The sequence below is a fragment of the Spirochaetota bacterium genome (assembly GCA_026414805.1).
Lineage (GTDB): Bacteria > Spirochaetota > UBA4802 > UBA4802 > UB4802 > UBA4802.
In genome coordinates this window covers 1-51,862 of the sequence record JAOAIH010000014.1, presented here as the reverse complement: position 1 = coordinate 51,862, position 51,862 = coordinate 1, and the positions used below count along the sequence as shown (strand labels likewise).

44 protein-coding genes and 1 tRNA gene are annotated in these 51,862 nt (G+C 36.4%); 16 read left to right on the top strand and 29 right to left on the bottom strand.

Features of this window, described 5'->3' with window-relative positions:
• The 3 genes from N3F66_04655 to N3F66_04645 form a co-directional block, all read left to right on the top strand.
• Nucleotides 1-1,854 (top strand): acetate--CoA ligase family protein (locus N3F66_04655; GenBank protein ID MCX8123438.1); only part of this gene is annotated, 1,854 nt, incomplete at its 5' end.
• A gap of 2 nt (nucleotides 1,855-1,856) precedes the next feature.
• Entirely contained in the window at nucleotides 1,857-2,798 is a 942-nt protein-coding gene (locus N3F66_04650) for a site-2 protease family protein (GenBank protein MCX8123437.1), read from the top strand.
• A gap of 27 nt (nucleotides 2,799-2,825) precedes the next feature.
• Nucleotides 2,826-3,350: a gamma carbonic anhydrase family protein gene (locus N3F66_04645; protein ID MCX8123436.1), complete on the top strand. Its 525-nt coding sequence runs from the start codon at nucleotides 2,826-2,828 to the stop codon at nucleotides 3,348-3,350.
• 52 nt (nucleotides 3,351-3,402) lie between these two features.
• Here the strand turns inward: N3F66_04645 and N3F66_04640 are convergent, their stop codons facing one another.
• Nucleotides 3,403-5,520: a heterodisulfide reductase-related iron-sulfur binding cluster gene (locus tag N3F66_04640; protein ID MCX8123435.1), complete on the bottom strand. Its 2,118-nt coding sequence runs from the start codon at nucleotides 5,518-5,520 to the stop codon at nucleotides 3,403-3,405.
• A 255-nt stretch (nucleotides 5,521-5,775) separates the two neighbouring features.
• Between N3F66_04640 and N3F66_04635 the strand changes: the two genes are divergently transcribed.
• The gene (locus N3F66_04635) at nucleotides 5,776-6,996 is read left to right on the top strand and encodes a hypothetical protein (GenBank protein ID MCX8123434.1); all 1,221 of its coding nucleotides are present in this window, start codon (nucleotides 5,776-5,778) and stop codon (nucleotides 6,994-6,996) included.
• A gap of 353 nt (nucleotides 6,997-7,349) precedes the next feature.
• On the top strand, nucleotides 7,350-7,715 hold the full coding sequence (locus N3F66_04630; protein MCX8123433.1) for a hypothetical protein: 366 nt from the start codon (nucleotides 7,350-7,352) through the stop codon (nucleotides 7,713-7,715).
• Nucleotides 7,716-7,764: 49 nt separating this feature from the next.
• Here N3F66_04630 and N3F66_04625 read toward each other — a convergent pair whose 3' ends face one another.
• From N3F66_04625 to N3F66_04605, 5 genes are all read right to left on the bottom strand, one after another.
• Nucleotides 7,765-9,822, bottom strand: a complete 2,058-nt coding sequence (locus N3F66_04625; GenBank protein MCX8123432.1) for a DUF1926 domain-containing protein — start codon at nucleotides 9,820-9,822, stop codon at nucleotides 7,765-7,767.
• 64 nt (nucleotides 9,823-9,886) lie between these two features.
• Nucleotides 9,887-11,107, bottom strand: a complete 1,221-nt coding sequence (gene glgC, locus N3F66_04620) for a glucose-1-phosphate adenylyltransferase (GenBank protein ID MCX8123431.1) — start codon at nucleotides 11,105-11,107, stop codon at nucleotides 9,887-9,889.
• A complete protein-coding gene (locus tag N3F66_04615; GenBank protein ID MCX8123430.1) occupies nucleotides 11,108-11,467 on the bottom strand; it encodes a response regulator in 360 nt (119 codons plus the stop codon).
• A gap of 105 nt (nucleotides 11,468-11,572) precedes the next feature.
• Nucleotides 11,573-13,615, bottom strand: coding sequence for an ATP-binding protein (locus N3F66_04610; protein ID MCX8123429.1), 2,043 nt, complete (start codon nucleotides 13,613-13,615; stop codon nucleotides 11,573-11,575).
• Nucleotides 13,616-13,628: 13 nt separating this feature from the next.
• Entirely contained in the window at nucleotides 13,629-14,303 is a 675-nt protein-coding gene (locus N3F66_04605) for a hypothetical protein (GenBank protein MCX8123428.1), read from the bottom strand.
• A 222-nt stretch (nucleotides 14,304-14,525) separates the two neighbouring features.
• Between N3F66_04605 and N3F66_04600 the strand changes: the two genes are divergently transcribed.
• Genes N3F66_04600 through nth form a run of 3 tightly spaced genes read left to right on the top strand, consistent with a single transcriptional unit; the run spans nucleotide 14,526 to nucleotide 16,274 of the window.
• The gene (locus N3F66_04600) at nucleotides 14,526-15,116 is read left to right on the top strand and encodes an XTP/dITP diphosphatase (protein ID MCX8123427.1); all 591 of its coding nucleotides are present in this window, start codon (nucleotides 14,526-14,528) and stop codon (nucleotides 15,114-15,116) included.
• 5 nt (nucleotides 15,117-15,121) lie between these two features.
• The gene (locus tag N3F66_04595) at nucleotides 15,122-15,649 is read left to right on the top strand and encodes a hypothetical protein (GenBank protein ID MCX8123426.1); all 528 of its coding nucleotides are present in this window, start codon (nucleotides 15,122-15,124) and stop codon (nucleotides 15,647-15,649) included.
• Nucleotides 15,642-16,274, top strand: coding sequence for an endonuclease III (nth, locus tag N3F66_04590; GenBank protein MCX8123425.1), 633 nt, complete (start codon nucleotides 15,642-15,644; stop codon nucleotides 16,272-16,274). The genes N3F66_04595 and nth overlap by 8 nt, the downstream gene beginning before the upstream one ends.
• Here nth and N3F66_04585 read toward each other — a convergent pair.
• From N3F66_04585 to N3F66_04540, 10 genes are all read right to left on the bottom strand, one after another.
• Nucleotides 16,237-17,556, bottom strand: a complete 1,320-nt coding sequence (locus N3F66_04585) for a hypothetical protein (protein ID MCX8123424.1) — start codon at nucleotides 17,554-17,556, stop codon at nucleotides 16,237-16,239. The genes nth and N3F66_04585 overlap by 38 nt on opposite strands.
• A 9-nt stretch (nucleotides 17,557-17,565) precedes the next feature.
• Nucleotides 17,566-18,474 carry a hypothetical protein gene (locus N3F66_04580; GenBank protein ID MCX8123423.1) on the bottom strand — a complete coding sequence of 303 codons (909 nt, stop codon included), beginning with the start codon at nucleotides 18,472-18,474 and terminating at the stop codon, nucleotides 17,566-17,568.
• Nucleotides 18,475-18,596: 122 nt separating this feature from the next.
• Nucleotides 18,597-19,466, bottom strand: a complete 870-nt coding sequence (prmC, locus tag N3F66_04575) for a peptide chain release factor N(5)-glutamine methyltransferase (GenBank protein ID MCX8123422.1) — start codon at nucleotides 19,464-19,466, stop codon at nucleotides 18,597-18,599.
• Nucleotides 19,459-20,529: a peptide chain release factor 1 gene (prfA, locus tag N3F66_04570; protein MCX8123421.1), complete on the bottom strand. Its 1,071-nt coding sequence runs from the start codon at nucleotides 20,527-20,529 to the stop codon at nucleotides 19,459-19,461. Before prfA ends, prmC begins: the two co-directional genes overlap by 8 nt.
• Before the next feature lie 61 nt (nucleotides 20,530-20,590).
• Nucleotides 20,591-20,664 (bottom strand) — tRNA-Arg (locus N3F66_04565).
• Complete coding sequence (locus N3F66_04560) at nucleotides 20,665-21,309, bottom strand: Crp/Fnr family transcriptional regulator (GenBank protein ID MCX8123420.1); 645 nt, start codon at nucleotides 21,307-21,309, stop codon at nucleotides 20,665-20,667.
• Nucleotides 21,310-21,318: 9 nt separating this feature from the next.
• A complete protein-coding gene (locus N3F66_04555) occupies nucleotides 21,319-22,455 on the bottom strand; it encodes a tetratricopeptide repeat protein (protein ID MCX8123419.1) in 1,137 nt (378 codons plus the stop codon).
• 18 nt (nucleotides 22,456-22,473) lie between these two features.
• Nucleotides 22,474-23,691: an amidohydrolase family protein gene (locus N3F66_04550; protein ID MCX8123418.1), complete on the bottom strand. Its 1,218-nt coding sequence runs from the start codon at nucleotides 23,689-23,691 to the stop codon at nucleotides 22,474-22,476.
• Nucleotides 23,692-23,966: 275 nt separating this feature from the next.
• Complete coding sequence (locus N3F66_04545; protein ID MCX8123417.1) at nucleotides 23,967-24,959, bottom strand: glycerophosphodiester phosphodiesterase family protein; 993 nt, start codon at nucleotides 24,957-24,959, stop codon at nucleotides 23,967-23,969.
• Between the two features lie 62 nt (nucleotides 24,960-25,021).
• Nucleotides 25,022-25,303, bottom strand: coding sequence for a hypothetical protein (locus N3F66_04540; protein MCX8123416.1), 282 nt, complete (start codon nucleotides 25,301-25,303; stop codon nucleotides 25,022-25,024).
• A gap of 307 nt (nucleotides 25,304-25,610) precedes the next feature.
• Here N3F66_04540 and N3F66_04535 point away from each other — a divergent pair, with 307 nt between their 5' ends.
• On the top strand, nucleotides 25,611-26,000 hold the full coding sequence (locus tag N3F66_04535; protein ID MCX8123415.1) for a hypothetical protein: 390 nt from the start codon (nucleotides 25,611-25,613) through the stop codon (nucleotides 25,998-26,000).
• Here the strand turns inward: N3F66_04535 and N3F66_04530 are convergent, their stop codons facing one another.
• Nucleotides 26,001-27,467 carry an adenylate/guanylate cyclase domain-containing protein gene (locus tag N3F66_04530; protein MCX8123414.1) on the bottom strand — a complete coding sequence of 489 codons (1,467 nt, stop codon included), beginning with the start codon at nucleotides 27,465-27,467 and terminating at the stop codon, nucleotides 26,001-26,003.
• Nucleotides 27,468-27,806: 339 nt separating this feature from the next.
• Between N3F66_04530 and N3F66_04525 the strand changes: the two genes are divergently transcribed.
• Complete coding sequence (locus tag N3F66_04525; protein ID MCX8123413.1) at nucleotides 27,807-28,655, top strand: flagellin; 849 nt, start codon at nucleotides 27,807-27,809, stop codon at nucleotides 28,653-28,655.
• Between the two features lie 113 nt (nucleotides 28,656-28,768).
• On the opposite strand, the gene N3F66_04520 is transcribed toward N3F66_04525, so the two are convergent.
• Nucleotides 28,769-29,737, bottom strand: a complete 969-nt coding sequence (locus N3F66_04520; GenBank protein MCX8123412.1) for a lysophospholipase — start codon at nucleotides 29,735-29,737, stop codon at nucleotides 28,769-28,771.
• A 238-nt stretch (nucleotides 29,738-29,975) separates the two neighbouring features.
• Between N3F66_04520 and N3F66_04515 the strand changes: the two genes are divergently transcribed.
• Nucleotides 29,976-30,965 (top strand): potassium channel protein, encoded by a 990-nt coding sequence (locus N3F66_04515; GenBank protein MCX8123411.1) that lies wholly within the window; start codon nucleotides 29,976-29,978, stop codon nucleotides 30,963-30,965.
• Between the two features lie 3 nt (nucleotides 30,966-30,968).
• Here the strand turns inward: N3F66_04515 and N3F66_04510 are convergent, their stop codons facing one another.
• The 5 genes from N3F66_04510 to N3F66_04490 all read right to left on the bottom strand — a co-directional run bounded on the left by N3F66_04510 (nucleotide 30,969) and on the right by N3F66_04490 (nucleotide 37,103).
• Nucleotides 30,969-32,825, bottom strand: a complete 1,857-nt coding sequence (locus N3F66_04510; GenBank protein ID MCX8123410.1) for a response regulator — start codon at nucleotides 32,823-32,825, stop codon at nucleotides 30,969-30,971.
• 71 nt (nucleotides 32,826-32,896) lie between these two features.
• Nucleotides 32,897-34,705, bottom strand: coding sequence for a PDZ domain-containing protein (locus tag N3F66_04505; GenBank protein MCX8123409.1), 1,809 nt, complete (start codon nucleotides 34,703-34,705; stop codon nucleotides 32,897-32,899).
• Nucleotides 34,706-34,720: 15 nt separating this feature from the next.
• Entirely contained in the window at nucleotides 34,721-35,293 is a 573-nt protein-coding gene (locus N3F66_04500) for a penicillin-binding protein activator LpoB (GenBank protein ID MCX8123408.1), read from the bottom strand.
• A 118-nt stretch (nucleotides 35,294-35,411) separates the two neighbouring features.
• Nucleotides 35,412-36,431 (bottom strand): tRNA 2-selenouridine(34) synthase MnmH, encoded by a 1,020-nt coding sequence (gene mnmH, locus N3F66_04495; GenBank protein ID MCX8123407.1) that lies wholly within the window; start codon nucleotides 36,429-36,431, stop codon nucleotides 35,412-35,414.
• 15 nt (nucleotides 36,432-36,446) lie between these two features.
• Complete coding sequence (locus tag N3F66_04490; protein MCX8123406.1) at nucleotides 36,447-37,103, bottom strand: hypothetical protein; 657 nt, start codon at nucleotides 37,101-37,103, stop codon at nucleotides 36,447-36,449.
• 314 nt (nucleotides 37,104-37,417) lie between these two features.
• On the opposite strand from N3F66_04490, the gene N3F66_04485 reads away from it, so the two are divergent.
• From N3F66_04485 to N3F66_04475, 3 genes are all read left to right on the top strand, one after another.
• On the top strand, nucleotides 37,418-38,149 hold the full coding sequence (locus tag N3F66_04485) for a hypothetical protein (GenBank protein MCX8123405.1): 732 nt from the start codon (nucleotides 37,418-37,420) through the stop codon (nucleotides 38,147-38,149).
• 6 nt (nucleotides 38,150-38,155) lie between these two features.
• Nucleotides 38,156-38,722 carry an STAS domain-containing protein gene (locus N3F66_04480; GenBank protein ID MCX8123404.1) on the top strand — a complete coding sequence of 189 codons (567 nt, stop codon included), beginning with the start codon at nucleotides 38,156-38,158 and terminating at the stop codon, nucleotides 38,720-38,722.
• 166 nt (nucleotides 38,723-38,888) lie between these two features.
• Nucleotides 38,889-39,422, top strand: coding sequence for a hypothetical protein (locus tag N3F66_04475; protein ID MCX8123403.1), 534 nt, complete (start codon nucleotides 38,889-38,891; stop codon nucleotides 39,420-39,422).
• Between the two features lie 7 nt (nucleotides 39,423-39,429).
• On the opposite strand, the gene N3F66_04470 is transcribed toward N3F66_04475, so the two are convergent.
• The 6 genes from N3F66_04470 to N3F66_04445 all read right to left on the bottom strand — a co-directional run bounded on the left by N3F66_04470 (nucleotide 39,430) and on the right by N3F66_04445 (nucleotide 50,183).
• Complete coding sequence (locus N3F66_04470; protein MCX8123402.1) at nucleotides 39,430-42,153, bottom strand: class I adenylate cyclase; 2,724 nt, start codon at nucleotides 42,151-42,153, stop codon at nucleotides 39,430-39,432.
• A 13-nt stretch (nucleotides 42,154-42,166) separates the two neighbouring features.
• A complete protein-coding gene (locus N3F66_04465) occupies nucleotides 42,167-43,174 on the bottom strand; it encodes a hypothetical protein (protein MCX8123401.1) in 1,008 nt (335 codons plus the stop codon).
• A 1-nt stretch (nucleotide 43,175) separates the two neighbouring features.
• Nucleotides 43,176-43,751 (bottom strand): hypothetical protein, encoded by a 576-nt coding sequence (locus tag N3F66_04460; GenBank protein ID MCX8123400.1) that lies wholly within the window; start codon nucleotides 43,749-43,751, stop codon nucleotides 43,176-43,178.
• 115 nt (nucleotides 43,752-43,866) lie between these two features.
• On the bottom strand, nucleotides 43,867-48,708 hold the full coding sequence (locus N3F66_04455) for a glycogen/starch synthase (GenBank protein MCX8123399.1): 4,842 nt from the start codon (nucleotides 48,706-48,708) through the stop codon (nucleotides 43,867-43,869).
• An 18-nt stretch (nucleotides 48,709-48,726) separates the two neighbouring features.
• Nucleotides 48,727-49,458 carry a hypothetical protein gene (locus N3F66_04450; protein MCX8123398.1) on the bottom strand — a complete coding sequence of 244 codons (732 nt, stop codon included), beginning with the start codon at nucleotides 49,456-49,458 and terminating at the stop codon, nucleotides 48,727-48,729.
• 254 nt (nucleotides 49,459-49,712) lie between these two features.
• Nucleotides 49,713-50,183: a hypothetical protein gene (locus N3F66_04445; protein ID MCX8123397.1), complete on the bottom strand. Its 471-nt coding sequence runs from the start codon at nucleotides 50,181-50,183 to the stop codon at nucleotides 49,713-49,715.
• A 234-nt stretch (nucleotides 50,184-50,417) separates the two neighbouring features.
• Here N3F66_04445 and N3F66_04440 point away from each other — a divergent pair, with 234 nt between their 5' ends.
• Together N3F66_04440 and N3F66_04435 are read left to right on the top strand one after the other, a co-directional pair.
• Nucleotides 50,418-51,590, top strand: a complete 1,173-nt coding sequence (locus tag N3F66_04440) for an acetyl-CoA C-acetyltransferase (GenBank protein ID MCX8123396.1) — start codon at nucleotides 50,418-50,420, stop codon at nucleotides 51,588-51,590.
• 71 nt (nucleotides 51,591-51,661) lie between these two features.
• A partial coding sequence (locus N3F66_04435; protein MCX8123395.1) for a 3-hydroxyacyl-CoA dehydrogenase NAD-binding domain-containing protein occupies nucleotides 51,662-51,862 on the top strand: 201 nt, incomplete at its 3' end.

Below are 51,862 nucleotides of genomic sequence, written 5' to 3'. Positions count from 1 at the left end.
ATCATAAGTGCTGGCTTTAAAGAGGTGGGGCAGGAAGGCAAGCAACTAGAAGAAAAAGTAAAAGCGATAGCTCAAAAGTATGGCATTCGTTTTCTTGGGCCAAACTGCATGGGGGTTATTAATTCAGAGATAGCTCTCAATACAACAGTTATGGCGTATACCGCAAAGCCTGGCCATTTGGGGTTTGCGTCGCAAAGTGGCACATATATTACGCAGTCAATCATGTATCTGCAGAATCATGGCATTCGTTTCAGTAAGGCGTTAAGCGTGGGTAATGAGGCTGATATATCTATTATTGATGCCCTTGAATATTTAGGCAATGATGAGCAGACTAAAGCAATTTCATTATATATTGAAGGCATACGGGATGTACCTCGATTTCTTGAGGTTGCCTCACGCATAACACCACATAAACCGGTAATTGCTCAATATGTTGGAGGTTCAAGTGCCGGTGCACGAGCTGGCTCAAGCCATACCGGAGCCATGGCTGGCCCTGATTATCTGTATGAAGGGCTGTTTAAGCAAGCTGGCATTATACGAGTTCATTCAGTGGAAGAATTGTATCTACATGGTCATGTACTGGCAACACAACCCAGGCTCAAAGGAAAACGTGTGGGTATAATCACTAATTCGGGAGGACCTGGCACTTCAATGGCAAATACATGTGAAAAAGAGGGATTTGTCATTCCTCAATTCAGTACAAGCTTACAGGAAAAAATTAAACCAATGATACCGCCCCATGCTCCAGCGGGGAATCCAGTAGATATTACGTTTAATCTTGATCTTGATGTATTAACTATAAAAATACCTGAACTGGCTATTCAGAGTGGAGAAGTTGATGCACTGTGCATCCATGGAGCTTTCAGAAAAGGGTTTGTTGAATGCATATTCCCTCACATAAAGGAAGTTTTGAATCTCAATAAACCTGATGAGATTTTAGGATTACTTCCCAGTGATCTTGAAACACCTGGCACTATTCCCTATAAATATGGAATACCGGTTGTTATGTCATCTTTTTTTGATTATCAAGATGATTTTACTGTTGCAATGCAGGAAAAAGGAATTGCGGTATGTGATTCACCGGAAAAAGCTGCAAAAGCATTAGCAGTGCTTTTACGGTATAAAGAAGTAACAGAGCGGCTTCCTTATGAAAAGGCTTTGTTGCCTGCAGTGAATCAAGAAGCTGTTACAATCATCACAAAAGCATTAAAGAACAAGCAGAAAGCGCTTGATGAACATGAAGCAAAAATGTTGTTATCACTGTATGGCATTCCAATTCCTGATGAAAAACTAATTAAAAATGAGGATGAATTACATTCAGTTATAACTTCTTTACGTTTCCCAGTAGTAATGAAAGCATGTCACCCTGATATTATGCACAAGACCGAAAAAGGGCTTGTGATACTTCCTGTTAAAGATAGCAAGGAGGCACAGATTGCCTTTGCAGAAATTCAAAAGCGGGCAGGATTTGCCACACCTGTTATTGTATACCCTTTAGTAGAGGGGAAACGTGAGTTTATGGCAGGAGCTATAAGTCAGGAAGGATTTGGGAAGGCTATACTTTTTGGTTTGGGTGGTATTTTCACAGAAGCATTGAAAGATGTTACCTTCAGAGTTGCACCGCTTACAACACGTGATGCCATGGAGATGATTGGCGATATAAAAGCAAAAGTGCTTCTTGGAAAATTCAGGAATGAAAAAGAAGTAGATATACCTGCTTTAGCACGATTGTTACAGATTCTAAGTACTATTCCTTTATTGCATCCAGAAATATCGGAGATAGATTGCAATCCAATTATTATCAGTGATTCAAAACCTGTGGTAATTGATGCACTTGTGGTGTTGAGTAAATAACTATGGAAGAAAAGTTGCCACTATCTAAAAAAATTAGAGTGTTACTGGTGCGCTATTTTGAAGCACTGAATATGGAACGCAGAATTGTGGTTCCACGCTATGATCCCGACTACACTCCAAAGTGGGGTGTTATCATTACTCTTTTTGTTACTACGTTTATAACAACATCTATTGCTGGCTCAAGTGGTGGTGATTCACTGATTGATATAATTATTAACGGTTTGCCTTTCTCAGTTTCGTTATTAGGTATTTTACTTGCTCACGAAATGGGACATTACTTTGCTGCACGCCATTTTAATGTGGTTGCAACACCACCCTATTTTATTCCATTTCCTTCTATAATTGGTACAATGGGTGCGGTGATACGTATTAAGTCGCCGATACCTGACAAACGTGCATTACTGTATATTGGTGCAATGGGGCCACTTTCAGGTTTTATAATTAGCTGCATTGTAACAATAATTGGTCTGTATCAGTCAAAAGTTTTGCCGTTACCGCAACCAGCTGCAAATGATATTATCCCAGTATTTGGGGATTCCATGCTTTATTATATCCTTACAAAAATAATTCACGGGACAATCCCACCCGGCAATGATGTACATCTATCACCACTTGCATGGGCAGGATGGATTGGTTTTCTTGTTACTAATTTAAATCTTATGCCCATTGGACAGCTTGATGGAAGCCATATCATTTATGCATTGTTTGGTGAAAAACAACGATATGCAGGCTGGATTTTTTTTATATTATTATTTTTTTTGGCGATTCTATGGCCTGGTTGGGTAGTATGGATAATTCTTACTCTAACATTACTCATGGTAGGGCATCCCTATATCCCTGATGGTATACCTTTGAACAATTGTGAGCGTGTTATAGGCTATATATGTATGGTAATTTTTATACTTACATTTATTCCTAAACCAGTAAGTATTCTTGGGCAGTAAACAATATAATGTTTTAAGGAGGAATGCATGCCATTGTATGAGATTAATGGCAGGAAGCCAACAATTGGGGAAGGCTCATGGATTGCACCGTCGGCAGAAATTATTGGAGATGTGCGGATAGGAAAACGGTGCTACATTGGATTTGGTGCTGTTATTCGTGGGGACTATGGCACAATAATAATAGGTGATGAAACAGCAATAGAAGAAATATGCATGATTCACGCAAGACCCATGCAGCTTGTCCAGATTGGAAATCGCGTTACTGTTGGTCATATGGTCATGATCCATGGTTCAACAATAATGGACAATGCAGTCATAGGAATGCATTCAACTTTAAGTGATAATGCAGAGATAGGCGAGTGGGCTATCATTGCCGAACATGCTCTTGTGGTCAGCAAGCAGAAAATACCTGGATATAAAATATATGGGGGAGTTCCTGCCAAAGAGATAGGAGATGTCATGCAAAAGCATATTGATATCTGGAATGCTGGCAAACAGGTATATATTGATTTAACCTACCAATATCCGCAGTCGTTTAAAAGGATAGATTAAATAAAAAAGGCGCCGCTTTTTAGCGACGCCTTTTTAAAACGTACTATCAAATTTATTTTTCCATTGATTCCCAGACATATTCTGCCAGGTCAAATGTTTGAAGATTCTGAATATCAAGTTCATTTGCACCGTCAGAAAGCATGGTCAAACAGAATGGGCAGGCGGTACCAATTTTGGTTGCACCGGTTGCATGGGCATCTTTTGTTCTGAATTGATTTATACGAGTACCTAAATGCTCCTCAATCCACATGCGTGCGCCACCAGCACCACAGCAGAAGCTGCGTTCATGGTTTCTGCTCATTTCAACAAAGTTGGTACCTGGTATTGCTTTTATTATATTTCGCGGTTGATCATAGATATCATTGTATCTTCCAAGGAAGCAGGAATCATGGTATGTAATAGTTTCATTAAGAGGCTTTGTTAAACGTATCTTCCCTAATTTGATAAGATCCATGATTACCTCAGTGTGATGATACACTTCGTAATTTGCTTCTAATGGATTACCACTTGAATCAACACCAACTTTAGCAAACTTTGGATATTCTTTCTTAAGCATGTTGTATCCGTGTGGACATGTCGTAATTATCTTCTTCACGCCGTAGTTTTTGAATGTTTCAAGATTCTGGGTAGCCAGTGAGTGGAATAAGTATTCATTCCCTGCACGCATTGCAGAGTCACCACAACAGGCTTCTTCTGCACCAAGGATGCCAACTTTGTATCCTGCAGCCTTAAGTATTTTACATAGAGCTATCGCCACTTTTTGGTTACGCTTGTCGTATGATGCGGCGCAACCCACATAGTAGAGGAAATCAACATCGGGATCTTCAGCTAATGTTTTAACTCCTAAATCTTCAGTGACCCAGTCACCACGGGCTGCAAATGCAAAGCCGTAAGGATTGGAGTTATTTTCCATGTTGCTAAATGAAGTCTGTAGTTCAGGTGCCATTTTGCCTTCCATGAGTACCTGATAACGGCGCATGTCATTTATTTTTGGCACGTGCTCTATCTGAACAGGGCAGTTTTCCATACATGCAGCACAGTTTGTACATGACCATATCTCATCTTCTTGTACATATTCCCCAATTAATGCTTTGGACTGGACTTGAGCAGGGTCTTGAGCTACAAGAAGTTTTGGAATGCGGTCATCCATTGCAGCTTTAACATCATTTATTATCTTCTTGGGCGATAGAGGCTTTTCAGTAAGATATGCAGGGCAATTATCCTGACATCGGCCGCAACGAGTGCATGCATCACCATCCATGAGTTGTTTCCAGGTAAAATGTTCAACTGTCCCTACTCCAAATGATTCAGCCGTTTCAAACTCCTGTGGGCTAATAACCGGCATTGCAAACTTTGTTTTTGGGTTTTCATTGTCAAGATTCTGGAAGTATACATTAAGCATGGTAATAAGCACATGGCCTAATTTATCAGTTGCTATGAGCCCGATAAATGTAAAAGCTCCTATCATGTGAAGCCACCAGTTGATATAGTGAGTTACTTCAAGAGTGGGTATGCTGAGCCAGCCAAATAGATGAGCCAGAGTATACCCTACTGGTGACCATACTTCAAATTTGGGAAAACCAGTAATTGCAATTCTCAGAGCTTCATTCATAAACCCAGTGAGGATAATAAAAGCAATGAGTACCAGCGCAAAGGTGTCAATTGGCTTGGTATCAAGACGACTTGGCTTGACCTTGTACCGGCGCCAGAATGCCATTACCAGTCCAACAATAACTGCAACGCCAAATACATCTCCTGCAAGTGACCAAAGTAGATAAGTGTCACCCACCAAGAATTTGAAATGGAAGAAAAGCTCGGTCACGTCTTCTTGAACTAGCAAGATGAGCGTTACAATGAATAATCCAACAAAACCATAGAAAAGGCAAGCATGCATTATACCTGCATAGCTTTCCCTGAGTACTTTTTTCTGAAGAAATACATATTTAATGAGCGCTATAATTCTTTTTTCGTGAAAATCGGTTCTCAGTTCTGGTTTACCCTTTCTCCAGATTCTCACTCTTTGAATTAAACTATACAGAATATATACACCTGCAATAACTAAAAAGATATAAACACCCCATCTCATGAAACCATGCATGCCACCAACGTTAAAGTAAGATTCCCTGGTTATCTGGTCGACAGGCAGGTCGTATAAACTTGAAAGGCTCATGAATAACCCTCCTTACCCTTGAAAATAATTGCACATATACATTTTACAACAATACTTTAACAGTTGAAGTCCTTGTCAACACTATTTTAAATAAAATAGTAACAACACCACAACTGATAAGCAATCTGTGATTTCAATTATTATATGTGTGATGATATAGTAAAAATAGTTTGACTTGCTCATTGAAATATTGTATTGTATCTTCTATACAAATATCTATATATAATATATTATTACAAAATACGAGGTTCAACTATGAAACGATATGTTTTCCTAATTACGCTTGTAGTAATTATTTCTTTTGTTGCTTGTGGTGGTTCCAAACCACAGCAGAAGCCATCAAAAGCTGAATGTGAAATGTGTGGTGAAGCAGATGGATTTGCTGCGATTTTTGATAATGATATTGCCCTTGCACGGGACAGGGCAATTGATGATGCCATGAATAAGCTTGTTAAAATGAAATTGGGGACAACTATTGAAGGCCGTGCTTTAGTTGAGGATTTTGCACTTGTAGAATCAATTGTTGAAGCAAAATCAACCGGCATGGTGCGCAACTGGAGGGTTATTAAAGAAGGGTCACAGGAAGGTGCTTATACTGTAAGAATATATGGCGAAGTATACCCACAGGCAGTCAATGATACTATTGAAGCAACATTAAAAAATTATGGCCGCCCCAAATTCATGATTTTGGTGCGTGAAACATTTGAAGGGCAGCAAAATGAACCTGGTTTTACCGTAACAGAACTTACGATGATGGAAATTATGCAGAATGCCGGTTTTGAATTTGTTGATGCAGCAACTGTGCAGCAACTTATTAAAAAAGACAGAGCAAAGATGATGCAGGCTATGCAGGGCCAGGTTGGAGGGAATGTACAGGAATTATTGCTGGATGATGTTGGAGCCGAATGTATAATTGTTGGTGATGTAAAGACATCAGATCAGTCAGCAGTACTAAAACAGTATTCGGCTAATATGAAATCAAAACAGGCAATCCTCAATTTAAAAGCAATTGATGTGTATACTGGCAGCATTCTGGCTTCAACAAGTGTTAATATGCCAGGTGCTCATATTGACGATGCAACTGCTTCCAAGATTGCTATCCAGCGTGCTCTGGTGAAGATTTTAGGCAATACTGACGAGGAAACGGGAAAGTTTAAATCCGGGCCTTTTATGAATCAGATAACCAAAAAGTTTTTGCTTGCAGCAACTCACAGAATGATAACGCTAAACATTGTTGGATTGGATTACAATGGCCTAACAAAGTTCAGGGATATCTTGCAGAACAGGATACGAGGAATTCAAAAAGTGTATGTGAGAGGGCAGGCTGGTAAGCAGTCCAAAATTGATGTTGAATTTGCAGGTAAAACAACAGATTTAGCTGATGAACTTGTAGGTAAAGCAAATAGTATAGGGTTTAAAATAGAAATTAAGGAAACATATCCCAATAAAATAATGATGCTTGTGCAGAAGATGTAAAGTATAATATACTAGATACGATGGTATAAGGGCAGTGGTTAGCACTGCCCTTAATTTTTGTTGACAATTTGTTTTTTTGTATGATTAGTATAAAGAGAAATGCACATAGCGATGGAGAGCACTTTTTAGACTTAACAGAATCTATATGAAAAAAAATATGATAATATATTCAAAGAAGTTATACACAACACTGTGAGTAGTGGTTCAAACATGATGGAAATATGTATAGTAAATCATCATGAATTCTAAATGTATATAAACGGGTTGATTCATGAATCAATTAATTAATACATACTATTCCGTATCAAGCACAGAATGACGTTTTTGAAATTCTATTTTAGTAGGAGCTTTCGATGGGAACGCAAGAAAAGCAGCCTGAACGTATATTAGTTATGGATGAGATAACATCAATCTTGACCAGTGATAATATAATAAAGGCTCTGGCTAATTATAAACCAAACACTCCTGAAAAAGAGCATGCAATAGAATTTGTTAAAGCTCATTATAATTTCATTCAGGAGATAGTCACTAATGATATACAGCAAAAGATAGTACGCTCTGATTTTGAGATAAAAGACCTGGTTGCACATGTCAATGCGCTCATGCAGCATAAGGATGAATATATCTTTACAACGCTTGTAATGCACTCGCCCCGGCATTATCAGCAGGTTCAAAAAGCAGTTCTACAGGAGATGAACAAAGAAGAAAAGGAAAAATAAAGTTTATACGCAATTACTTTTTTTATAAATAGTATCATAAAGCATATAATCATAGCAGAGACATTGTAAGATCAATCTCCAGGGTACTATCCACATTTATACATAACACAATGCAACTTCCCTGATAGTTTTTCTCAAAACCAGAGTCAGATTGTGAAACGGTGTATAAAGGATAGCGAAGTAAAGTTACTGGCTTACTAATCTGTAAGTTGAATGTGACGTTACGGTTATTATCAACAATTGCACACTGCGAAATATTTTCAGATTTGCCAATACTGTCCAGATATGAATCTTCTTCACTCAGCCCTTCAATGCTATAGTAGCATTCCTTTGCATGTGGAGCACGCATATTGACATTGCATTCTATTCCCAGAATACCACTATATTTGCTTATTGTGTAATGTACAGTAACAATTGGATCAATATCGTGGATGGTAATAGTTTTTGTTATTGCTGGCAATGGAGAGCATGTGCTATCGCATATAATACTATTATTTGTGATTGAATATGCATAAGGATACTGTGAGCAATCCGTATAACGTATTGTATTGAACATAAGTTCTTCTGCTGAGGGCATTGATGTAAATAAAAGTTCTTTGCATGAGTATCGGCGAGAGCTATCGTACACAAGGTAGCGCTTCAGTCCTTTTTCTTTTACCATTACCATATCATGGATGGATTTTACTGAATCATTGTTAAGATCGTCTTCATTCAGTTGTTCTAATATTTGATGGTATGCTTCCTTTCGGCGTGCAATAACATCAAACGCATTCACTCTTTTTGTACGGTTGCTAAATTCAGAAATTGAAGCACCAAATGATGGATTAACAAGAATACTACATGAACTGTTGCGCATGAAGATCTGATCTGAGCCTTCATTGCGGAAATCATTTGCAATTATCTCAGGTTTGTCTATCTTCTTATGGGTGAAGAGAATTTCTTCGCTGGCACAAATATGTTCATACAGTGCACCTCGGAGGTGTGTGAGATAGATACCGCCAAAAAGCCCATGCCAGTAGGCACAATTGCATTGTGCTTTATATATTTCAATTTTTGCTTTAGAAAGGTCTTTTCCTGTTTTCATTTCATGACTTATGATCTCACGAGAAAGATAGAGGGTGCGTTTATTTATGGCATTTGATTCAGGATATTTGTTTAAAAAATTGTTCCACACACCACCTTTTAAAAATGGATAAAATTCTTTTTCCCTGCCAGCAGATTTAATTTCATTATGAATCCTTACAAGTTCTGCAGCACTTTCAGCAGGCAGAGCCCATTCAGACATTTCATAGTAGCTGCCCTGAGTGAGATATACTCTGTCTATGGGTGGGTACTGCTTAATGTAATCTTTAGGATGAATAAGATTTATGAATTTTTCTTTTAGAATTGCTTCTATAAAATTTTGTAGCCATTTTTCTTCAAAAACCCATTGATAGGTATGTGGCCATACACCAAACTTTTCACCATCATCTCCATATACAAATGCGCAATTGCCGTATCTATCGCATTGACGTTTGAAATAATCTATGGTTTCTTGAGGCAATTTGAATGGTATTGAATAGCGCAGGAATTTATCAATTGGGAATACCCTAAGGGGCTTCAGTAATCGCTCGGTAATGTAATAGCCATACAGGCCACTTTCAGGTATTCCTGCATAACGGAAATGAATATCATCTAGCAAAGTGTATTGTAATTTAAAGTCATAAACCAGCCGGGGGATATCAGGATCCCATACACGTTCAGCTGTCCAGAAGCCAACAGGCTCAACACCAAAGCGATTTTTGCAGAAATTCTGCATAAGGGCAATATGTCCATGGATGTCATCTTCGCTTATAATGGAAAAAATAGGTTCATAAAATCCACCGCCAATAATTTCAACCTGACCTCGCTGTACCATCTGTGATAGCATATCACAATATGTGGGGTCATGATCTTCTATCCATTCAAGGAGGGGTCCAGAATTGTGGATTGCAAATTTAAACTCAGGATATTGATATAAAAGATCAAGGGTTTTTTTGTAGCAGTCGTCATATGCCCATTTAAACACATGGTCAAAATTCCCAACAGGTTGATGGTTGTGTAGACAGAATATAAAATTACACTCCACGGAACAATTCCTCCCAAAATAATATCTAATTAATCTATCACCAAATATGTGGTTTACGATAAATTTATTGCAGATAGCCTTTGGGTATTACAACAATACCTTCAGGGGTTACTGTAAAGTGCCTTTTGTCTTCTTCTAGGTTGTAGCCAATGTGCATATTTTCAGGTATATGGTTATCTTTATCAATGATAGCATTTTTTATTTTAGCATGCCTCCCAACAGTTGTCCCATGCATAATAATGCTTCCTCTAACTTCTGAATAGCTGTTAACTTTTACACCGGGTGATATAACCGATTCTTCCACATATCCACCGCTTATGATAGCACCATTGGCTATGAGTGAATTGATTGCAATGCCTCTTCTTCCTTCTTCATTGTGGACAAATTTTGCCGGAGGCCACTGTTCCATATAAGTACGAATAGGCCATTCCTTATCATACAGGTTAAGAATGGGTGTTACTGATATGATATCCTTATGGGCTTCATAGTATGAGGCGATAGTACCTATATCGCGCCAATAAGCGCGCTCTCCTTCGTTGGCAACGTAGTCGTAAGCAAACACGCGCTCGGTTGCAAAAATACGCGGGATAATATCTTTACCAAAGTCTTTTGTGCTATCCAGCTTATGATCGTCAGATACGTAGCGAACAAGTTTTTCAGTTGTGAAAATATAAATTCCCATGGAAACAAATGCAACGTCAGGTTTTCCGGGGACTGGTTTTGGGTTTGCAGGTTTTTCTTCAAAACCAACTACCCGTAAGGAGCTATCGGTTACAAGAACTCCAAAGCGCTTGGCTTCTTCTATTGGCATCTCGCATGCGGCAATAGTCATATCTGCATTTTTCTGGATATGATATTTAAGCATTTTTCGATAGTCCATTTTGTAGATATGATCACCGGATAGTATCACTGTATAATGAGGTTTTTGATGTTCGATGATATATATATTCTGAAATATGGCATCTGCAGTCCCCAGATACCAGTTTTCGTCATAGCGCTGCTGTGGTGGGACAACATCAATAAAATTTCCCGACTCCCTGAAATAAAGATTCCATGCTGTTTTAATATGGCGGTCAAGCGATAAAGATTTGTATTGAGTCAGCACTATAATACGGCTCAAATCAGAATTGATACAATTACTCAATGAAAAATCAATAATTCGGTAGGTGCCTGCAAAATGGACAGAGGGCTTTGACCTGTCTTTAGTTAAAGGGTAAAGGCGCTCGCCCTGCCCACCGGCAAGGATAAAAACAAGGGTTTTTTTCAGTGCCTGCTGCAGTTCCATTTAGCTTCGTGCTGATACCAGTTCTTTGATTTTATCTTTTAGTTCTTTTAAATTGGATGACTTTGTAATATACGCATCTGCTGTCCAGGTCATAAAATTGCTTTTATAATTGGAATATGCAGTATAGATAATAATGGGGACCTTTTTATCACGTGATAGGATTTTTCCCAGTGCTTCAATGCCATCCATTTCGGGCATGCGAATATCTAGCACTACACAATCATATTTATTAGCTTTGACTTTATCCACCGCTTCCTTCCCATTTGCTGCCTGGTCAACGTCATATCCTTCTTCCTGGAGTTCCATTGCATACAGTTCGCGTTGATGCTGTTCATCTTCAACAATCAGTATTTTTTTCATAACAACCTCCTGATGTATATTTCTATTAACTAAGGTACATCATTGTTTAAAAAAAGCAAAAACATTTTTTTATCTTAATACACTATCATGTAAACTTTTACTATTTTATGGCAGAGGTATTGAAATTGTAAATACAGCTCCCCTTTCTTTATTAGCTACTTTTATTTCCCCGTTATGATCAACTACAATTTTTTTTACAATTGCAAGGCCAAGACCAACTCCAGTAGTCTTTGTTGTATAAAAAGGTTCAAATATTATATTAATATTTTCTTCATTTATTCCCGTACCTGTATCGCTGACTTCGATGTACACATATTTGTCATCTGCATACGTTTTAACTTCCACCACACCGTAAGGTGGAGTTGCGTCCAAAGCATTTTGCAAGAGATTGAGCATTACCTGCTTCATCTGGTTAAAATCGGATTTGATTAATGGTACTTCCTGAAGTTGTAGCGATAGCTCCACGCGCCTTTCCTGGAAAAGATTGGAAAGCAGTGAAGCAGTATCTTTGATTATTTCATTGATATTATTAAACCGCAGCAGAAAAGGAGATGGCCTGGTGAAATCCATTACATTTGCAAGAATTTTTTCAAGCCGCTCGGTTTCGGTCATTATTATCTGTGCAGCTTTTTTTATTTTTTGTACATTAGGTGGATTTTCACTAGCATCCTGGAATATCCTGCGTGAGTATCCACCAACAGTCACAAGAGGATTTCTAATTTCGTGAGCAATGTGTGATGCGATACGGCCAATGGCAGCCAGTTTTTCCGATTCAACTATGGCTTCTTGGCGCTGTTTTATTTTTTCCATTTCTTTTTTAAGAAGCTCCAGGTTGTTATAGCTTTCTATAGATAATGCTGCCTGATAGGCAAATACAGTTAAAAGATCAACATTATCCTGGGTAATTGGCATTTGATTGAATTTGTTATCAGCTATGATAATGCCAATAGTTTTATTCAAAGCAATAAGAGGAACAACAACAAATTCATTCACGTCCATGAATGATCGTATTTCATCATTCAAACGATGGTCTCTGTACGCATCTTGGACATGAATGGGTTCACCTGATGTAAATGCTTCAGTGAAAATAGTGTGTTCATTTAAATCAAAAGAAGCATGTTCTACTTTTTCCTTTAACTTTTTGCCATGGATGTCATCACCATTTAATCCTCTGCTTAAAATTTCTTTATCTTTTTGAGGGCTCAAACTGCTCCAGATGGAAAATGCCTCTTCAAGAGTATCCGGCCCAACAGCCATTCGTCCATAGAGGACATTATTTTTTTCATCCTTTAAAAAAAGCATAGCACGATTGAATCCAAGTCCTGTACCGGATGTTACAGCAGTTAATATAGTACGCAATACGTGATCTAACACGTCGTCTTTTTGTATTTGTTCTGATAACCGTGTAATGAGCGATATCTGGTAGTCGCGCTTTGTTTTGCTTGTCACATCATCCATTACCATAATTATTTGAGGCTCATTGTTTGAAATCATATACGACAATTTAATATTGACAATAACGGAGATACGGTTATTAGATATAAGGTGAGCTTTTTCCAGTACTATTGATTCATGACTTTTTTTTATCTCGTCAATGGCCTGTAATACAGTACCTGTTAAAAAATAAAAAATTTCAGAGATATTTTTGCCTGTTACTTCAAGCGGAGTGTATTGAAATTTATTTAAAAATGAGTCATTGGTAAAAATGATAGTATTATTTAAATCAATCACAACTATGTAAGCATTCATTGAAAACATCATGTTAGTATACAGTTCTCTGAGCTTTTCAATTTCGCTTTTTTGTGATTTAATGATGTTTTCAATATTTCTTGAAGCTGTTAGTAACTGTGTATAGAGCCCTCCAAAGGGGCCATCCTTAATTATCTTTTCATCACTATGCTGGAATATCCCTTTTTTAAAGTTTTCAATTATTGAGTATAATGTTTTAATCTGATCTTCAAAGAGGTTTTTATGTATTTTTATGGTAAAAACAAAAAGAAAAATTAACAAAATAGTACAGAGTATAGTTAAATAAAATATAAATGAGTATGGTGCAATGAAGTTCAATAAAATAGAAATAAGTATGCTACAACATATAACTGTTATGAAAAGTGTTATGGCAAAATACTGTAGTACCTTTTGTTTCATACTATGAATTACATTATCTTGTAATTTGTTCCATAAAATATGGTTTAGTGTATTCCTGAATTAGTTTGGTTAAAAATCTTTGCCACACTTTATGGGTATTGTCAAAATGGAATGTTACAGCGCCTTTTAAAAAGGATTTTGGTTTTAATTCATCATGTGTAATATCAAGAATTCTAATATAAGGGTCATATTTTTTAATTTCATTATACATGGAAACCTCTTGAGCAACCTGTTTTATAGGGATATATCCCACTACCACCATTTTTGGCGATAGCCCCTTTTCAAATAACTTGAACAGTTCATAAAAGCTTGGTACTATATCAATAAATGGTTTATAGATTCCCCCGCCTATTCCTTCAATGGTGGCTATAAGTTGTAACGAAAATTCCTTTGCATTAGGTGATTCAGTATTAGTAACTATCGCTATCCCCTCATCTGAGCTGAATATTTTAAAATCATTGTCAGGCTTGAAGTTTCGCTGAAGCAGTTTTACAACCGATATATTGATATCATGTGCTTTTTCAACTATAATATTCCCATACATATCTCGTAATTCTTCACGCGAAACAACAAAGCGCCTGCGCTTTGCATATTGATTCATCAAGCGGAATGCCTTCACTATCTCTTCAAGTTCAGATAGATTGGCAACACCTATTCTTAAAATATTTATCTGCTTCTGATCTTCCATGGCAAGGTATTATAATGGTACGATAAGAAAATTTTCAATGAAAATAAATAAAAAATACTGGATGCTATTATTTTGGATTGACTTATTTTTTGATGCATTTAAGAATATTGAACCTCTTTTGACAGACGTTAACAAGATATGATAGCAGCACAGTATCTATTATTAATTTAATTATAGTTAATATAAGTAAGCAAATATATTATCCGGGAGCAGAAACTTTATATGGAAATTGTAGTTGCTACACGCAATAAGGGAAAAATGAAAGAAATAATGGCGTATGGACTGCCATCAATAACGTTCGCCTCGCTTGAAAACTATTTTACCATAGGAGATATAGAAGAAACAGGCTCAACGTTTGAGGAGAATGCGTTAATAAAAGCAAGATATGTATGTAAGGTGACCGGTTTACCTGCACTTGCAGATGATTCGGGGCTGATCGTGGATGCGTTAAATGGTGAACCGGGAGTGTATTCTGCACGTTATGGCAACCTGAAAACAGATGAAGAAAGGTATATGCTGCTGTTACAAAAAATGAATACAGTTCCAGACCATAAGCGTACAGCGCGCTTTGTGTGTGTAATGGCACTAGTTTTTCCTGATGGCAGGGAATATATTGAACAAGGGGTGTGTGAAGGTTTTATTACAAAAGAACCTTTAGGTGATCAGGGTTTTGGATATGATCCTGTTTTTTATTTACCGGAGTTTGGGAAAACTATGGCACAGCTACCTCTGGAGGTGAAAAATTCAATCAGCCATCGTGCTCAAGCCTTGAAAAAGATAAAGAATGTATTAGAAAAAATTGTGAGGGAATAACAGGTATGAAAAAATATATAGTGTATTTACTGTGCATCATGACTCTATTGTTTTTGCAGTGTACTTCAGCAAAGCATATCAGCCATAAAAATTTGTGGCGATTTGATGATCCATATATCAATCAAACCATTGTCAATGCATGGGAAAATATAAATAAGAGAAGATATGAATGGGCAGCATTAGATTTTACAAGGCTGATACAGAAAAACTACGTTGATTATGATATTCTTTTTGGAGCAGGATTGGCGCATTTTTTTATGAATGATGCTAAAAAAGCATTAGATTATTTAACGCTAGCTATCGAAAAAAATCCAAAACATTTTGAGGCATATTATTTCAGAGCAAAACTTTTTTTACGCCAAAATGATACATTAAATGCAAAACATGATTTAGGAGCAATCATTACCATGAAATACACTGAACCATTGATCTGTGGATGGTATTATAATGATAATGATATAGCAGACAATAATGCCCTGAAAACGCGACAAAAAGAAGCACAAGCACTATTAGCATCGATAGCCAATGATTGACAGAGCAACATCAAAAAAAATAATTAATATATTAAAGAAGCATTATCAGATTGTACCTCCATTGCGGTATAATAATTTATACCAGTTGTGTGTTGCAGTAGTGTTGTCTGCACAGACTACAGATAATCAGGTTAATATGGTTACACCTTCACTTTTTACCATATATCCTGATTTTGCTTCGCTTGCACAGGCAGATATACATGATGTTGAAAAAATTATTAAGCCTACAGGATTTTATCACAACAAAGCAAGACATATTATTACACTGGCAAGGACCATCATTGATACATTTAATGGTGTTGTTCCTGGTACGCGTGAAGATTTGATGAAATTGCCGGGGGTAGGAAGGAAATCAGCCAATGTTATATTGGCGTTTGGTTTTGGTATTCCGGCAATTCCTGTTGATACCCATGTGGCACGTGTTGCCAGCAGAATGGGCTATGCAGAAACAAGAAAGCCTGTAGAAATTGAAAAAAAATTAATGGAAAGCATTCCACGATCAAATTGGATTGAAGTGCATTTGCTGTTTATATATCATGGGAGAACAGTGTGTTCTGCTCGCAATCCTAAATGCAGCAGTTGCCCGGTTATTTTATATTGCCGGTATGAAAATAAAAATCTTTAAACGCGTTAAGTACTCGAGGGTCATTGGTAGGCAAATTTAATTCAACAGATGGATTTTTGCCGGTTATTTGTACCAGAGTGCTGTAAGCTGTAGTTGCCAGTGTTGTGTTTCTGTTGGCACAGTAGGGGAGCAAAACAGGTAGATATATAATTTTTTTGTGATAGCCCATTACACTCATGAGCCAGATTTGCAATGATAGATTGCCCTGTTCAAATCTATTAATTATTTTTTTTTCATTACCATCAGCAAAACGGGCAGCCAGTCGTGCTAAATAAGCAGCAGATTGTAATTTTTCATTTTGGTTGGATGACATATTTGATGCATAATCGATGATGGAATCAAAGGATACAGTGATACTTTTTGTTAATAACACTGATGCTACCTCATCAGCCATTTCAATATTTTCAGAAAAGAGAAGCGTCTCCCACTGCTTGTCAGTAAAATGAACTGGGATATTTAATTCAGTGGAATATACCATAAATAGTTGATAGTCTTTGTAATTACGTGTTTCCAACACATACTGTTTTAGATAATTAATATTCAATGGAATTCCATAGCGAAGCAGTTTAAAAAGAATTTCCTTTTTAATAGATTCTTGCTTTGTAAAAGAATACAAAAATAAATATGTTCCGATAGTTCCTGAAAAGATAATGCTACTGGTAAGCAGGCTGATTACAATTATTTGAAAAATATTTAATTGAAAGAATTCAAATACTAATACCCCTGACAGTATAGAAAGTTTTATAAGTTTTGTAATGACAATACCTGTCCCTGCTATAAGATTAGTATAGATAAGCTTGTCTACTATATAAAATGCTATAGAACCGCCAATAAACAATGGTATTGCAATTAAAGGTTTTACTTTGTAACGAAGTACAGCAAAAAGGATTAATGAATAAAAAATGATATTTGTGTATCTCCCATCTAGTATCCCAACGTAGGCGGTATAGGGCCAATTGCTGTTATTTATATTGTCTATTAATGTATGAAGGGCTGCAATAATATATATTATTAAAAAAGGAATAATTCTGGATTCAAAAAAAATAATGATATGTGCATACTTAGGAAAACGATTAGCATATAGTAGCTTGTAACTTTTAAAATCTAATTGTGTGTAATTAAAAATACATAAAAATGAAAAGAGAAAAGAATACGATCTGACAATAATATCAATACCATACCAGTTAAAATGTAATTTAGAATATACATTATACAATAATAAAATTATTAAAAGAATTATAAAAAGTCCCAGGCGTTTGAGTTGTTCTGATGTGATTACCATAATGGAATATTACATAGTATTTTTTAAGCGATCAAATGAAATATAATGTTCTTCAATTCCATATCCTTTTTTGTTGGTACCTATTACTGTAAAGTCTGAAAAACTTATTACATGGATATGAGATTTTTTAACTTTTTTTGGCACATCAATGGTTTGTATTTTAATGGGTTTTGATACAATTAAATCAATGTCGTCCTGGGCATCTTTATAGGTGAATTCTGATGATTCAAGCAATGAATTTTTAATGGATAAAAATTCCAGTTCTATGAGTACTAACGCCAGATTACCGTTTTTTCGGGAAATACAGCCGTATGAATAGCTCATACCATTATATTCAATATATCTGAATGCAATGGTTTGATCGCGGAAATGCACAACAACTCTGCTGTCACAGGTAATGAAGTTGTACGGGTATAGACCCCATGTATGTTCTTTAAAGCCAATACAATCAAAAGTTTTTTTTGTAGTCCTGGATTTTGTAGTAAACTCAAGTGAAACCTTTGCCTTGCAGCGGGTAAAATAGCTTGATGTCATATGTTCAAAACTTTCTTTTGAAAGCTCTCTGCTATGTATTGATTCATAATAAGGAAAGAAGTCAAATAAAGATATATGTGCCATAAGGTTAGAATCTTTATACAAAAGCTTGCTTTCCTTTAATGGCTGGATGATAGTATATTTGCAACGTTGAGTTCCAAATGATTTCTTTGGTGCACTATCTTTAATTATCTGATTGCTGGTTGTAGCAAAGTCTGAATAATTGAAAAAAGAGTATATTCCAATTTCATGTATTTGGGGAATCCACGTTATATTTGAAAAGCCGTAGAATTTATCACGTTTACTTATAACGCTAATCCTATATGATTCCACAAAATCTGGTAAACTGCTCTCATGCAACAATTCCTCTCTGGTGTTAATCATGCAGTGTGCTTCCCCTTTTTGCTGGAATGCTCGTACAAACCATGTAAATTCAACATCAACGGCAGCGTATCTATCGCATTGCTTAGTTATTAGTAATATCGATTAAAATTATTGTAAATTTATCATAATTTCGCAGATGTTGATATTTTTTTTACAATTGCAATGCGGGGTAATCCCGCATAATCGTTAAGAATTGATAGAGAGTAATTGAAACGTAGGGCACATTCATGTATTTGGGTTACTAAATTCTCACCGATTTCTAAAATTACGCAACCGTTATCAGAAAGATAATTACCTGCATTTTCTAATATTAATCTGATAATTCCAAATCCATTATCGGGTGCCACAAGAGCTTCCTGTGGTTCATAGTGTATATCTTTTTGCAGCAGTGTATATGTTTCGTGATTTATATAGGGTGGATTACTTACAATAATTTCAAATGTCATTGGAGGTAATGAATCAAAAAGATTACTCTGCAAAAAGGTTATTTTATTTTTACCTAAAATAGTTGTGGCATTTTTTTTGGCGATAGATAATGCATTCGCTGATATATCTGTTGCCCATACTAAGCAATCTGGCCTGTTATATTTTATGGCGATAGCTATGGCACCACTTCCTGTCCCAATATCTAATATGTGTGCATGTTGTGGTGCGTAGTAGATTGCACAATCTACTACAAGTTCTGTTTCAGGACGTGGTATTAGAACATGGCGGTTGACTTTAAAAGGTAGTGAATAGAATTCTTTGTAACCTACAATATATGCAATTGGTTCACTTTTTAATCGGCGAGAAAGCAAGCGCTGAAATTTTGTAATTACCGATTTTTTTGGTATAGTTTTGTAGAATAGAAAAAGCTTATGGCGCTCAATACCTAATGCATGCGCCATAAGAATTTCAGCATCAAGCCGTGGTGTTGCTGAAATATCTTCAAGAAGTTTTGTGGCATTGCCAATAGCATGAATAATGGTATTATTGATAATAGTATCAGACATTGGAAGCTTTAAGTAACTGTTCCATTTCGTTTTCCCGCAATGGGATAATAATTTTGTCAAGTTCCCCGTCAAGAACAGATTCCAGATCATAGATAGTAAGATTAATTCTATGGTCTGTCACCCGTGATTGAGGGAAGTTATATGTCCTGATGCGCTCACTTCTATCGCCCGTGCCTATCTGCGAACGGCGAAGTGCTGTTTCCTTTTCCATACGTTCACGTTCCATTTTTTCAAAAAGACGTGCGCGTAAAACACGGAGAGCTTTTGCACGGTTTTTATGCTGTGATTTTTCATCTTGGCATGTTACTACAATACCTGTTGGTATATGGGTAATACGGACAGCAGAATCGGTAGTATTGACTGATTGCCCTCCATGACCTGATGAGCGGTATACATCAATGCGTATATCATCTGGATTAATCTCAACGTCACTTTCCTCAGCTTCGGGAAGCACTGCAACGGTAACGGCAGATGTGTGGATCCGGCCACCGGATTCAGTAACTGGAATACGCTGGACACGGTGTACACCGGATTCAAATTTTAAACAGCTGTAAGCCTCGGTACCACTTATTGAAAAAATGACTTCTTTAAAACCCCCTAGTTCAGTCTGATTGGCATCAATAAATTCAACTTTCCAGCCTTTGCGGTCAGCATAGCGAATATACATTCTGTAGAGGTCAGCAGCAAATAGTGAAGCCTCATCACCTCCTGTTCCAGCCCTTATTTCAACAATAATGTCTTTGCCTTCATGAGGATCCTGAGGCAATAATAATCGTGTAATATTTTCCTCAATATCATGAAGTTTGCTTTTAAGTTGGGAAATCTCCTCTTCCAGAAGAGCTATCATTTCTTGATCTTTTTCCCCTTTTAAAGCAATGGTGATATCCTCAATTTCTTTTTTGATTTTAATATATTCATTAAATTTTTGAACTATGGGTGCTAGCTTGGCATGTTCTTTAGTGAGAGATTTAAATAAATTTTGATCACTTACCGTTTTTGGATCAGCCATAGCATGCTCAACTTCGTTATACCGGTTTATAATTTGTTGCAATCGTTCTTCCATAGTAAATACCCCTGAAAAAAAACAGCGGGATATGCCCGCTATTATGCGTATGAATGTGCTTTGCTCCCGAGAGGACTCGAACCTCTGACACATAGTTTAGGAAACTACTGCTCTATCCTCCTGAGCTACGGGAGCTTATGCATACATGCTTTTACGGCGTGAATTTACCAGCCGCTGAAAGTCCCTTATATTTCTGACCACCACTCTGTCATTGAATAATTCAATTTTTCCTAACTTATTAAGATGTGTCAATATTTTTTGCACATCGTTTATCTGCATGCCAGCCCAGTTTGCAATTTCCTGCATTGTGACACGCAAGGTAACAGGTTCCTGAACATCCAGATGAGGATCCTGCTCAGCTAACATATTCATTACATCCATTACTTTCAACTGTGGGTCATCAAGCAACAGGATCATGAGCCTTCGTTTAGCATCATATATACGTTTTGAAAAAATAACCAGCAGCTTATATGCAAGTTGCGGATTACCTTGTATCAATGCATCAAAATTTTCCCTTCTGAAACGCAATAGCTTGACGTGATCTATAGCTATTGCTGAGGCTGATCGGGGTTCTTCTTCAAGAATTGCCATTTCACCGAAAACATCCCCGGGGCCTAGTATATCAAGGGTTTTTTCACGATTATTGATGATTTTTACAATCTCAACTCTTCCAGACTGGATAAAATAAAAGTCATTTCCCGGCTCAAATTCGCAAAAAATTATATCGTTGGGCTCGTATTCTACGCCAAATTTATCAAACAGCTTTTCATCAAGTAACATAGCATACCTTTACCGTGATTCAAGATTTTTTAATCGCCTTGAAGCCTGTTTGCCAATTTCCTCTTTGGCAGCTAGTGAAATAACTTTTTGATAGTATGATTTTGCTTTATCAAATTGTTTTTTAACTTCGTAAATCATTGCCAAATGGTATAATGCATTTACATTGAGGTCTGATTGTGGAAATTTCTTCATTAAGAGTGAAAATGCCTCAATTGCTTCGTTATATTGTCCCATTTTAAAATATGTACGCCCTATTTCAAAGTGGGCTTTCTGATAAATTTTATTTTCTGCATCATTTTTTAATGATTTTTGGGCTATGATTTTTTTATAAAGCTGTAGTGCTGCTTCATAATCTGATTGTGAATAGAGGCTCATTGCATCATAAAACATTGAAGAAATATCCCCTTTGGGGCTTTCATCTATGTCAAAAGCCGGTTCTTGTGCATTCTCAGTACCTAAAAAATCATCCATTTCGTCTACTACGGAATCTTTTGCTTGATGGATATCATCGTCGAGAGTAAAATCTTTTAGTTCTTCTGTTGTTTCTACCTCTTTACGTTTTGTGGGTTGAGGAGCAATATTTGACTCAGCCTGACCTGAGTCTATCTCTCGTATTCTTTTTGTGGCTAAATCAGAATATTTTGCATTTGGGTAATATTCAAGATATTTATTATATGCATATCGGGCCTGATTAAAACGTCCAGCTCTATAATAATATTCTCCAATTTTAAAAAGTTCTTCTTCGGGGTTTATGGTACTTGTTTCCCCCAATACTTCCCGTACTGCCCTGCCTATTCGTCTGAGCTGGTTGCTAAAAATTCTGAGCATTTTCATAACTACATTAACATTCTTTAAAATAAGTCGCTCAAAATCAGCAAGAGTCAACACCAGAACAACAGATTCTTTGATAACCTGTGCGGTTTCTTCACGAGGATATCGTCCTAGTGCTGATTTAACACCAAAAAATTCACCTGGCCGTACTTCTTCTTTTACTTCTTCTCCAGTTTCCAGCTTCTGTGATGTTAAGATTATTAGACCAGATTTAAGAATATAAATATTTTCACTTTTATCGTTTTCAAAATAAACAATTGATCCTGGTTTGTAGGTTCGTGTGGTAATACCTTGAGTTGGTGAACCATTTGACATAAAAATCCTCGCACACAGTTATATATCAAATTCAACTGGAATAAACGGGAATTCCTTTTTATAGCCAACTGCTTTGCTTATTCTCCGCAGCAATCCTAATAAATCCCCAACAACCAGTTTATGCCTGTTCCGTAAGATTATTTCTTGGTATTTAACTCTATTATAGTCAAAGAGTTTTTTATATGAGCTGTCGCCATACATTGGCTTGCCATTAATTACTACCAGTGCAATATCTTCAAGTTGAGCGTTCACTACAGACGAGTAAGGATTATCCTCTATGCGGGATATGACGATAAAATCGGCAACATTACCTGGCTTGATAGCACCGTGGTCAGGTAGTTTAAAAGCATATGACGGATTCACAGTAATCATTTTAACTATTGTTTCATCGCTCAATTCCTGGCCATATAGCTTTTTGTATAATTTGCGATCAAATTTTATCTCGTAAAGTAAATTCTCGCCACCTGACATAGGGGAGTCTGTACCTATACATACATTGACACCATGGTCCAACATGAGCTTTACATTTGCTGTGCGGTTGAACATATACATGTTTGAGTCACCACACCATACAACTGAGGCTCCAGCTTTTTTTATACGTTTGATATCATTTTCAGTGAACGCTATCCCGTGAATAAGGACCGTATATTCGCCAAGTGCACCCAACCGTTCTAAGGTGTCGATGTCATGTCGGGTTTCATCATCAAAACCCTCGCCACAGTGAGTGATAAAGGGGATTTTTTCCCTAACAGCCTTTTGATATTCTGTTGTTATACCATCCCCCCATGCAAGTGCAAAGGAAACAACGGCATGAGCCAGTGCATAGTTTTTTAAAGCTTTAACGGGAAGTATATCAATGAACGGATCATTTACAAAATGGGGTATATGATCAGAAACGGTTGTTACACCGCTTAACAGATTGCGATAACCACCTAAAAGATAAAGGTCACGGTTTTCAATTTGCTGACGTTCTTCATATATAGGAGAGCTCTTAAGATCATTATCCCACGGGAGCCAATTTTCATAAGGACCATTACCAACTTTAGGATGATATGTACCAAGTAAATGGTCATGACTGTTTATTAAACCGGGAACAATTATGCCGTCAACTTCAATGGAAAAATTAGTTTTTCCATCAATTTTTTCAATTATCCCGTCGCTCACAACGATATTTGTCTTTTTGATGAACTTGTCGGGTGTTAATATTCCTCTGCCAGCTATTGACCATTCACTCATTAAACATCTCCTGTCTGAAGGATAAAAAACAAAATAGTATTTTTTAAATTATATAATAATATATTGATAGTCAAGTAAAATGTATATACCATACCAGTTTACATATCGGTCAATTGCTGCGTATCATATAGCTTTTTGTAGAAGCATAATCCTTGTTTATAGATCATGATGTATAAGAATAAAAATGTAAAATGCGCATATATACTGGTGATTATTTGTTATGAATATTACAATTTAAAAAACAAAAACCCACATGTAAAGAAAAGCTTTACCGTTTATTCAATGCTTGATAAAATTTCATTAAATGGTTTCTTATGCGGTTTTACATAATATTCCATTAGTAATTCGCATCTATCGGTAAAAAAACCGTCAGCACCAAACCAGTTTAAAAGGCGGAATTGCCATATTTTATTAACAGTGTATATATGAACAAGCATTCCATTACGGTGAGCTTTGCCTATTATCCACGGCCAGCCAAGATATCCCGATGGTCCAAGACCAGCACATTGTGCCTGTTTTGCTTCCTGTATAATCGTATCCCAACCTTTTTGGCTTACCATATCCTCATCAATCAAATAAACTCGCGGAACCTGGGGGGCATATTTTTTAAGAAGGTGTAAGCTTTCTATTTCAAATGATTGAAATATTACAGGTGCATTTGGAGATTTATTTTTATCTTCAGCGTTACGTATATAGCCGCGCGTTTTAAGTATGTGGACCAGTTGTTCTTCAATACCAGGAAAATTTTTTGGGCTTTTTGTTTCGATATATAATGGATGTAATTGCCCATCTGATAGTGCAATATCGATAACTTCGTCTAGGGTCAATATTTTAGTGCCCTCATATGATTTCTTAGCTCTTTCGGGAAACGATGAATTGAACCAGTTGCCAACCTCTAATTGTTTTAATTGGGCTATGGTAAAACTGTTTATGGGGTCATTAACCCTTGCGGGGAACACCTGCGCTATATTTGTTATACGACTGAGGGTATCGTCATGAAAAACAATAATAACACCATCTTTGGTGCGTTGAACATCCATTTCCAGATATTCAGCGCCTACATTTTTTGCAATCATATACGAAAAATATGTTTCTTCAGGCGCCCAGTATGAAGCACCTCGGTGGGCAATAACTGTTTTGTAAGGGATATTTGCAGCCTGACATGCTTTTCTTCCTAATTGTGGTCGTGAAAGTATGGATACAACAGCATCAAGCAAAATTGCTATAATTATAATTGTAACGATGACTATTCCAATAGTGCGCACCATCATACTCCTCCATTTAAAATGCAAATTTTGTTAAATAGTAATTATATTATATAGTTCTTACACTATAAACATAATATTTCATCTTCGGTTAAATCTTCAACCCTGACCGGATCAATTCCTTTAATGCGTGCAGCCAGCTCACGGGCAGAGATCTCAGGCAGCGTTTGTATTATACGATACTTATGATCTCTAAGCCAAATGAAAAATTTCCACGCATAACAATCAGCACACAGAAGTGCTTTCTGTTTAAAATACTCATCACCAGTATATTGTTCTAGAGCTTTGTGATGAGTGCATTTGATATCTATACAAAATGTCCCGGAAATGTACTCTTTCTTTGGCATACACACCCCTCAAATAATAGGAAATTTTAATAGCATTATAAATAATCGAATTAAAATTGCAAATAAAAAATAAAATGGATACTATAGCGGTATTCCATCGCAGCATGAAATTATTTTAGTTGCTTTTTTAAAGCGATTGTTGAATGATAATTGCGAAATGGCTCAGTTGTAAAAAATTATTAGGTATAGTATAATATGTTTGTTGTTCTGCTATACTTATGCTAAAGGATAGCACGATTAGTTTTTTAATTGTAAAGAATAACAGTATAAACAGTTGTCTATTTTTACATTTTGGGGGAATAGTATAATGAAACGATTAGAAATTTTGAATAATTATTTGGCTACACATGCTGTCCCGGAGATAGTAGCTAAGAAGTTAGATGCAAATTCATTTTTAACTAACAATTTTGCTTACCATGCACTGCGAATAGGAAATTCAATTGGTGATAATTTAGATATTTCAATTGAAATAATAATACTTGATGAGATTGCAAAGAAATATAATCTTATTTTAAATACAACTGAACATGCAGAATTGCATACTCATGGGATCACGGAAGCAGATCTGGATAGTCTGGTACAGGCAGCAATATTATTTGAAAATATAAAAAACAATAAAAAACAGTACAAAGAAATATTACGTAAAATCAGCTATTTTATAAGGAAAGAATTCCACCCTATAATACATCAGGATTAATTATGCTTTTCCCGTAATCTGGAATATTGGTATTGGTTGTTCCTTCCCTTTAACCTTGATGGGATCAAGTTTTTTACCCTTAAATTTTCTTTTTGACAGATTATCAATTATTTCCTTTGATACCAGAATAGTTTGCGAATCTGCATGCGAACAAAGTCGTGCTGCAAGATTAACAGCATCGCCAATTGAGGTAAAATCCATACGTTCCTTTGATCCCATTCTTCCATGGACAACATCACCCATATGAATGCCAATGCCCACCGTAACAGTGATTTTTCCTTCTTTTGCACGCTGTTTATTAAGATTATCAATGGATTCGATTATTTCCACCGCTGCTTCAACAGCACTATCAGCCTTCTTTTTATCTTCAAACACTGCCATTATCTCATCGCCCACAAATTTATCAATATCGCCGCCATGCTTTTTAATAATTGAAGCCTGCAGATCAAGGTACTCATTGAGAATAGATACAACTTCTTCGGGTGGCAGTTTTTCTGACATGGCAGTAAAACCTCGTATATCAGAGAAAAGAAAAGCCATATTTTTCCTTGTTCCACCAAGGTCAAGTTCATCATCTCTTTTTTCACGTATCATGGAGATAGTTGATTCTGAAACAAATTTTTGCATTTTAAGCTTCTCGCGAAGATGATTAATCATTTCGTTAAATTCTTCGGTCAGGATGCCGATTTCATCATGTGTTGTTACAGTAAGCCGGGTAGTAAGATCACCTTTTTTAACCTGAATAACACCTGATGTCAGTTGTACAATGGGTTCCACCATCTGTCGTGCAATGCGCATTGCTGCATAGATGCTTAAGGAAAGCAAAAAAGTTGCAATGATAAGCATCACCAGCCGTGCTCTGTGTACAGGGCCAAGGATTGCATCTTCTGTAAAAACTATCTCAATAATTCCAATTTTTGCTTTGAAAAACTCAAATGGAATACGGTAACGGTAACATTGTGTTGGTTTTGAGTCGATAACTAATTCAATGTTTTCTTTTACTGTTGTATTTATTTTTTCAAATTGTGTTATAAGGTCCTTTGAGTAATATTTACCATGGAATTTAGCCTGAGAATGTGCTGCATACGTATATTTTTTTTCTGCTATGATTCCTTGTGTATCATAAACAGCTGCATATACAAAGCCTTCTATATTTGTTTTTGATAAACCTTTCACAATATCCTGCAATATAAGAGATCGCTTCAGTGGCTTTTTTTCTGCTGTTAAAAAACTTTCAGAAGAGGATATATTGTAAGCTATTGTCTGGCATAATTTATCATTAGCTTTTATCAGGGCACGTTCGGAAATGCTTATCAGTAAAAAGCTGATTATAGCAATTACAATCACCATTAACATTGAAACTGTTACAACCCACTTTAATCGAATACCCCCTTTTCGTACCAGCTTGGTCAGAAAGGGTATAGACTCAATCAGTGTGAATATTCTATCAGTGGTTTTTGTATTCATATATCCTCGTTTCACAATGTTAAAGATTTATTGTATAATATAATACACTATTTACCAGAGATTGTTTTTATTCAAGAAAAAGTTTTTTAAATTTTTATTTTGATACTGTAATAATCGCTAAATTTTAAAAAATATTTGTCAATCATGGTTTTTTTATAAATTATCAAAGTAATAAAAATAACAATATTTAGTATCATATTTTATAATAAAAGCCAATAAATAATAATATTTCAAGATAATTACTCTCAGTCGTTTCCCAAAATAAGACGAACTTTTGAATGAACTATTTATATAGTTAAAGCTATCACGGATGATAGTATATCGTTCAAGGAGGACACTATGATTATAAACCACAACATCAGCGCAATTTTTGCCCACCGTACGTTGAAATTTCACGATTGGGCAATTACCAAGGACATGGAAAAGCTTTCATCAGGGATGCGCATCAATAAGGCTGGTGATGATGCATCTGGATTAGCTGTGTCCGAGAAAATGCGTTCACAGATTCAGGGCTTGCGGCAGGCAGAACGTAACACAGAAGATGGCATGTCTATGATCCAGACTGCAGAAGGATATTTGCAGGAAGTCCATGATATTCTGCAGCGAATCAGAGTTCTGGCAGTACAGTCTGCTAACGGTATTTACACTCCTGAAGATAGGCAACAAATTCAGGTTGAAGTATCAGAGCTGGTTGATGAAATAGACCGCATTGCATCCCAGGCTGAATTCAACAAGATGAAGCTTTTAACCGGTGCATTTGCACGGCTTCATCCGTCAGCATCAATGTGGTTCCATATGGGGCCAAATATGCACCAGCGCGAACGAGTATTCATTGAAACAATGACTACTGCTGCATTGGGATTGCGAAATCCTGTAACGTTGACGTTCATTTCAATATCAACACCAGGGAAAGCTAATGCAGTTATTGGTCTGGCTGATGAGGCGCTGCGGCAGATTTCAAAACAAAGAGCAGACTTAGGTGCATACTACAACAGATTAGAGCATGCAGCTAAAGGCTTGATGAATGCCTATGAAAATATACAGGCATCGGAAAGCCGTATACGCGATACAGACATGGCAGAGCAGATGGCAGAATTTACAAAGAATCAAATTCTTACTCAGGCTGCTACTGCTATGCTTGCACAGGCAAATACAAAGTCACAGACAGTATTACAACTATTGAAATAAGGCTTGAGATAGCATCGCAACACCACTATAAAAAAAGCCGGGCTCTCCCACCCGGCTTTTTGTCTGATATGGCAGTGTAAGCGTATACAAAACTGATGGGTTGCAACCTATTTTTACTTTTTGCCTTTTTTTGTTGATTTTGATTTTCCAGAAGATGGTGCTTTTGCTGCAGATTTTTTTGGAGCAGATTTTTGTGTAACTTTTGGCTTGGATTGTGTTTTTGCTGCAGGAGCTTTTTTTGCATGTGCTACTATCCAGTCGGTTACAACTTTCAATACCTTTTTACGATCATCCTCAATTTCATTCATCGTTTCGTGATACAATCCTTCAAAAAGCTTAAGCGTTTTATCCTTCGAGCTTGCCTTTTGGTATACAATTTTACTTGCTTCATCTAGCACCAATGCATCAGCAGTACCATGGAAAACCAATAAAGGGAGTTTAATTTCGCCGCACCGGTTAATACATTCCTGAATAGTATTCATCATTTCTACATAAAAACGTGGGGTTACTTTATCATGGACAAGTGGATCATCTAAATATTGTTTTACTACTTCTTTATCACGGGAGATAGTTGTTGCATCAAGGCCTGATGGCATGGTTAGAGAAGGAATTCGGGAAGAGAGAAATATTGCCAAATTTTTTTTCCATGCAGGGACTTCAATAGCTGGTACAAGTCCAGGTGAAGAGAGAATCAGTGCATCCAGATCTTCTGCATGAGTAAGCGCATATTTAATAGCAAGCACGCCACCCATCGAATGTCCCAGCATTATAACTGGTTTTGCAGGATGTTTATCTTTAATCATGTTAATAAAAATCTTGATATCATAAATATAATCCATAAAGCTATCAACATGTCCACGTTTGCCGCCACTACGCCCAAAACCGCGATGATCAAGACCATAGATGGAGATGCCTTTGTTTTGCAAAGCATCAATAAGATTGCCATACCTGCCTGAATGTTCCCCAAGGCCATGAATAATGACAAGAATTGCCTTAGGATTAGGAACTTCCCATTGTTGGAAAAATATTTCTATACCGCCTTTGCCAATAAAAGTTCCTGTACTGTGTTGAAATGTTGCCATAATGGTACCTCGCTTATTAAAATATTTTTTTAAGTTATGAATACATTATTACGTTATGTGTGATATAACATAATTATTATATTAATAGAAACTTTGCTTATGCTATTTTTATAAAAAATATGACAGAGTAATATAAAAATCAAATATAATTTTATTTTTTTAAAAAATTATTTACAACTGTTAGCTATATACACCATTAAAGATAATTAAATTTGTCAAAAAATTTTTAAAGGTTTTTATGGAATTAAAAAAATTGCGGGTAGCTTTCCTCCTTCTGCTTTGTACTATAGGATTTGGAACAATTGGTTATTATACTTTTGAAGACATGAAGCCCTTTGATGCTTTTTATATGACCATGATTACTATAAGCACTGTTGGTTTTCAGGAAGTTAAGCCATTAAGTGTATATGGTCGCTTTATAACTATTCTCATCATTTTAAGTGGCGTTTCAATTAGTGCATATTCTATTGGAACACTTCTTAGGATGCTGATTGAAGGTGAATTACGAAAAGAATTTGGGAGGAAAAAATTGGAACGGCAGATTCAATTATTACATGATCATTATATTATCTGTGGGTTTGGCAGGATTGGGAAGCTAGTATGCAAGGAGCTTTATGAAAGGAAAGTTCCATTTGTGGTTATTGAAAATAACCCTTGCGCAATTGAAGAACTTGAAAAACTTGGATATCTTTTTGTTGCCATGGATGCCACAAGCGAGGAAGCATTAATGAAGGCAGGTATAATGAAGGCAAAAGGGATTGTGACTGCTGTAATGTCAGATGCTGACAATGTATATATTGTGTTAACTGCTCGTGGTTTGCGAAATGACATCTTTATATTGTCAAGAGGGTCTGATGAAAAGTCTGAGCTTAAATTGCTCAGAGCCGGTGCAAACAGAGTTATACTGCCATATCAGATAGGAGGCAAAAGGATGGCTGAAGTTTTAACTCGTCCTACTGTTGTTGATTTTCTGGATACGGCTATGATGGATTCGGAATTAGGGTTGGCAATGGAAGAACTGAAGGTTGGGCAGTCATCTCCAATGGTTGGGAAAACTTTGATAGAGAGCAATTTAAGAAAGGATTATGGTGTAATAATTGTCGCTATAAAAAAAACAAATGGGACAATGATTTTTAATCCTCAGTCTTCTGAAATGATAGAGGCAGGGGATATAATTGTGGCATTGGGGAAAAAAGATATGATGGAAAAGATGAGTAAAATTTTGTGAAAGTTAAAAAGTATGCCGCTTTGATATTTCGTTAGATATTTCATTAATAAGAACATCAAGTTTGAAGGGCTTATGCATGTATATATCGATAACATTTTTATAAGCCTTAATATTATTTAAAATCCATCCAGTTAACAAAACAGTTATAGTTTCTTCCTTTTGTTCCTTTATTTTTGTTAGTAGTTCAAGACCTGTTGTGCCTGATAGTCCATAATCTGCAATGACAATATCAAATTTATTAATTTTAAACGAATCGTATGCTTGATCTGCATTGTTAAAGACTGAAACTCTGTTGCCAAGCGAGTCAAATACTTCGTACATAATTTCCTGTAATGCAGGTTCATCTTCAACAATACATATATCCATATCCCGTAATTTTGTCTGAGGTATTTGCTGTTCCTTGTAGGGCAGTGGCGAAACAGTGTCTTCAGGAAGTATTATGGTTATTGAATACTCATGTAATGATTCTTCTTCCAGTAGTTTAGCGTGATTTTGCTCGGCTAACTTTGAAAGATCTATTGTTGAAATAAATGCAAATTCATCTTTATTTTCGGATAACTCCTTTTTTGCTTTCATTGCAATCGTTAATGTACTGTTGCGTTTTAGTGTTACTTCAACAACTCCTTTGGTAGAAATAACTGAAGCAACTTTAAATATTGTTGCAAGCAGTAAATCTCTGAATATATGAGGGTCGCCATACATGCTCACCAGTGAAAAGTATCGCCGTTCAATGGTAATGGATCTTCGTTTTTGGGCTTCTTCTACTTTAAATTGTATTTTTGCAAATTCAATGGCATCTTCAATTGCTTCAACTATATTAATATCTGATTTATCTTCAAATTTATCTCTGCCAATAAAATCTTCAATACGCCTGATTTGTTGTATGCTTTCTTCAGCGGATTTGATGATCAGTTTAAGGCCTTCTTGGAAGGATGGTTTTTCAGTAATTTGTAAAAGCCATTGTGCTTTATTCAGCATGATATTAATCATGTTATTGAACGAATGGAGAAATCCTTTTGTTAAATCTCCAATGATATGGAATCGGCTAAGTTGTTGCAGTTGATATTCAAGGCGTTTTATTCTGGTTATGTCTTCAAGAATGATCTCAACCACAGTTTGCTCCCCTGATGAGTGCACTGGATAACATGTAACGTTAACCCACTTTTCATCTTTATCTTTTGTTATAAACCGCACTTCTCCTATTCGTTTGTATCCAATGGTACCTTCAAATATTTGAGCTAAGGTTACTCTCAACCTATTAAAATCATAGTGATTTAACGAACGATATAAAAGATTTCGGTTTTTCTTCAAATCATTTATTTCATAACCAATAAGTTCCTGTACAGAAGGGCTTGCTTTCACTATATTACCAGATTGGTCAATTTGTAGTATTGGGAAGGGCGAAAATTCATAGAGCAATGTTTCGTAGTTTTTTTCCTGTTGGTTGATTATAGTATCAGTGGATTTATCAAATGAAAGTATTCTTTCATCAACTATCTGCAAAATGACAAATAGTGCAACAATAATTGTATCCTGAAAAATGGGGAATATATACAATTCAGCTGAGACACGTTGATTGTCCTTATTACGGAATACTGCAAAACATTGGCGTGATATACCCCTCAAGGCTTTCAAATATGATGCAGCAAGTTGCTTTCGGTACTCAGGATAGAATGGGTGAGTGACATCCAGTGTGATGTTTTTGGTATTCACCAGCTCAGTATATGCATCATTTGAAGCGATTACTTCACCTGAAACACGTATAATACATGCTGGCAGCTGAAACATAGTGACCATTTGCGTGGCAGATTTAATGGTCATATCGTTTAAGGGAATCATGCCGTTATGGTTATTTTGCATAAACTACACCATTACTCAATAACCATCACACGAAGTGTAAAATTTTTTGCAATAAAAAATAAAAAATAAATTTATTCAGAAGATCCGGGGTTGTTTGTGATGTTGTTAGTGTCAAGGGGGTAAGTGGTATTATATATCTTTTCCGGGGCATTGCCAAGTATTACTGGGATAGTTATCTGAGATTTTTTACGAATAATTGTCAATTGCATCTGTTGGCCGGCCTGAGAATTCCTAACAACTTGGATTAAATCTTGAGGAGTTTGAATAGATGTGCCATCACATGCGATAATGACATCATCGGGTAAAATACCTGATTTTGCAGCGGGACTATCTGGCATTACATCATTAACATATGCCCCTTGAGAACCAGAAAGCCCAAGTTCCTGGGCTTTCTGTGGTGGTATAGCTTTTATTTTAGCTCCCAGGTATCCTTTGCCCTGGTTTGATTCACTAATAAACCCAAATCGTGAGCTTCCTTGAGAGAATATTCGCTTGTTAAGGAATGTTTTCTTCCCTGGTTTTATTTCAATTGTTTCGTTTTGAGTTGAAACTATGTTCCCGCTGTGATCGACATATTTTAATGTTACTGTGTAATTGCCGGGAGGCAGGAATATTCTGGAAAGCTGGAAGTTTTCGGGTAATGTATGCCAACAACGAAGATCAGGCTTAATTTGCGATAAAAGTCCAGCACCCACACCAGTACCAACCACCGCACCAATAAGCCCTGCATATCCCCCCATCTTTTTTGACTCTTCTGCTAGTTTTTTTGCAGCATATCCCGCTGCAACTGCTGCCGCAGCCTTTACTGCAATACCTGCTGCAACTTTGGCATAAATACGCCCATAATCATCTTCAAGAGTTTTGACTGCAGTTGATGCTACATCTTCTAACATAACTGAGCGTGCTACATCATTGCCGTTTACATTTACAATGACATGATTAATATTATTACCACGTTTAACAAATTTTGGAATAGGGTTTTCGGCATTATGGAGTGCTAGTAGTACTCCAGCAACAGTTACTCCTTCTGCAAGAGACATTCCGTTAAGAGTTACCTGAATTGTTGCTTTCATTGATTTATCCGAAAGCAATGGTCCACGGGATTGCTTAATGGCACCCTTTCCATTCTGGACTATAAGTATTAATTCACCTGCATTGTTTGGGATTGCATCCTGCTTGCCAAATTTTGCTACCCAGTTATTATAGTCTTCGGTATCTCCCAATTGTTTTGCTAGTCTTTGCAAATCTCGGTACACCATTGTTAATCCTGGATTGAGTTCATAAATCTGCTTATACTCAATGTAGGCAAATTCACGGTCATTCATGTCATTGTCAACATCGGCTGATTGTTCAAAGGCAATAGCTGTTAGATATTTTGCCATTAGATTTTGTTTATAGGATTTGCCTGTTGTTACATTTATATCGCGCAACATATCGTTCACTTTCTTGAATTCAACTCGCGCTTCATCAGGTTTTTGAAGCATGAGATAATTTATGCCAAGGTACATGTGTATCAAAACGCGCTCAAAATCCTCACCGTTATAATTTGTGGTTGTTTCGTTTAATAGGAGTGATGCTGCTTCTTTACTCAAACTAATAGTTATTTGATCACCGATTTTAGCTGCTTCTGTAAGAACTTTAATACTGTTTTCATAGTCACCTGCTACCTGAAGCATCAGGCCACATTCCATCATGTAAAGAAGCTGATCCTTTGATTTTTTATTTACCATAGGGAGCAATTTGCGGGCTGCTTCTTTATATTGTCCCGCGTAAAACATTTTTTCAACTTCAGCTATCTGTTTATTATAATCATAGCTTGCACATGCAGCAACTCCTATTAAAAGGATTATGACGCACAGCGATTTCAATTTGTGTATCATAATGATTCCTCAGAATTAAAATGTAATCTTCTTTTTACTTGCCGATTTTAAAAACTCCTGTTGATCCTGCCACTCTACAACTTGTGTTTTCAGGTTAATAAGCTTGAGTGTTACAACAAGGTACTGTACTGATTTGCTTCCCACCGTACGAACATTTTCCCTCACTTCACCGGTCAAATACATATTAGGGGATTTTAATTCTCCCACAGGAATTGCGCTTTCGGGGTCAACCATACCGGTCATTCCTTTTTCCATTTCGGCGATAGCATCGGCAGTCAATGACTGATCAATGAATTTTATTCTACGTTTAATAAGGTTTGTTGTTATTTCATCAGCAAGCATTTTGGTGTCAATATGTTCAGATGTCTTGTTTCGAATCTGCTTGACTTCAATATATGCGGGTTTTTTCCATTCATCTTTAAGGAATGTATACATTGATTCAACCATCTTGTTTACGGTCATTTTAATCTCTTTAGGACCCCACTCACGAGAACCTTCAGCTTTGCTTGCATCCTGATACTGCACACCGCCACCGCATGCAATAAAGCCTAACAATAGTGCCACAACAAATATTGATAATCTCTTCATGATGATAAACCTCCTGTGAAATGGTATATGTATTGTGTTTTATATTTACAATACAGCGATTATGTTGCTACAATAATCAGTATAAAATGTTAATGGTGAAGTCAACAAAAAAAAGAAATTATGATGAAAGCATAGAATTGATAAAATTTTGAATTTGAGAAGCAGTGGTTGATGGATCTTTATAAGGTATTTGTGTAGCCATTGGTATATGCTTTGTGCTATGCATATATTCAGGATCATAATGATGTAAAAGCAAAAATTCAATCAGTTCATATATTTTGCCCTGTATGAACAATTGTTTACAATATGCTATCTTTGATTTTCCCATTGATGATTGCAATTTATCAAGCACAGACATTAGTGTTTGTTCAGTGATAAATGGCATATATTCCTCATAGATATGCTGAGTACGTTTTTCTAATGGGGTTTCAATCCATATAGCTGTACCCTTTTGTAGCGCAGAAAGAATACAGCAAGGAATATAGCAATTGCCTATCTTTCGGGATTCACCTTCAAATATGCAGTAGGGCCATGAATGGATGCTTTGTAGCTTTTGAACAATCAAACTCTCAAAATATTTTTGTGTATGATTTGGCATTCCAAAGCTTCCAAAAAGAGAGCTTCTGTTTCCAGCGCAGTTTTCAAGATCAATAGAATATGGGATTTTTTTTAAAATTCTTGTCTTGCCCGATCCAGCAAGGCCATATAAAGTAAAAATGGGCACTGTAAATGTATATCGTTCAAGATAGCCCCTGATATAGTGACGGTATGCCTTATAACCCCCATCTAGTTTATAAAACGAAAATCCCAGTGAATTGCAAAATGATACTACCGATTCAGAACGCATCCCTCCACGATAACAGTAGATAATGACCTGTTTATCTTTTAAATGTGAAAAAAATGATATCATATCTTTAAGTTTCAAAGACACAAGACCTACACCTTCAAGTAGTGCCCTTTCCTGTCCTTTTGTGTGGTAGATAGTACCAATGTATGCTCGCTGTTGGTCATCAAAAAGAGGATAGTGAAGAGCCTGTGGTATATGGTCTTTTGCAAATTCCACTGGCGAACGGACATCAACATAGATAGCATTGCTCCATAGCATGCTATCACTGTATGAAATAGTAGGAACACCCATACCAGTCGTTGTACCCTATGACATTGCAGCTGTTACTTTTCCAAAAGTAAAAAGTTCATCAATAGCGTGAAACAGAATTTCCATATACCGTGCCATTGACGGGGCAAATAGTAAAGGATGAAAATCCTTTTTTGATACTGTAGTAAAAAATGTTTTATTACCATCAAATGCCTCCACTTTAACATGATAATCCCTGGAAAATAGGTCTTTGCAGTAATCAAGAGGCACTGCATAAATGCCACTGACTTCACTGTCATTGAATGAATATGAGGAAAGGGGATTATTTGAAAGTAGCAGATATACACGCTGAAATTCACGGTGAAAAATTATATCGTTAATTTCTTCATATTTGAAATAGCCAAGATCAATAAGAAGTGATTCATCAATAGTAATCCCGATCTCTTCGTACGCTTCTTTCTGAATTTTGTTAGTAGTAAGACCAAACGGCACATGGCCTCCCACAGTTATATCCAGATAATTGGGATACATATCCTTATGTGATGCGCGCATCTGAAATAGTATCTCTTGTTGAGGGAGATTGCGAACTATCCATAAATGAACACCTTCATGCGCAATCCCTTGTGTATGCGCAATACTTCGCGCCACAGGTTTTCCTGTTGGGGTACCAAGTTCCCAATCCCATTGCTCTAAGATTTCTTCCTGTTTTGACATGATAACTGTCTCCTCAAAAAAAAGTTTGAATTGTCATTTCACTACTATAAAAGCTTGGCTCATGAGATTATCCCCCTATGGAAAAATTATACATAACAGTGTATAAATATCCGATAATTAGTATGAATATAGTAGTATATTTTTTTATATTTTTTTAGCAAGAACATACGTGCAATAGTAGCACGCAGTATTGAAAATTTTATAGCAAGGGATTTTATATCATTTTAATAAAAATTATGCAGAAAGACAAAAACGTACATTTCCCCTATCTATTTGTTTTAATCCTTTTTCTTGTAATAGCAATGGTATTGCTGATGGGTACTATTTTTTATAAATACAAGCAGTTGAAATCTGATATTGATGAGTTTACTACACAGGTTAAAAATGTATCCAAAACATTAATAACAACATTTGCTGATGCTGCTGAGATTGCGTATGCAACCAGATCTACTCAAAAGTTACTATCGCTTATAAAAGAATCAAGTAATCTGAGAGGAATTAAAGAAGTATTTTTTGTTCTAGATAATGGCACAATAGTTGCCCATTCAGATTCACGTAGGTCTTTAGAGCTGAAAGGAAACATTGCAAATGATGAATTTTATTATAATATTGATTTAATTTTATATCCACATTCAAAGCAATCAAGGGAACTTTTTATTTTTGATTATTTTGTGCCAGACTTGCCGCTACCATTTACCAAAAATGTAAGGAAGTATATACAGCAATATGTGTATAAAGATATTAATACCAATAGCTGGCTAGTAACAAAGGCAGTATATTTTAAAGGAAAATCCATAGGTACAATTAATTGTATAATTGTTAAAACACCTATATACGATATGATGAATATTTATTATAAGGAAATCCTATTTATGGTAATGATAATCATAGCATCATCATTAGTATTTTCTCTATGTACCGGTATTGCTATATTCCTTAAACAAAAAAAGTTATTAGGGGAAATTGCTGGTTTTGGTGTTCCATTGCCTATGCGCCAGGCTGGGGCACGTTCCACAATAAAGGAAGCCATACCGGTGAAGGAGTAGATAGCAATGTTTATACAGCATACGGAAAAGGATTCGGTGGCGATAGTTACTGTTGAGGGATTCATAAATCATACTAATGCTGTGCAATTTGAGGAGTATATTGCATCGCTATCAAAGTTATACAATGCTATTATTATTGATTGTGGTAAGCTGGCATATATCAGTTCAACAGGCATTGGTGCTTTACTGTATGCTCATAGGATAGTTGAGGCGGGTGGTGGGATGGTGGTTCTATGCCATTGCAATAAAGAGATTATGACATTAATGAATATTATTGCACTACCTGTCAAAAGGTATGGTTCATTGGATGAGGCAATGGAAGCAGTGCGTACTGCGGATTTGACAATTCCAGTACATACGATATCTCCAAAAGAAACTCCTCAAGCAGAAAATGTCATAATGCCTAAACTGCATACTGAACAGCCTTCTTTAATGTTTTCACATCCATTAGTTATAGAATGCCCTGACTGCAAAACAATGGTACGGGTAAGCTCACCTGGAAAATTTAAATGCCCTGATTGTGATTTGCAGTTTACAGTTGATGATGATCAGACTGTATATTTTAATTCCTGAAATAACATTGTCTTTAAAAGTTTATTGACATTAATATTGTAGTTACTATACATTACTTTAAACTGCATAGTGTAGAAATTACAATAAAGCGTAATATAGTAGCTGCAATGAAAGCAGTATATACATGGCGTATAATGATACTTTATAATATTTTTGAGGTTTGACTATGAAAGTTATCCACGTGCTCAAGCGAATAGAAATGATAGACCAGGACATCCGTGAACTCAGAAAACTGGAAAAATCATTACAAAGGAATAAATCCTTTACTCAGCCTATATTTATAACAATCGAAAAGCAGATAAATATTCTATTGGGAGAACGTATAAAACTGTTAGAATTAAAAATAGCAAATCCACCGGCAAATTTGCAGCCAGAAGAGGAAGAAGTTGCTGAACCATTAATTGCTGAACCTAAAAAGAAAACTTCTAAGAAGAAAGAACAAAAAGAAAACAAGATTAAAGAAGCACCCATGGAATTAGAAGAACAGGAATTTTCAATGTTAACTCAAGATGATATTGATAAAAAGATTGCCAAGCTCAAGGAGGAGGATGAGGCTGGGGCTAAGAAAGAGGATGATGACACTGCGGTGAAATTGCTGGACATTGCACTGGAAAAAGGCACTATCAATAAGCAGGAAGTTGAAACTCAGAAAAAGAAAATCCGATTCTTTAAGGATAATTTCCCTGGTGGGGAATATTAATTTCTTTTTAAGATTGTGTGCGCTGGAGCATAAGTTCCAGTTTGTATTTTTCCACAAAATATATACTTGAACCTAATAACATTTCTTTCTGATTCAGGTCGTTAAACACCAGTTCACCAATATAGGGATAGATTGGCATTCCAATATTCTTTAATTCCACAATTTTCCGTTTAACACTGTATAATTCTTTAATTGTCATAAATCCGCTTGTGACATTATCAGGGAATATAAAATTATAAAATATTTCATTACCCATATGACGTGATACCTGAACGCGTAGAGCTTTGGATTTTGTAAAGTTGAGTAGATAGTCACCATGGATTTTTCCCGTTTCATCAACCAGGCTTATACCACCCCTGCGATCTGCCTGGGTATTGTAACAAATTATACTGGACTCACTTTCACGTGCACTGCTTGGTAATCGTTTAAGTACGCTTGCGCAAAACCCATATATATGATATAAAAATACATTTTTGATGTTTTTTGGGGCAAAGAAAGTAAAAATATTTCCTTTTTCATTTATTACTGTAACCTGTAACCTGTCACCATCTTCAATATATCCAAGTGTTATGCCTTTCTGAAGGCGTTTATTATAAAGTGTCTGTAACACCTGGAGATGGTATGAATCACCGTAGAATGTGTAATGGGTTTCAATGTCAGGTTTTAATGTGAGAGTGGTTAATACTTTCACAATATGATCAAAAGCCTGAACCTCAATATTATTGTTACGTAATGCAGTAAAATATATGCCTTCAAGTTCACCAATAAAACGACTGTGAGCTGAAGGGCTGTGTACAATAGCTCTGTATGATTCTTTGAAAAGCTGAATAAAATTTTTACAGAAACGTTTATGAGTGCCAGGGCTGTTGATCAGGCAATAGTCATCAAATGGCAATTTTAATTCCAACCCATCTTTGAGGATATTTTGCAAAATGTGAGCAATGTCAATTATGTTGGAATAGCGCTTTATGTACTGCTCTCCCCAACTGGTTGAATATACGTGATATAGTGAATCAAGGTGTTCAGCAGCTTCATTATTGAAATTGAGTATGATACATTGGAGCATGTTAAAAGCAGGTTTTAGATAGTATTGAGTTTTAATTTTTCCTTTTTCAGAGAAAAATTGTGATAGCTGATTTAACAATTCCACAACAAGATTCTGGTTTATGCGAACGTAGCCAGATTGTATATTAATCCTGGTCACTGTGTGGTCGTATACATTATTCACAGTTAACCATACTAACAGTTTCACCAGATCGCTTTCTGTACGTAAGGTTGTTGTGGTAAATACGTTTTTTTCACTCCGGTTTCTTTTATATAGACGCCACTTTACTTCATGAATACCTTCATTTATTGGCTCAATATATAAAATGGGTTCAGCAGGGGTATCTTTGAATGTGATGAGTTTATCAATCTTATTTTCTTCTACAGAAAAATGAGATTTTATTTTTCGTGATAGTAATATAAAATCAGATTCTGACATCTGTCTTTTTAAATTGAGTGTATTAAACTGTGAGGATATTTTCTGATAACTTATAAGCATGAATTTTTTTACTGCATCCCAGAAATGCATTACACGCTGGAAGTCCCAGTTATCAAAATTGTCCATATCCTGAATAATTTTAATATTCCAATTCCAGTCATGGACATATTTAAACATTACAGCTACTTTATAGGGAATATTCTTTTTGTCTTTTATGCCCACATATTTAGACAACTGTGGATCTATTTTAAGATAAAGGTTTTGTTTGAGTATCTGTAACATTGTAGGGTCGCCAAGTGTCTGACTGTAATAATCGTACACTTCATCAAACATGAGTAGGTACGAATCAAGAATTGAATTTGTAAGTCTGCTGAGCAATACATGCATTTTAACCTTTTGACTTAAAAGAGGTGAATCAGATTTACCAAATAAATATTTTTCAAGAACTCCTATTTTTAATATGGATTTAAAGGGGTTACCCAATGATTTTATTATCTGAAAAAGAGCAGCACCAAGAAAATCTTCTTTTGAAATTTCATAGAGATTCCCTAGGTCAATAAAATCATCTCGCTTCATTTCTTCCGGGAGCTGATTATACAGTGCTTCATACTCATCATCCTTTACAAAACTGGGGACAACCCACCAGAAAGGGATTTTCCCAGCAATAATAATAGAACTACGGAAAAATTCATCCTTTAATACAGCGCCAACGGTTGTACCAAATGCTTCTTCTTCATCTTCGGCAAATATATTATTTTTTACACTTTCGATATCATTGATAAAGATATGAACAGGTACTTCTAGTTCTTTTGAAGCCCATTCCTGAACTAGTGCAACCTTCTTTTTAAAATTTTCAAAAGCTTCTTTCGATACTGTGTTTTTATGAACACAAGCCCAGTAATCCAGGTCTGATTTTTTATTGTACGCTACAGTGCCCACGCTGCCCATTACTGCAAACATTTTGATGAAATCACCACGCTCAAAATCATGAAAGGTAATTCCCGGATAGCGGCCATGAAGATAGCGCTTTGTATCTTCATCGAGTTTGAAATTTTTAATTCCCAGGGGGACATCCCCTTCTACATAGCCAGGCAATTTTTTGTTATTTATGCATAATAAAAATGGAATGGTATTGACAATACGGCGCATTGCAGGGTTGGGGATAAGCTGTTGAAACCGTTTAAACTTTTCATTGTTAAAAGCAATGAACTTATCTTTGTTTTCAGTTATTGTTTGCAATAGATCCATGTACCCAGAGCCGTCACGATGAAAATTGCAGTAAAAGGTCTGCTAATGGGTTTTCCTGAGCAAAGACCCCTGAACTATAGCTTTTAAGTTGTATGTCGTATCTATAGAGCATTGCAATTAATTTTCTGATATTTTCAAGAGTATAAATAGAAGCCTGTTTTGCAAACACTTTTTGTCTTTTACCATATATCTTTAGTTCTTTCATTAGTTCTTCAAAAGGAACTCCTTTTGCTGTCTGCAGATGGAATTCTTCTATTTTTTGTGCATGGTTGAATAAAAGTGATATCAGGAGAATTTGACTTACATTTCTGTTAATGGCTTCGGATAAAAAGCTCCATACCCGTGGATCTTTCAAAAAAAAGGAATCAACCAACTCAAATTCTATAGCTTCGCGTTCATTTACTAGAAAACCCTCCAAGAAATCAGGGGTAATATCAGTATTACCTGAGTAAGATATAGTGGTAAGTATATCATCAATTTCCCTGATATTGCTTGCGGTTAATTCAATAAGAAGCTCAGTTGCTTCATGTGAGATAGTAAGTGACAAAGCTTTACATTTTTTGAGTATATATGCTGTACAGTTTTCTTCAAAAGGCTTGTAAAACTGAATGGCTGGAATCTTTGCGTGTAGCTGCGGTGGAAGTATTGGAGGAAGTTTATTTTCCTGAGTATCAAAAATAACATAGCATGAATGTGGCAAGTTGTTAACACAATCATAGACCATTGTATGAACTTTTTTTGAAGGATTTACCTGTTCACAATGTTTAATTATATACATTGAAGTGTCATCAAAAAGTGAAACGGATGCTATTGCAGCAAGCGCCTGTTCAAATGAATCTTCGGCAAAATATGTTGAGATTGCATATTCGTCAGGTTTTCTTGTTTTCCACAGCTGCGATGCAATGAGCATAATTGCTTCTTCTTTTTGATTTTCATTATTTCCACAAAAACAGTATATGTGCGATAGCTCTTTTTGTATAGACAACTTCAGCTCATTAAATGTCAGCGCTTTTACAGCCATATTATTTTTTTCCTTTTTCCACTTGGGTTTTAAGTGATGTGTACCATCCTGTTTCAACCTGCAAGGCAATTCGAGAGGCTAACATCTGTTCTACTTCATCCTGAACAATGTTAAATGGAGTAACAGGCGCTTCGATGTCAGAAAACTCCTTAAATGCCTGTACTGTAATAGAGCGAAATATATAATTCCCGGTTCCTACATTAATCAAATGTATCACTGTAATGATTAATAATCGCTTTTTCTTAACTATTCCTGCATTGTCAATCATTATTGGCTGTACCTGAAAAGATTGAATTACACCTGTAAGCATTACGTCGCTGCTATCTTTTGACGGAGCTATCGCCAACCTTCCACCAGTAATAATTTTTTCTGTAATCCGCTGTTTTAACTTTTCTTCATACCCCGGAATTCCTGACTGATTTATAAACGGTGAAATATAGAGTTTATTGGCAGTATAGGGTATAACAGGTTGGCCATTAATTGAATTTACAATATTCCCTAACTCTGCTTTTTGACCGGAGGCGCATGATAAAAGCACCATAATGCATGATAGAATGACTGAATAAATTTTTTTCATGACATTATTAAAAATTTAAGTTTTTTCAACATTGTTCCGATATCAATACCAGATCATTTTACACTCCAGGGCCTCCCACTGTAACTGATGGTGTCTGTGGAAGGCTCTTTTATTTTTATACCACCCGTACAATTTCCTTATGCGAATACAATACATTAATATATTCCTTTGCAGGTTTGTCCCAGTAATAGACTGACTGCATAGCATTTTGGCGTGCTAGTGCTTTTGTTGTATCATCGTTTTTATTAAAAAATTCAGCACATCGTTGCATTGCATCATAGAAAGACGAAGGGGTAAAGTCGGAAAATAAAAATCCATTCCCTTCAACGGATGACTCTTTCACGCGAATGGGAATAACAGTATCGCGCAACCCACCAGTTGCACGTGCAACAACTAAGCAACCACATGCTAATGCTTCTAGCTGGGATATGCCACCGGGTTCATGCAGTGATGGCATTAAAAATACATCAGTGCACAACAGTGGCACACTGATATCCTGAAATCCTAAATTGACATGTACATTTTTTGGATAATAGCCCTGAAGGTGGAGTAGGCCTGTTGCAAGCTCACTTCCACGCTGGTCACCCCAGGCAACTGCACCACCAATGAAACCCTGAAAGCCCAATGTAGTAAATATCCCGTACGATGCTTCTAATAGAAGTTGAAAGCCTTTTTGTTCTGCGATGCGGTGTATCATGGAAAACAAAATAATATCAGGGTCAATTGCAAAACCAAATTTATGTTGAAAACAGAGCTTATTCCTAATGTGAGTTACGTATTCACGACGTAATGGGTCTTTAATCTTTTCGCAATTGCGGATGCCTTCTAGTATTTCAGGGTACCGCTTTTGAATTTTTTCATAGATTGATGTATTAGTCTTTACAGCTTCAATCATTTTTGGGTAATGCTCGTCAACAAATCCTGAATTGTGAAAGCGCATAAGTATCCTGTTCTTAAAATCAACTCCCAGTGCATTGCTTATGCCAATTACATTGTGTAGAATTTTTTCAAGACCATCACAGGCTTTTTCTATTTGCTTTGCATACGAAGGGCTAACAGTTATAACCCTGTCAGCAAATCGAATACCGGTTGCCATACAGTTTATTTTATTATAATCATTAGGATCAGAAAAATCATTAAAGCGCCAGTGAGGTAGATTAAACAACGAGAATAGATCTTTGCCGTCTTCATAGCGATGGTATGAATCAAAATACTGCCAGCCTCCATTATGGATTATATGGAAGAATGATGTCCGTTTAAAGTTTGGATTATCATAGTATACATGATCACTGCGGACAATACCATTGAAGATACCAGTATATGCATCGTTGGTTATGACGAAAAGAGGATACAGACCAAACGTCGTGATAAGTTCAGCTGTAGCGCGGGCAAATGCAATACGCCGCCGTAACTTCTCTTGCCCTGTATAACCCCAATACAAGCCATCAAAAAATTCATGGTGGTCTAAAAGATAATAATGGATGCCATCAACCTGTGCATAATGGACTCCAACCTCGTAGGATATATTTTCTATCATAAAACGTACGTTTTTGCCAGTATACTGGACGTTATATTTATTCAATGCATTGTTCATTTTCTCCATTGCCTTTTCATCACCCAGGCGGTATTTAGGTGTTATGACAATGACTTCTTCACCTAAGCTAACCATCTCGCGCGGCAGTTCATATACAACGTTAGCAAGGCCACCGCTTTTGGAAAATGGTTCTGCTTCGGCTGATACAAAAATGATTGGGCCTCGCCTATTATGGAATTGTATACTTTTACCTAAATCAGATATATTAGTATCTTCATGAGATGCCAGGTCATCAATTAGTTTCAGTATGTTGTTACCTGATTTAAACCCAAATTTAAACATATAAAAAAGAATTCGTTTAAATCCAATCTCAATGAAATTTTTATATTGAGGGTAAAATTGTGCAATTATTTGCTCTTTAAGAAACGCAATAAACCTCTCAAAAGAGGAAAGATGCGCTATTGATTCAAGGAACATAAAATTTGATTTAAAATTTTCAGGATTGCTGATTGAATAAAGTCTGAATAGTGAATCCTTAAGGAAATCATTGTACAAGGGAGCAATGTCAGAGACTGGTTCTAATTTTAATAGCTTGATTCTGTCAGTGTAGGATACAACCGTATAAATCTTTGAAGCCTTGAGTTCTCTGCCGGTATAGTAGCTGTAATGTTTGGTAATGGGAGAATATACAGGGTCAACCACTTTATAATAGGCATTGTCATCAATGGGTAGACGCGGGTTATCAAACTGCAATGCAACATTCTGAGAGCTATCGGCAAAATTAAAAACCCCAATCCATATTGTATGTTCTGTGAATTTTATTGATGCTGCGACAAGATGATTATTTGCCCATATCAAATATCCTTTGCCCTTATTGTTGCGATGAAACCTATACCATTGGCGGTAAAATGATTCAAGACTACGGTGTGCTACATATTCAAATTGATTCCAGTTAACATAGATGTTGTCAAGATATACCTTCCAGTTTTCACCCTCGGCGCTGCCTTCATAATCCATAATGATGTTATTCATAAAAATAGTAAGACCAATAGCAGCCCTCAGTCCCCTATGGCCAAATGTATTAAGTGCACGCCGCTCATCATGATTTCCTAGAATGCCTAATAGCTCAGTACCTGGCGGTAACGCGTATGGGAGATAGTTATCATAAAAATGGTACACCTCCCGGACATCAGTGGTACCATGAATGATCCCTTCGCATATCTTGAAAAGGGCAGAATTGTACGGAATTATACCACTGCGGGTAAGATATCGTTCATGGCCCCAGTAGCATTCGGCTAAGTGCACGAAAAACGTTTTGTTTTTCTCTTTCAGCTTTTGTGCAATGCGGCTCATTAAAAGATAATGAAAGGGGATAGCAATCTGATCCCTGCAGGCACTATCATAATATCCGGTTGTTATAAAATGCCCATCTTCCCTGTCATTTACTATTATTTCACCTTCAACTAATGATTCTAATGAGCGATACTGACCCCATACAAAGGGATAATTGTTCTTTTTCATCATGATGGGGACAGCATGTGCTGAATCAAAACGTATACCATCAATGTCATATTTGTCTATTAGTGTACACACACTGTTAATGAGCCATTCCCATACTTCAAACTTGCGGTAATTCAATAATTTGCCATCATTCCAACTGCCGTATCTTCCATCAGTTGAAGCACGAATGACTAAATTGCCGCTGTCGTCATAGCATTTAACTGCATACTCATCAGGAAGCTCTGTACTGCGGCGGTTAAGGTGAGGTACGACGTCGATGATGATTTTAATATCCATTGCATGAGCTTTTGCAACAAGCTCCATAAACTCCTTTTCACCACCTAGAAAATCTTCTATCTCTACTAAGCTCATTGGTGAAAACGGTGAAGGCGAAGTTGCCTCAGGTGCCCAGTCTTCGCGGTTTGTACCACGCTTCTGCACACCCAAAAGATACAGGGCAGTTATATGATAGCGTTCTTTTAAATCCTCAAGGTGTGCCGTAATGTCGCTGAAACGTCCCAAGCGAATGACTTCGCCGTGTTCATTGTAAACCAAACCGGGATGCTCTTCATCCATCCAGTAGATGCGTGTATGGCCGTGTATATCAGGAAATATCTCCAGTACAATTTGCCCACGAACATCAGGGATAACGTTTATTCTGCCGCTACAGCCTTCATATTGAACCCACTGTGGGCGTTTTTTCCTTTTACGGTACACAAGGAAATCATAATGACCTAATTCATTGAATGTATACGTTGCTGTATAGATGCTTTTTGTTTCATCATAGGATAGATCAATATCAATGAATGTGATATCCTGCTCAAGAGGGAATGGGTTGTTGCCTGCATATGAGAAAATACGCACAAAATAATCACCTTCATCGGGTATGGAAAATTTAAATGTATGTTCACTACCAGCTGCACAGTTTACAAATGTAGTGGCAAGTGGTGCATCAAACTCCTTGGGTGCAAAGATGCGCTCAAGGAGAATATTGGCATTATTACGAATTTCGTGTATATCATGGCCTGAAGCTGCAACCAAAAGGCGAACAATTTCACGTAACGAATTAAAATCATATCCTTTTTTATATCGACGAGCTAGGCGTTCAAGGGAGCGTATAGCTTTGAGATTTTTTTCAAAATCAAAATTATCATCCGGTGTTCGAGCATTGAGCATCCTTAAAAAGCTTTCACGGTTGCGGACAGTAAAGGGTCTTATTTTTTTTCTTTCAGGTACTTCCTTAAATTCAACTTCTGAAATTGTTGCAATACGGATTACTTCATCAAGCAGTGCATTCAGAGCACGAGATACATGAGGAGGATACACCTCAATATGAGAATAACCAGTTTCTATTGCCCGCTCTTCAACCTTTAAAAGCCAGTAAAATGCTTCATCAAATTTTTTATCTTTGTCTAAAGCTAAAACATTGAAAATATTTAATCCCAAATAAATAGTGGGTATTTCAGTCCATTGCGGGCCTTGTCCAACATGGGATAACACAGCACTTGTAGGTGAAATATAAAATAACGTGGGCCAGTTAGGCCGTTCTTTGATTAGCACAAAACGCCGTGTTGATAGAGAAGTAAAATCACCTGCAGCAATTATGTTATGGATTTTGGTGATTGCATCTAGAATTCTGTTCTGTAATCTAACATCAGATATTATCTTTTCCTGTGCCTGTGGGCTATCGGTAATTGAAGTGAAAATGTCATTCCGTATAGCAATAAAGGAATCTTTAAAAGATGAGATATCTGCACCGCTTTTTAAAGAATTAATAATGGCTGAATTTACGGTGAAAGGGAATGCGCGAAGTTCCTCAAACGCTTTCCTTATTTCTTCTTTTACCTTTTCATCGGACAGCTTTTCCTCATCGCTAATGGCAAATCGGCACAAACTGCTTTGGGTGGAAACTTTTGTAAGCATAGTTGAAAGCCTTTTGTTTTATTCTGATAGCATTTTTAATACGGGGTATTTCCCTTTATATACTCCTAACGGAGTAAAATCAAATGTCATGGTTTTCCTTTCGTTAATTGATTTTTTTATAACATTGACTTTATCCTTAGGTATAAACATTAGAACGGAATTGTCAGCATCAAACTGCAGTAAACAAAGCTTGTAGTCGGACAAACCATACACCAGAAGCGATGGGGGTATCTTATAAAATCTCAAGGGAGCCATGTCATTTGTGAAGGACTGCCCTTGCAATAATGGATAATCCTGTAATAGTTGTGTAAACGTTGCAGATTGTTTTTCAGGTACAAATTCTTCCTCTAATGGAGGAGTCTGCGTTGATTCAACTGTTGCCTTTTGTACTTCACGAGAAGTTTTTGTTTTGAGTATATAAAAGCTTTGAATTATATACCCACTGCGAATTCGTTTCTGCATTTCTTCATTGCACATTGTGGCAGGAACAATGACATCACCACCTTTACTGCGTGCTATCTGTTTGGCTTTATCAATACGTACCGGCAGTGATACACCAGCAATGTCAGCGATGCCTATCTCTTCATACTGGTTTTTGTCAACAATGAGCAATACTTTAACATCAGTGCTTTCATCAAGAGCAGGATATTCGTTGCCTGTTTTTACAAACTCAACTGATGTGCATGATGTGAATAATATTATGGATAAAAAAATAAAAATAACAGATTGTTTATACGCTTTTATATCCATGATAGTCCCTCAATTATTAATTTTTCGCTAATATAACTGCACCATTCTTTCGATGGGTGTCAATGTCATGTACCATGGTGACAACAATTTAATGAGATTATTATCACTTTTAGTATGTGGTACTATTTTCAATTTAGTCAATTTAAAAAATTAAAAAAATGAATCTATGTTGTGTATAACAACATCTTTTTAACACATAAAATGTGTTATGTGCTGAGATAGAGGAGTGTTTAAAATATTTTTTTGCTGTATGTTCAGGTTATTGCTTTTTGCAGTATTTCAGGGTGTGGTCCCCAATAGACCGTTAAATAAAATATATCTTTTTTAGTACCTGTCTCAAAAGCGTATCCTCTATAGCGATAGTTATCGGTATAATAGTCTTCATTTTCTTCTTCCTTTGCTAAAAATTCTAAAAATTCATAAAGTATATTGTCCAAACAATATTCGATAATCCTTGCCAGAGACAGCTTGTATACTTTTTTTACATCCATAAAAAACTCATATTCATCATCATATAACACCAAGTGTAATCTTTTCCATTGACCACTGTACCTTTTGCGGTATTTTAGCTGTTTAAAAAAATGTGACTGAAGCTTATCATATTGTGTTGCAAAGCTAATAAGACTGGAAATAAATGTCCTTAAAGGCATATTGTGTTTTTTAGCATAAAATGTCAAAAGATCAAGATGTGAATATGAAATACAGGTAGTAGTTTCTATATTCATCTGTATCCTCCCAAAGTATACGTGCTATCTATAAAATTAGACCAAAATATTTTTTCAAGTAAAATTCTATAAATACAAATTATCAACAGTTATTGTAGGATTACATTTTTATATAACTGCGTATTGCTTGCTAGGCAAAAATTTTTTAAATAGTATAAAATATTTTTGACATTTTGATTATATTTTGAAGAATTTCATCCGTATTTTGTTGACATACAAAAATGGAGGTCGCCAATGAATAGGGCTGTTATTGTAAGCGCGGTAAGAACCCCCTTGGGAAATTTCAATGGTTCATTATCAGCAATACCCGCAACACAGTTGGGTGCTATTGTTATTGAAGAGGCTATACGTAGAGCAGGAATTGCAAAAGAAGTTGTTGATGAAGTTATAATGGGGCAGGTGCTTCCCTGTGGTTGTGGACAAAATCCCGCACGACAGGCAGCTATCAAGGCTAATCTTCCCTGGGAAGTAGAATGCCTTACCATAAATAAAGTATGTGGCTCGGGCTTAAAGGCAATTATGCTTGCAGCACAGGCAATTGCATGTGGCGATGCTAATGTAGTGGTAGCTGGTGGCATGGAAAATATGAGCATGGCACCATATTATTTAGAAAAAGCCCGCTTTGGATACAGGATGGGTGATGGAGTGCTTAAAGACCATATGGTGCATGATGGATTATGGGATGTGGTCAATGATTTTCATATGGGTATTTCCAATGAACTGTGTTCAGAAAAATATAATGTGAGCAGGGAAGAACAGGACCGCTACGCTGCGCTGTCATACCAAAGAGCCTTAAGTGCAATAGAAGCTGAGAAATTTAAAGAGGAGATAGTTCCGATAACTATCTCACAAAAACAAAAAGAGATTCTCTTTGATACTGATGAATGCCCAAAGCCAACACCGTATGAGGTTTTAGCAAAAATGAAGCCTGCATTTAAAGAGGGTGGCGTTACCACTGCTGGTAATGCATCTATAATTAGTGATGGTGCGGCGGCGGTTGTGGTAATGTCAGAGAAAAAGGCACACGAGCTTGGAAGCACAATATTGGCAACAATTGGAGCACAGGCTTCAGCAGGAATCGATATGAAGTATGTCCTTATGGCACCGATATTTGCAATTCCCAAATGCCTAAAAAAAGAAGGGGTACAATTACAGGATATTGACCTTTATGAAATTAATGAAGCCTTCAGTGGCTCAACGGTAGGTGTAATAAAAGAGTTGGGACTTGATATTAGCAAAGTTAATGTAAATGGTGGCAGTGTTGCATTGGGACATCCCATAGGAGCAAGTGGTGCGCGTGTGCTGGTGACGCTGCTGTACGAAATGATGCGGCAGGATAAACATTTAGGGTTAGCGTCACTTTGCCTGGGTGGTGGTGAGGCAGTTGCGTTAATTGTAAAAAGATAATTATTATGTTAATGTGGTACAACACTATGTGCCATATAAAATATTTAGTATACACATAGTAGGAGGATGGAGTGAAGATAGATAACATAAAGACTATTGGTATTGTTGGAGCAGGGCAGATGGGTTCAGGTATTGCCTGTGTTGCAGCACTTAGTGGTTTCAATGTTATTCTCTACGATATTACAGAAGAATTGGCACAAAAAGGTGTAACGTACATCGATAGGGTGCTTGCCAAAAATGTCGATAAAGGAAAGATGACTCTGGAAGAAAAA

What these genes read in the sequence shown, in the direction of transcription:
- N3F66_04615 (MCX8123430.1), bottom strand. Translation starts at nt 11,467, where the DNA reads ATGAAAAAAATACTGATTGTTGAAGATGAACAGCATCAACGCGAACTG.
- N3F66_04445 (MCX8123397.1), bottom strand. Translation starts at nt 50,183, where the DNA reads ATGAATATAGAAACTACTACCTGTATTTCATATTCACATCTTGATCTT.
- N3F66_04635 (MCX8123434.1), top strand. Translation starts at nt 5,776, where the DNA reads ATGAAACGATATGTTTTCCTAATTACGCTTGTAGTAATTATTTCTTTT.
- N3F66_04650 (MCX8123437.1), top strand. Translation starts at nt 1,857, where the DNA reads ATGGAAGAAAAGTTGCCACTATCTAAAAAAATTAGAGTGTTACTGGTG.
- N3F66_04465 (MCX8123401.1), bottom strand. Translation starts at nt 43,174, where the DNA reads ATGGCTGTAAAAGCGCTGACATTTAATGAGCTGAAGTTGTCTATACAA.
- N3F66_04630 (MCX8123433.1), top strand. Translation starts at nt 7,350, where the DNA reads ATGGGAACGCAAGAAAAGCAGCCTGAACGTATATTAGTTATGGATGAG.
- N3F66_04555 (MCX8123419.1), bottom strand. Translation starts at nt 22,455, where the DNA reads ATGTCAAATGGTTCACCAACTCAAGGTATTACCACACGAACCTACAAA.
- prmC (MCX8123422.1), bottom strand. Translation starts at nt 19,466, where the DNA reads ATGTCTGATACTATTATCAATAATACCATTATTCATGCTATTGGCAAT.
- N3F66_04605 (MCX8123428.1), bottom strand. Translation starts at nt 14,303, where the DNA reads ATGGAAGATCAGAAGCAGATAAATATTTTAAGAATAGGTGTTGCCAAT.
- N3F66_04550 (MCX8123418.1), bottom strand. Translation starts at nt 23,691, where the DNA reads ATGAGTGAATGGTCAATAGCTGGCAGAGGAATATTAACACCCGACAAG.
- N3F66_04470 (MCX8123402.1), bottom strand. Translation starts at nt 42,153, where the DNA reads ATGGATCTATTGCAAACAATAACTGAAAACAAAGATAAGTTCATTGCT.
- nth (MCX8123425.1), top strand. Translation starts at nt 15,642, where the DNA reads ATGATTGACAGAGCAACATCAAAAAAAATAATTAATATATTAAAGAAG.
- N3F66_04585 (MCX8123424.1), bottom strand. Translation starts at nt 17,556, where the DNA reads ATGGTAATCACATCAGAACAACTCAAACGCCTGGGACTTTTTATAATT.
- N3F66_04490 (MCX8123406.1), bottom strand. Translation starts at nt 37,103, where the DNA reads ATGTCAAAACAGGAAGAAATCTTAGAGCAATGGGATTGGGAACTTGGT.
- N3F66_04640 (MCX8123435.1), bottom strand. Translation starts at nt 5,520, where the DNA reads ATGAGCCTTTCAAGTTTATACGACCTGCCTGTCGACCAGATAACCAGG.
- N3F66_04515 (MCX8123411.1), top strand. Translation starts at nt 29,976, where the DNA reads ATGGAATTAAAAAAATTGCGGGTAGCTTTCCTCCTTCTGCTTTGTACT.
- N3F66_04450 (MCX8123398.1), bottom strand. Translation starts at nt 49,458, where the DNA reads ATGGATATAAAAGCGTATAAACAATCTGTTATTTTTATTTTTTTATCC.
- glgC (MCX8123431.1), bottom strand. Translation starts at nt 11,107, where the DNA reads ATGGAACTGCAGCAGGCACTGAAAAAAACCCTTGTTTTTATCCTTGCC.
- N3F66_04500 (MCX8123408.1), bottom strand. Translation starts at nt 35,293, where the DNA reads ATGAAGAGATTATCAATATTTGTTGTGGCACTATTGTTAGGCTTTATT.
- N3F66_04580 (MCX8123423.1), bottom strand. Translation starts at nt 18,474, where the DNA reads ATGATTAACACCAGAGAGGAATTGTTGCATGAGAGCAGTTTACCAGAT.
- N3F66_04595 (MCX8123426.1), top strand. Translation starts at nt 15,122, where the DNA reads ATGAAAAAATATATAGTGTATTTACTGTGCATCATGACTCTATTGTTT.
- N3F66_04535 (MCX8123415.1), top strand. Translation starts at nt 25,611, where the DNA reads ATGAAACGATTAGAAATTTTGAATAATTATTTGGCTACACATGCTGTC.
- N3F66_04525 (MCX8123413.1), top strand. Translation starts at nt 27,807, where the DNA reads ATGATTATAAACCACAACATCAGCGCAATTTTTGCCCACCGTACGTTG.
- N3F66_04480 (MCX8123404.1), top strand. Translation starts at nt 38,156, where the DNA reads ATGTTTATACAGCATACGGAAAAGGATTCGGTGGCGATAGTTACTGTT.
- N3F66_04485 (MCX8123405.1), top strand. Translation starts at nt 37,418, where the DNA reads ATGGGTACTATTTTTTATAAATACAAGCAGTTGAAATCTGATATTGAT.
- N3F66_04455 (MCX8123399.1), bottom strand. Translation starts at nt 48,708, where the DNA reads ATGCTTACAAAAGTTTCCACCCAAAGCAGTTTGTGCCGATTTGCCATT.
- N3F66_04460 (MCX8123400.1), bottom strand. Translation starts at nt 43,751, where the DNA reads ATGAAAAAAATTTATTCAGTCATTCTATCATGCATTATGGTGCTTTTA.
- N3F66_04540 (MCX8123416.1), bottom strand. Translation starts at nt 25,303, where the DNA reads ATGCCAAAGAAAGAGTACATTTCCGGGACATTTTGTATAGATATCAAA.
- N3F66_04505 (MCX8123409.1), bottom strand. Translation starts at nt 34,705, where the DNA reads ATGATACACAAATTGAAATCGCTGTGCGTCATAATCCTTTTAATAGGA.
- prfA (MCX8123421.1), bottom strand. Translation starts at nt 20,529, where the DNA reads ATGGAAGAACGATTGCAACAAATTATAAACCGGTATAACGAAGTTGAG.
- N3F66_04440 (MCX8123396.1), top strand. Translation starts at nt 50,418, where the DNA reads ATGAATAGGGCTGTTATTGTAAGCGCGGTAAGAACCCCCTTGGGAAAT.
- N3F66_04475 (MCX8123403.1), top strand. Translation starts at nt 38,889, where the DNA reads ATGAAAGTTATCCACGTGCTCAAGCGAATAGAAATGATAGACCAGGAC.
- N3F66_04520 (MCX8123412.1), bottom strand. Translation starts at nt 29,737, where the DNA reads ATGGCAACATTTCAACACAGTACAGGAACTTTTATTGGCAAAGGCGGT.
- N3F66_04545 (MCX8123417.1), bottom strand. Translation starts at nt 24,959, where the DNA reads ATGGTGCGCACTATTGGAATAGTCATCGTTACAATTATAATTATAGCA.
- mnmH (MCX8123407.1), bottom strand. Translation starts at nt 36,431, where the DNA reads ATGGGTGTTCCTACTATTTCATACAGTGATAGCATGCTATGGAGCAAT.
- N3F66_04645 (MCX8123436.1), top strand. Translation starts at nt 2,826, where the DNA reads ATGCCATTGTATGAGATTAATGGCAGGAAGCCAACAATTGGGGAAGGC.
- N3F66_04510 (MCX8123410.1), bottom strand. Translation starts at nt 32,825, where the DNA reads ATGCAAAATAACCATAACGGCATGATTCCCTTAAACGATATGACCATT.
- N3F66_04530 (MCX8123414.1), bottom strand. Translation starts at nt 27,467, where the DNA reads ATGAATACAAAAACCACTGATAGAATATTCACACTGATTGAGTCTATA.
- N3F66_04610 (MCX8123429.1), bottom strand. Translation starts at nt 13,615, where the DNA reads ATGAAACAAAAGGTACTACAGTATTTTGCCATAACACTTTTCATAACA.
- N3F66_04560 (MCX8123420.1), bottom strand. Translation starts at nt 21,309, where the DNA reads ATGTTACTTGATGAAAAGCTGTTTGATAAATTTGGCGTAGAATACGAG.
- N3F66_04600 (MCX8123427.1), top strand. Translation starts at nt 14,526, where the DNA reads ATGGAAATTGTAGTTGCTACACGCAATAAGGGAAAAATGAAAGAAATA.